Origin of the sequence: Xanthocytophaga flava (assembly GCF_030068545.1) — a bacterium.
GTDB lineage: Bacteria > Bacteroidota > Bacteroidia > Cytophagales > 172606-1 > Xanthocytophaga > Xanthocytophaga flava.
Genome location: NZ_JASJOR010000002.1, coordinates 288,358 through 346,028, shown reverse-complemented (window position 1 = coordinate 346,028; position 57,671 = coordinate 288,358). Strand labels below are relative to the sequence as shown.

Genomic DNA, 57,671 nt, shown 5'->3' with positions numbered 1-57,671 from the left:
CGCATGATATCGCCGTTGCTAAACGCAATAAACGTTCCATAGGAGGAACATGAACGTATTTGATTTATTATTAGCTTCTTTTTCCATATCCTTAAGATCTGTTTGGGATAATTTAACTTTTCGTACCCTTCCTTTTTAAACAATCCCTTTGCATGAGTAATCTCATTAAAACCTTCAATGATGATACTTTCTTGTTTTGGATTGTTATAGAAAACTACTTCCAAGTATCCGTCATACAGCTTTGAGGCTCTGCTATATATAGTTGAAACTTCAAAGTAGAACATAGATGGATTAAAAGAACTTAAATATATAACAAGTAATAGATAATAAAAGGATTAAAGTTTCCAGCGTTTTATACTCTTGCCACCTGCTAATCGGAAGATAATAGGCATAAACCCTGATAGGCGCTCTTTAATTATCACAAAGAGAAGCACCATTAACCTGTGTGCCTGTCGTTATATTTTTTACCTGCTGGCAGATTAGTCCCATTGTCTGAAAATGCAGCATAATATCAGCAGGTTTCACATTGGTCAGCGTCGATTTACCACCTAAGAGCACAGGGGTCTGATGAGCATAAATTTGTTGAGGGGCCAGATGAAGTCCTTGTTGTTTTAGCTCAGAGATTAACTCAGGCGAAAACCATTCGTCTATATGGACTGCTTTCTGAAGATGTAACTGAAAGGTATCATACGAATCGGCTATCAGGTGCATTTGTCCCTGAGCCACATCCAGCCAGAATATGTAGCCTTTTATGTCCTGTAGAAAAGCATCTCCCAGACTGGTAATCATCATTACATGTTTATCCTTGCCAATGAGCCATTGCCAGTTATGAAACAATACACTTGTATCTATGGCTGAAATGTCAATGGTCAGGTCGTCCCAGGATAACTGCATATGTCGGAATGGTATGATTTGCTCCGAAAGTTAATCAAGTCCCAGATCATCCACAAACCGGGTATCCGGTCTGATGCGATGAATAGGTACACCTAGACAGTGGGTGGTGATGCCCATAATGGTTTTCTCTACTTCATAGCGATTGCAGACAACAGGCAACGAGACCAGCTTTGTGTAGTTTAGTGCAAATACATAGTCAATAAAATGTCGGATTGTATAGGGTGTAGACTTTTTATACTCTCCCCACGTAAAACCCATAAACCGGAACTCTGACGGTCTTTCATCTTTATGAACTCTGGGAACTAACCATCCAGTGTCAGCTTCTATTGTATCCCATAGTGTATCCGTTGCCGGAAATACATTGATACTATGTGCTGATGGGAGGAATTTTTCTTTGGGTATCTGAAATGTTTGTTCGAAATAAGTGCGAAACTGATAAAACAATCGTTGTGACTTACAATGAGGAGTTGGAGATACTGCCACCTGACGGAGTATTGCCTCTGTAGCATCTCGGACTGTAACTATATTTTCTGCTTCCAGATCCGGAATCGAGATAGCAAAAGCATTTTCCCATTCTATTAGTAATTCTACACTGTCAAGGCTCATAGGAGTGCCGTTTGGGGATTAGTTATATAGTGTTATATGACTTATTATGTCTTATATCTTTTTCATTTAAAGGGCTAAAGGAAAAATTTCTTTTTCTCACCATTGTTTGTCCCTATCTCTTCCAGTTTCCTTTCAGGAGGACAAAAAAGGTGGTTGTTCAGAATGTTTTACTACCTTGGCTACATGAAAATAAACGGAAAAGAAATATACATTAATATATGCAAAATGCTAATATAACAACGTTTGATCGTCATTGTCTGGATGTATCTGAACTTTCAGAGGATGAAACCAATTTTCTTATGCACTGTGGTTTACAAGATCGTCCTGATTTATTTATTAGCTTTTATGACTCTTGTGCCCAATGGCATTATCGTTTCTTTGAGGAAGAATCCTATATTACTATAGGTGAAAGTGATAGTGGTGCCTATTATTGTATTCAAGTTGAAACCCGCGAAATATGGCGGCTCTCTTATGAAGAGAATCAGGAGATCAAACAATATTTTAATGTTGATCTGATGTGCATGAATTTATCTTTTCAGGCTTTGGATACATTCTATGAATCAATAGCCTTAGATCATAAAAGTGACATAGAGGTATTTATAAATGAACTTTACAAAATAGATCCCAAAGCCCTTGAAGAAGAGCTGAGTTTATGGAGTATTTTTATTTCAGAGTGGAAAATGGAATTCTGGTGATACTATTTGTTATCTAGTAAGTCTCAACTGGCAATCTTGGTTTAAACCAGAAAAACAATTTTAGTAAGAAGACACTTGTTGATATTATCTACTTCTTAGCATTGCCATTATCTCGGCTGAGTTGTTGGATTTAATACTGGCAGATGCTGTATCAGCCGGAACAGCCGTACTATCTGTTGTCGTGCTATCGCTTTGGTTCATATCATTCTCTTTGTTGGCAGAGGACCCACAGGAAGCCATCAGGTAAAGTGTCATACCGACTACACCATAGATGGCTGGTTTTATAACAGAATAGATTTTCATGATGGTATGTATATAGGTGAAAAATCAGATACCCTTACAAATTTTTATATGGTATAAGGTGTTGAGAATCTAGTTATCACAAAAACTGCGCCCGATGATTTGAACGATGTTACGGTTACTTTTTGGTATTGTAACCATAGAGGAATGTATTTTACATTCCAACAAATCCATACACTATGCTCTCTGTAAAACTGTACATAGGCTATTGGCTGATTGCTTTGATACTGATTGCCATTTTACCTGCTCAGGCACAACAACCCAAAACAGATATTTTACTGCTTGGATCAGATCACCTGGCGCAGATCTACAAAAAAGACAATCCCAATACTGATGTTTTGACTCCTTCCAGACAAAAAGAACTGGCTGAAGTGGTTCGCACAATCAATGCTTATCACCCTGACCTGATTCTGGTAGAACGCTTGCCGGAAGAACAGACCGAACTCGACAGCCTGTATACGTTGTATCAGCAAAACAAACTGGATATTGCAGGTATGGACGGTGGGAGAGGTGAGGTATATCAGCTGGCTTTTCCATTAGCCAAAAAAGCCAATCTCAAAAAAATCTATGGTGTCAATGCTCCCGGTGGTACTTCACAGAGTATACTGGATAATGGTGAGCATATCGAACTGTATAAACAGGCTACTACTGAGCTGAGAAAGGTTGTCGGAGAAAAATATACGGCCCTGGGCAACAATAGCCTTTCGCTGAAAGACTATCTGATTTTCCTGAATAAGCCTGAATGCTATAATTTGATTTATCGGCTGCGATATATGGTGCCTGCACGGGTTACAAACGGGAAGTTTAAAAATCCGGATGCAATGGTAGATACCGCTTTTGTAAATCCTAAATATATAGGTGCTGAACTCATCTCTGTATTTAAAAACAGAGATTATAAGATCTATTCCAATATTGTAACTACTCAGATGCAAACCCATGCCAAACGGATTCTGGTGATCATAGGAGTAGCCCATATAGGATCACTGAAAAGCATTTTCCGGGATGATATAGAGTATACTCTGGTAGACGCCGATAAATACCTGAAATAATCGTCTATATTTCTACTCCCAGGTTAGTGTTATTACTCTGGATAGTGAAAAACAAGTCGTTGGTGATAACACGCAACGACGGACAACAAGGATGACTCGCTGTTCTCCTGAAGGGAAAGGAATACTCCACTCCCTTTTTGTCTTTCTGAAAGAACCTATCTCTCCTTCCTGTCCTCCTGAAAGGAACTTGTGACAAGACCGGCGGCTTTTCCTACTGGAGAGTATTATTTCTCTCAGAAAGTAAACACAACTCTATTTGTCAAGAGATCCTTTCAGGAGGACAAAGAGGGAGTGTTTAGGGTATTCTAGCCCCGAAGGCACTTTCAGGGAGTTTCACTGGGTTGGGCTTTTTTGTAGTAGAATACTTCCAAGAACAACACACATCCAAAATCTGCACTAATACATGTATAGTAGTTTACCTTCTACAAAAATCTTCACAAATACAGATACAGACATACGAATTTGTATATTTGTACGTTAGAAAGAAACTGTTGGCCAGAATGTGTTCCTGCATACTGGTCACACAACAAACCTATAGTCTAACTAAGAGCTTAGACGACCATACAACCTCTCCCAAGAATAGTACAGATGCTCTGCGTCAAGATTTACAACAAATAACCATTTAGCAAGTAGTAGTTCTATAAAGCTAGATTGTCTATCTTTTAATTTTACTACCATGCCTGCAATCGTAAATTCGGATAGAACAATCTGTATATTTAATTCTGTGAAGTTTCTGTTAACCTACTTGTAAAGAATGAAAAAAATAGTTGGAGTGAACCTGCTGATGTATGCATGCGTGGGAATTATTCAGATCAGTGGACAGTCGTTGGAGCTAAAAGACACCGTATACCAGGACGAATCTGTAGCTGGTGTCCACTCCAGGATAAGCCTGAATCAGACTTCAGAACTTTTGACGGATCAAGCATATTCTTTATCGGACAACTATTCCTTAAAAAGGACACCTGCCAGTTGGTTTACCACAGCAGAACCAACTCAAAAAACAGAATTTAACTCTCCCTATGTTATTCACCCGGTACGTGAAATAGGCTTTCTTACCAGTTCGGTTGTTCTGAGTGGAATGGCTTTGGTTGCAAAGAATAAGGAAGGGGCTATTACGGCTAATCAGTTGGCTTGTTTGCAGAGAGAATCTATCTGGACTGTTGACAGAGGGGCTACCTATCATTATTCTTCATCGGCTCATAAGGCCAGTAATGTGCTTTTATATTCATCCGTAATGTCACCCTGGCTGTATCTGGCAGGCGAGAAAACGCGTAAAGATTTTGGCAAGATTTCGCTGATGCATGCAGAAACCTTTATGATTTGCTGGGGTATTACCGGACTAACGAAGGCAATGGTATTTCGCCCCCGTCCGTATGTATATAACCCACATGTATCCAATGAAGTAAAGTTGACACAGGCCGGCCGGGAAAGTTTCTTTTCCGGACACGTAGCCATGACAGCGGCTATGTCGTTTTTTACCGCCAGTACCTTTTCGCACTATTATCCAGATTCCAAATGGAAGCCATTGGTATGGTCGTATGCTGTTGTCTGGCCTGCTGCTACTGGCTATTATCGCTATAAGGCCGGAAAACATTTCGTCTCAGATATTGTAATTGGGTATGCTATAGGGGCTGCTACAGGATTGCTGGTGCCAAAACTCCATGAAAAAATAGCAGGCAGGAGAAAGAAGACAATTCCTTCTTCCAACCCTGTATTGTCTAAAGTTGCCTGGCAACATACATCTCAGTAGTTTTATAACATCCTGCATTTCTGTATTTTCATAGGCTGTATAATGAAGCACCACATTTTTGTGGTGCTTTTTTCTTATAGGCATTCTACAGTGTTTTCTCATCTAACTTAATAGCATACTTTATACTATTCTAATTATACTTTTTTCTATAGATATTTGTCTGTTTATTACAGTAAGTATTATGTCTATAATTAATGGATGCCATGTTATTTTCCAGTCAGATGATAGTTTTCTGTTAATTTTGCAGGTTCTTTTATAGGGAAATATTACCTATTATTGAAACTCAATAGTTTGGTAGCATATATTTTTATAAGTAGCATTGCTGTAAATTCTTCGTTATGAAGGATTCATCGGCGCAATTAATTGAAAAGAACCAGACAATGATTTTTAATTACAGCAAAAACACATTTGATTTACTTCGCTTTGGTCTAGCCATGTGTCTAGCTGCTTTTGCCTTGATCGGCTGTAAGGATAAGGATGATGAGAAACCTGTTATTCAGGTGGCATCATTTATCCCTGGTAGTGCTCTCATCGGTGACACTGTGACCATTACAGGAAACAATTTTAGTACAGATAAAGTAAAGAACCTGGTTCTATTCGGTAATTATCCCGCAGAAGTGATCAGTGCAACTACTACTGAGCTAAAAGTAATTGTCCCAACCGAATGTTCTTCCGGTAAAATCAATATTAAGATTGATGGACATGATGCGGTAACTTCTGCGGAAGAATTTATAGTGAACCATTTGTATATAGCAGGAACGGTATTTACTAGGAAAAATACTGGGATTGCCATGTATTGGAAGAATGGAGTAGAAAGTCTTTTGACGGACAGTAGTAGTAATCAAGCCTATTCAGAATCTATTTTTATTGCCAACAATGATATATACGTTGGTGGGTATGAATTTGAAAATGGTGTTCCAGTAGCTAAATACTGGAAGAATGGAACAGAAGTTTCTTTAACAACTGGTAATCGATCTGCAAAGATAAGATCTATCTATGTGGAGAATGGTAATGTATATTGTGCTGGTGATGAACATAATGGTAATAATTCTATTGCAACATACTGGGAAAATAGTAAAGAAGTTCCTTTGGTAAAAGATGGAGACCTTTCTCTGGCAAATTCCATATTTGTTTCAAATGGAGATGTGTATGTGGCAGGATATGAGCGGGATAAAGGGGATTCTTTGGCTGCTAAGTATTGGAAGAATGGTATTGAAGTTGCGTTAACAGATGGTACTAATACTGCTGCTATTAACTCTATTTATGTAGAGAACAGAAATGTGCATGCAGTAGGATATGAAGTGCAAGATTCAGTTCCAGTAGCTAAATACTGGAAAAATGATACAGAAATTATTTTAGAAAGTAGTGCGAATTCTTACGCAACGCATATTATAGTGGTGAATAATGATATATACATAGCTGGGTATGAATATAAAAATGGTGTCATAGTTGCTAAATACTGGAAGAATGGTATAGTTACTTATTTACCTGGCGGGACTAAGAGTACTTATGCTACTTCTATTGGTGTCTTGAATAATAAAGTTTATGTATCCGGTTATGAGGCGGATGTAAGAACGCAGGTTGCAAAATTGTGGGTGAATAGTAAGGACATAACATTAACAAATAGTCCTAAAAATAGTTTTGCGAATTCATTGGTAATTGTACCTTACAGACTTCCTTAACAGTTAATACAAATCTTATCTGCTATAGAAAGTCCTTCATATCTATGAAGGACTTTCTGTTTATACAATATGAGTAATGATATGCCAACACTTAATCTACATTAATCTTTTTTCTTAATCTACCTTATTGGTGTCGCCCTGACTAATGCCGTATCTTTGTATCATCAGAATTGCAAAAGAGATCGCTAATCTGACAGATAAAGAAAATAGATACACAAACCTATATATCGTAGAAAATGAAAACGAAACTTATCCCTGCTGGTGAACGTGGCCTCAAAAAACTGGATTGGCTACAAAGCAATTTCGTATTTAGCTTTTCGAGTTATTATAATCCTGAACGCAGTGGCTTCGGTTTGTTACGGGTTTTTAACGACGACTATGTAACCCCTGGCAATGGATTTGGACTTCATGGACATACCAACATGGAGATTATCTCAGTGATGCTGGCTGGCAAGATGAATCACAAAGACTCAATGGGATATTCGGAAGTAGTGGAAAAAGATTGGGTTCAGATTATGAGTGGAGGCAGCGGACTCCGGCACGAAGAATACAATGTAGGAGAGGAGGAGGTGAACTTCCTGCAGATATGGATTGAGCCCAAGTTGCAAAACATTACGCCCCGTTATCAACGCAGGTATTTTCCGGAAGAAAAACGTAAAGATCAACTTACAACCATTGTTAGCAACGAAGAGGGACAGTCACATTGCTGGATTAATCAGAATGCAAAGCTGTCACTAGGATATTTTGACGCTGACAAAAATATAGACTATACCTTTAACCCACTGAACAAATGTTTGTTTGTGTATTCCATCAGTGGTAACCTGACGATAGGAGATCAGACAATCAATGAAAAAGATTCTTTAGAAATCTGGGATACAAATAGTATCACTATCCAAACCAACACAGAAAGTCGCTTCCTGATTATTGAAGTACCTGTGAATCACTAAAAACTTTATTATTTCATTCTATTCTATTTATTACCATGGAAACCAACACTGAAAATCGCATATTAGGTATACATCATATTACTGCCATAGCAGGCAATGCACAACGTAACTTCAACTTCTACAAAAATGTACTGGGATTACGGTTTGTGAAAAAAACTGTCAACTTTGACGACCCTTATACCTATCACTTCTATTTTGGAGATGAAGTAGGAACACCTGGTACTATTCTTACTTTCTTCCCCTGGGAAGGTATCACTCCCGGAAGAAGAGGAACAGGAATGGCTACGGAAATCGGTTATTCTGTACCTGAAGGAAGTCTGGATTTCTGGTTGAAACGATTTGAGCAGCACAATGTCATTTTTAACAAACCTGCTGAGAAATTTGGTGAGACCTATCTTCCTTTCCTTGATCCGGATGGTTTGAAACTAGAATTGATTGTTTCCAAAACACCTGATATCCGTAAGCCTTGGGAAACACCAGAGGTGAATGCCAATGTGGCTACCAAAGGGTTTCATAATATTACGCTGACATTGAAAGACATCAAAGGTACAGCTGATGTATTGACAGACATCTTTGGATACAAACTCATAGACCAGCATGTAAATCGGTATCGGTTTGCTACAGATGCTATTCCGAATGCTTCCATTGTGGATCTGGTAGAAGCAGCTGGTGAAAGACCAGGTCAGGTAGCAGGTGGTACAGTACACCATGTGGCCTTCCGGGTTGCCAATGATCAGATTCAACAACAGTTCCGTCAAAAAATTGCTGAAAAAGGTTTTAACGTGACGCAACAAATAGATCGTAATTATTTCTATGCTATCTATTTCCGTGAACCAGGTGGAGTGTTGTTTGAAGTAGCTACAGACAATCCAGGCTTTACTGCTGATGAACCTTTACTGGAGTTAGGTACCAATTTGAAATTGCCTAGTCAATATGAGGCACATAGGGCAGATATCGAAAAACGTCTGGTACAACTGGCAGACTAATGGATGTAATGATTGTGACTGGTAGCTAGTCAGTCGGATTAATTACCAGGTTTGATGGGTGATAGACTGCATACTCTTAGCGGGTATAGCACTCTATCACCCATTTTTATATGATCTGAATGTTAGGGAAAAATGTGTAGGTAAATTTTTCTCATATTGTTCATTTGCAGGCAATTATAGACTATTATAGGATTTTTATGAGAGTGGATTATCTGATACTTATTTAGTAGCCTTGAAAAGGATAGGTATTAAATTGGTTGAAACTATTTTTGCAAATAAAACTACTTTTATTGGTGTAACTTTTTGATGTTTTTTTGATTGGCCTTCTTTCGCCTAGGTTGGGTTGTTTTTAATTCAATGTTAAGAAAATATTTAGTGTGCTTAATATTGGATAAGAAAAAACTGACTTATAAAAAGGTAATTTTTAGAGTTATAGGGTTGGTAATTAGATTATTGAAGGGTGATGTAGTTTGTGTGGAGAGTGTTAGTGCTGAGGATGTAATTGTGTTTTTCTGGTTTGATTGAAAAATTCCAGGTCTCTTTTTATGCCTTGACACGAATATTATTCATTTAGTAGTATAAAGATCTATTAAATCAATTGTACTATTCTTATTTGATGTTAAAATCCGTAACATTAACTTAACATTAGCGGAATATTAACTAGAATTAACATTTTATTAATACTAAAAATGCTGCTTTTCATTCCCCTTTCAAATAGATTTACATAAAGCCGCAAATTTAGAATGTAGTGTAACCTTAAATATTTGTGCGCGTATAAGCCAATAGTCACTAATAAATAAGTTACAACTGGAATAGGTAAACATGCTTTTATAAGCGACTTTACCCTAGCATTCTAAGTATTTTTAAGTGCATATTTTTGATTCCGGGTGACTGCATCTTTCAGGTGCTTTCAGCAATCTAAGTCTGGTAAGGTACCGGTGTTAGTTCTGGAATATGTTGAGCCGTTTCAAAGGCCTGAACTTTCTTCAGGCAGGCTGGGTTTGTTGTTCTGATCACTTTTTACAGACAACAGACAGATCCATCAAACCATAGGAATTTGTAATAAACCATACAAACCTGTTGCTATGAAAGAATTCGTTTTACAAAACAATGTACAGGGGAATAGCCTCAGCATAACTAATTATGCATGGTCAAAGGCTAATTCTGCGGTTGATACCCGGAGTAATGAGTGGGGCCGATTTTTGTTATTAGGTATTGAATCGCTTATTATCTATGGTGTATTCAAATTTCTGCTGGATCTGCACCCGGCCCGCACTGTACACCTCAAAATTACCTACCCACTTATTGCCCTTGTCTTTTGCCTGGCTTGGTGGGTGTTTGCGTTTTTGCCCAGTAAATCCTACCTGAGGAGAGGTTTTTCCTTTAAAGAAGGAATTTCTTTTTCGAACCTTTGGGGACCACTGCTGCTTCATGGCAGTATGGTAGGACTGATACTGTCTGCTCTTCGGTTGCCGATTGGCTATTATCCATTTTTCATTCAAAGTTATCTGGGAATTATTGTTCTTTTGATTGTTGCCCGTGGTATCTATCAGGTATCTTACCAGAGAGGATTGCAACTGGCTTCAGGAAAGTTTGTGGTAGTGAGTAGTGGTATTTATAGTCAGGAACTAGTTAACAAACTGACAAGAAAGTGGGGCGAAAGTAAATTTGCCGGAAGCTTTGATCATCTGGTTGACCCAAACAAAGACTTTGAAGAAGAGTTTCAGAAATTTAGAGAATATTGCATTGAACATCAGATTCAGCATATTTTTATCAGCTTGCCCGCTCATCAGCAGGAACAGGTAGAAGCCATTTCACACTTTGCAGGTCAATGTTTTATCCGGTGTCTGATACTACCTAATTCAGGATATATCTGGCCAGAACAAAAAAACATTTGTTACGTAGGCGATCTGGTTGTGTGCGATCAATGGTTGCATCCATTGCAGAATAAATTCAACACAATCCTGAAGCGCATCTTTGATATAGTGTTTTCGCTGATGGTGATTGTATTTATATTCTCCTGGCTGATACCCATTATTGCACTAGCAGTAAAACTGTCTTCTCCAGGTCCTATATTTTTTGTGCAACATCGGCCTGGCAAACGGAACAAGGCATTCAAATGTCTGAAATTCCGTACCATGCGTGTTAATAATCAATCAGAAGTTCAGGCTACTTTCAAAGATCCTCGTGTCACTGCTGTAGGGCAGTTTCTACGTAAGACCAGCCTGGACGAACTACCACAGTTTTTTAATGTACTTGTAGGTGATATGTCTATTGTAGGACCCCGGCCTAATATGGTCAGTCAGCTAGAGTACTATTCCAAATTGATTCCAGAGTATCCTTTGCGACATGCTGTAGCCCCTGGTATTACAGGTTATGCTCAGGTAAAAGGATACCGAGGCGAAACCAGAGAGCTATATCTGATGCAGAAGCGGGTTGATTTTGACCTGGCCTATATCAGAAAATGGAATTTCTTGTTTGACATCAAGATCATATTCCTCACAGTGAAGAACATGATAGTAGGTGAGAAATTTGCCTATTAATAAATCTATGTAGTCAATTTTTCCTGTACTTATGACCAATACAAAACTTTTAGTCACTGGTGGATCTGGATTCATCGGGACTAATCTGATAACCTATTGCCTGAAACATGCTATTGATGTAGTGAATGTAGACTGGAATCCGCCTTTGGATGTGTCGCATAAACCACACTGGATCAATTGTGACATCCTGGATCAGGATGCCCTGCAAAAAATATTTTCTGATTACCAACCCACACATGTAGTACATCTGGCTGCACGTGCTGATACAGACGAACAACAGGATATGGCTGCCTATCTTCAGAATACCGAGGGTACGCGACATGTACTGGAATGTGTTAAGAACACGCCTTCAATAGAGCGGCTTATCGTAACTTCCACACAGTTTGTATGCCAGCCGGGCTATTATCCGCAGCACGATGAAGATTATAATCCTGTCAATCTGTATGGGATGACTAAAATCCTGACAGAACAATTTACCCGTCATGCTTCCTTGTCCTGTTCCTGGACTATTATTCGTCCTACAACCATCTGGGGACCGTGGTCTTTACGGTATCGGGATGTGTTCTTTAAGACGCTTAAGTCTGGCCTGTATTTCCATCCTTCTAAGGAAAATGTTATCCGATCCTATGGATATGTAAATAATGTAGTCTTTCAGATTATGCAGATACTGACGCTGGAAGAAGAAAAAGTGAATGGAAAGGTTTTCTATGTAGGCGATGAGCCATTTGAATTAAAAGAATGGGTAAATACAGTTTCTCAGGTTCTGACAGGCAAAAAAGTAAATATAATCCCTACAGGACTGGTAAAAACTATGGCTAGTATTGGGGATATTCTCACTGCCTTTAAAATTCGTTTTCCAATTACCAGTGGTCGCTTTCGAAGTATGACCAGTAGTTATGTGACTCCTATGGATGACACCATTAATGTATTGGGTAAAGCTCCGTATTCTATCCAGCAGGGAGTAGAAGAAACTATAAACTGGTATAAAACCATCAGTGCTCAGGTGAGTAAACCTGAACCTGACATTCCGAGAAAGAGATATTTCTATACTGCTCCAACCTATCAGATGCAGCAAGCGTGATTTTTAAAACAGTATAGATATATACTGAAAAGACACCTTGTCTCAGTCTGCCATATCAGGTTATTTCTAGTATACACAACATTACCACCTACACTTTAATCAGGTGTTAGGTGGTAATACAGGAAACTTATTAGCCATTCAGTACAGATATGTTGAAAACAAGAGATCATAATTCATAAGAAATGTTTGTGTAAAGTCACAAACCGGATTGAAACAGAAAAGTAAAACGGCAGGGTGAGACCAGACACCAAATTTCATATTATACCACTTACCTTATGAGAATAAAAAACGCAGTTAATTTAGTCAAGATAATAGCGCTATGGTTCTTAGTAAATGCTTGTATACCCAAACATCATATAGTTTATTTTCCTAATCCGTCACTGAATAAAAGTTCGCCTGTTACCACACCTAACACATTACCTGTGTACAAGCTGCAACCAACAGACGTCTTGTCAATACGCATAAAAACGCTAAACAAAGAAACCTCCGATTACTTTAATATAGTGCCGGAAAATGGTGTACAGCAATGGAATCCGGCGGGTTTGTATATAAATGGATATTCCATTAATGCCGAAGGAGATATAACCTTGCCAGAAGTAGGAAAAGTAAAGGTGGCTGGTATGACTGTTGAAGAGGCACAAAAAGCAGTGCAGGAAAAAGTGAAAACCTATGTCGGCAATGTCACCATTCTCTTAAAGCTGATTAGTTTCAAAGTAACCGTTCTGGGTGAAGTGAATAATCCGGGATATTATTACATATACAATGACAATGCAACGTTGTTGAATGCCTTAGCCATGGCAGGTGACCTTACAGATTTCGGGAACCGTACCAACATTGTGCTGGTACGACAAACCAAGGAGGGAACCCAATCCATTGTATTAGATCTAAATGATCCCGATGTGCTCTCATCAAAATATTATTATCTGATGCCTAACGATGCTATTTATGTGCAGCCTTTTAAAGCAAAATATGCCCGAAGCAATGTCAATACATTGTCAGTACTTGGGGTGCTCTTTGGTGCCATTTCCAGCACAATTTTAATACTCAATTATTTAAAATAGAATAAAGCTATGGAAGATATTGATGTACGATTAGTGCTCGCAAAGTTTCTTCGGAAGTGGCACTTTTTCGCTATCAGTGTAGGACTGATGCTGGTAGTCGCATTTATATATTTACGATCAACTGAGAAAAAATACATGGTGCAGGCTTCTGTGCAGCTAAAGGAACAGAACCTGAATGAAAAAGGTAGTGATGACAAAAAGTTTATCAATGGACTTGAACTGTTGGAGAATAACGCGGCCATAGAAGATGAAATTGGGATCTTGACTTCCTACTCTGTAGTAAAACAAACAGTAGAGAAGCTTGAAAACTATACCAACATATATAAGACAGACAGCAAGTTAAAGTTTAAACCTGTAGAAAAGTTTTTTTCCAAAGAAGTTTATCATCAGGACATTGAGATCCGGTTGCTGAAAAACAGACCACAACTGATTGATGCCCCAATACAAATCTCTTTTCTGGACAAACACACTTTTCTTGTAGAGGTGCAGGAGCACAATGCTACCGTATATGACTATCGTTCCCAAAAGCCGTTGGGAATACAGGACGAAGTTATCTTCTCTCAAAAAGGGGTAATCGGAAAACCATTCGTGAGTCCTCTTATCAGTTTTATGCTGGTGCCTGCAAAAACAAGAGAAGCCGAATTCTGGAACAATGACTATTATTTTGTCAATCATTCGGTAAAAGATCTGGCAGAGTCCTATCAGCAAAAACTAAGTGTGGCACCTATTGCAGAAAAGTCAAATATTGTGAGCTTATCATTGCAGGGAACAGTTCCGGAGAAGGAAGCTTTGTTTCTGAATATGCTTTCTAGTGTCTATGTCAACAATGACCTGCAAAAAAGAAATCAGCTGGGTATGAACGCCCTCAGCTTCATAGACAACCAGATTGACAAGGTATCAAACACACTGAACAAAGTGGAAGGCTCGCTGGAAAAGTTCAGGTCACAGAGTAATGTGATTGATGTAGGTGTTTCAGCGCAATCCTATACAGATCTGTTGAACCAACTGGAAGAGAAGCAGGTAGATCGTAAAACACAGCTTATGTACTACCAGTATATAGCTGACTATCTGGCTCGCAGTGCTACCATGGATGGTGTGGTTACACCTTCCGCAGCTGGAATCAATGATCCTAGCTTAACCAAGTTGCTGGAAGATCTCAATGCATTGAATAAAGAACGGGTATCTGTGGCCTATAACTCCAATGCAGATAACAACCCTGTACTAAAAGTATTGGACCAGAAGATTTCCAATACCAAAAAGACACTGGCCGAAAATGTGCAGGGGTTGATTCAGTCGTCGCGAATTGCTCTCAATGAAAACCAGCATCGGGTGGATGAAGTAAAAGGGAGAATTAACCAGTTGCCTGCCAACGAACGTAATCTGAATACGATTCAGCGTAAGTTTCAGCTAAACGATGATGTATATAAGTACCTGCTTCAGAAACGTGCAGAGGCAAGTATTGCTATTGCCTCCAGTGCACCAGACAAGAGCATTGTGGATCAGGCACGTCAGGTCGGTAGCAAACCCGTATCGCCTAATGCAACCCTAACGTATCTGATGGCTATTATGCTGGGACTGATCTTTCCGGCAGGTTATTTATCTGTGAAAGATTATATGCATAAGCGAATTGAAGGCGAAGATCAGCTGGAAAAAGAAACACAACTTTCTGTAGTCGCTTCCATTATGTTTGATTCTAACAGTAAGAAATACAGACCACTGACTACGCATCCGTATAACGACAGTGCTTTTCAGGAAATTCGTCACTACATACGATTTAAAAATCAACAGGTAATTGCTGTTACCTCCATGGCCAGCAATGAAGGCAAAACCTATTGTGCCATTAACCTGGCTGTAGCTTTTGCCAAGGCCGGACATAAAACACTGTTGATCGACACAGACTTTTATCAGTCGGATGTAGGGACAGTATTTAATCTGGAAACCGCTCCTGGTCTGATCGACTTCCTCCCTGATCCATCAAAAGTTGTGGTTAATCAGACTTCTATTCCTTCGCTGGATGTAATCAGTGCAGGACAGGCGTCTGAAAGTTCACGGGCTGCCTTTCTGCGTAGTTCTCTTGAAAAGTTACTGGCTGAGTTAAGACATACCTACACCTATATTATTATAGATACATGTCCGGTAGGGTTAATCTCAGATTACCTGCTTTTTGCGAGTTGTGTGGATTATACGTTGGTGGTGGTGCGAAGTGATGTCACCAAACGAGAAAATATCGGAAGGCTGAATACTATTCTGAATCGCCATAATCTCAAGAACAAAAGTGCGCTTGTCTACAACGCAACCCGTGTATCCAAAGAACTTACCAATTACTATAAGAAGATTGCAAGCTAGTGAATCTGGCAGGTCTTCAACAAATAACTAAACAACCGATTTTATTCAACAGAAGTAATTTATGGCTGCATCCATTTCTGTAGTAATACCTGTTTTTAACCGCAAAGAGGAGTTGATTCGGGCATTGGATTCTGTGAAGAAACAGACACTGCAACCATCTGAGGTTATTGTAGTGGATGACTGCTCTTCTTTTCTGATAGAGGATTTTCTCAGAGAGAGCAATTACCTGGATCAGGATTGGGTACGGGTAGTCCGAAACGAGATAAATCAGGGGCCCAGTGGTACCCGGAATACAGGAGTGATGCATGCTAAAGAAGAGTTTATTGCCTTTCTGGATTCGGATGATTACTGGGACCCTCACAAACTGGAAAAGCAGATGGCGCTTTTTACAAAGAAGCCGGAACTGGATCTGGTATACAATGGAACCTGGGTAGTGTATGAAAATAAGACGGTTCCATCCCATACCAAGCTGTTTAAGGACAATATATGGTATCAGTTGGTAGACAATTGCTGGACTCCACCCAATCCATCCACGATGCTCATGCGTAATGCATCTATCCGAAAGTTGAATGCATTTGATCTGACATTGAAACATGCAGAAGATATTGATTTATGGATGCGGATGACATTACACGACATGAAAATAGATTATTGTGATGAACGCCTGACGTATTTTATGTATAACTCAACAGGACGGCTATCCAAACAGTATCGTGCAAAGTTCAAGAAGGTAGAACCCTTCTTTGCCAAATGGGAACCATATTTCAGACAACAGGGAAAGGAAAGGTCTTTTCATCGCTTTAAACAACGGTCATTTACAAAGTTTGCGCTGGAAACATTCGTTGACAGCCTTCGGGATCGTAGTGTCAGCATTCCTGCTCAAATGTATTTTAAGTATCTCTGGAACCGAAAGGAATTTTATGATCTGATTCTGAATAAGTTTCGACGTGTACAGCCGCAACCCTCCTGAAAGAAAGGAATTACCTATACCCTAGATGTGACATCCTACAACCTATACCTTTTTGCTTATGAAACTTTGCTATTTTGATGATAATGTGAATTTTGGAGATGCCTTGAATGCAACCATCTTTCCTACATTGTTAGCCGACTTTTTTGACGAAGATCCGTCTGTTTCCTTCTTTGGTATAGGCTCGTTGTTTGGATTGCCCTTGCTGGAAAATAGTAGTGCTGTCCGAAAGATAATCTTCAGTACAGGTTATGGTAAATATGGAGTGAAGCCTCGCATAGATTCATCGTATGAAATCATGTGTGTAAGAGGACCGCTTACTGCCGAATACCTGGGACTGGATAAATCTATGGCGGTAGCAGATGGAGCCTTGCTGTTGTCACATTTTTCATTCCCTTCTTATAAAAAGACCTATGCTTTTTCGTATATGCCACATTGGGAAAGCGAAACCCGCTTTGACTGGGCTGGATTGTGCGAACAGGCTGGCTATCACTATATAAGTCCCATGTGGCACAAAGACAGGATCCTGGAAGAAATACTCAAGTCTGAAGTGATTATTACCGAAGCTATGCACGGAGCAATCGTCGCTGATACCCTCCGAGTACCCTGGATTCCTGTAAAAGGATACAAAAATATCAGTGAGTTTAAATGGCAGGACTGGACACAATCCATACAAACCACCTACAATCCCGTTCAGATGCCACCTCTCTATAGCGAAGTCAAAGAAGCAGAAAAGATCATCCAGGTAAAAACCAAAGGTATGCTGGGCAATATGGCTACCCAATACCTGGCGAAGGCTTTTGTATCCTATCAGAAAAGTTTCAAGTGGAAAGAAACCCTGAGACAATTTTCAGATATAAAAAATACGAAACCCTCTCTAAGCCAGAACGGTGTAGTAACGTCTCTCGCCGACGAACTAAGAGACCGCTTGGAAAAGGTTAAGAGCAAGTACACAACCATTCTCAGTTAGGAGAAGATGCCTGTAATAAAGAAAAAACACTTTGAGAATACTCTCTTTTGGACGTACTCGTCACTCTGTTGATAGTGTTGTCCTGGTGGCAGGCTTTCTCTCCCTGTCCTTCTGAAAGAATCTTGTGACAAATAGAGCTATGATTGGTTTGTGAAAGAAAAAAACACTTCAGTCGGAAAGGCCGCCGGTCTTGTCACGAGATCCTTTCAGGAGGACAAAAAGGGGAGGTGGTTCTGAAGGAATGAAGAGAGAACCTACATTTCAGGAGGACAAAGAGGGAGAGGGGAGGACAAGGTATGAGAAAGGTTTTTTTATCGGTACAAAGAAAAACACGATGCCTTTAATCGTGGAAGGTGGTGTAGGTGCGTGAGGATAAAAATTCCGCGGGCCTAGCGTTAGCTCTGTGGGGCGAAGCTTTGGAATTTTTTGCCCTTTTTTGCCCTTTTTTGCTCACGCACAAATCTGGCTCACCAAACTCTCGTTTGGTGCCCTGTTTTTTGGGCAAGCAAAAAATGAAGGAGCCTGTAGAAGAACAATGATTGGTATAATAAGCTGATCTAGGGAAAGACAAGTGAAAAATGAAGGAGATAGGAGAAGAGTGATATTCTGGACTATAAAGAAATGAAGGAAAAGATCTCTAAAATATTGCAAACATATAAATGAGATAACAAACCCAACCTAAATAAATCTGGATACAAACCAGCTTAAAACCCTTGCAAATGAATACACAGAAAACAGTAAAAACAGGCATTGTATGGTCTTTCATTGAAGGTTTTGGAATAAAGATCATCTCCACACTTGTTTTCTTTATTCTGGCAAAATTATTGGGCGCCACCCATTTTGGCCTGGTCGCCATTGCTACCGCCTTTATTGATTTTGGAAACGTGCTGGTAGAACAAGGAATGGTCGCTGCACTGGTACAAAAAGAAAAACTGGAACGTGCCCACTTGGATACAGCCTTCTGGATCAATATAGGGCTAGGAGCTAGTGTATTTGCGATAATCTGTCTGTCAGCACCCTTTATTGCAGACATCTATAAAGAACCCTCTCTTACACCTGTGCTACAGACAGTTGGCCTTGTTTTTCTGGTTGGTCCATCCGGATTGGTACAAGTAGCTCAGCTAACTCGGGAGATGAATTTTAAGCTTATCGCTAGAATCCGGATTATAGGTCTGCTGGCTGCTGCTGTTGTTAGCTTAACGATGGCATTTATGGGCTATGGTGTATGGGCACTGGTGTTTCAAAAGCTTGTATTCATAGGATTATCTACCACACTATTCTGGTTCTGGACTAAATGGATACCTCGGCTATCGTTTTCCATTGATCATTTTCGGGAGTTGTTTCCCTTTTCCTACAAGATGATGATCAACAACTTTTTAACCTACTTCAGCCGGAATTCAATTGAGTTACTGATAGGATTCTTTCATGGTACAGAGGCTGTAGGTATATACTCTTTCTGTTACAAAGTATTTCAGTCAACCATCGAAACCGCCAATACCTCTGTCAATAAAGTAATGTTGCCACTTTTTTCATCTGTACAGGATGATAAAGCACAGTTAACAAAGTATTTCTATAAGGCTATAGAATCCAGCTTTACTTTGCTTTTGCCGGTTCTGGCATTGATTGTATTTCTTTCGCCTGAGGCTATTCTGTATTTCTTTAATGCCACCTGGGCGCAAAGTGCAGATCTACTCAAGCTGGTGTCTATCGGAGGTACTATCTACATGATCTATTATTATACAAATACCTTATGGATCAGTACTGGAAGACCTGATCTGGTTGTCCGATTTACATTGATTAATGTCGTAATTAACCTGGCATTATTAGCTGCTGTAAGTCGGCTGCCACTGATTTATGTAGGCTATATCTCTATTGCACGAAGCATACTCTTGTTGCCTGTAGCGTATGTGCTTTCCTTAAAAACAGCACCAATAAGCATTCAGGGATCATTACAGCATTTGTCGCGTCCATTTTGGATGGGGGGAGTTACATTCCTGATTCTGGCAATCTCCTCAGCAGTAATTCCTGTACTCTCTCCGGAATGGATCTGGTTTGCTCTTCAGGGTGTGATCTGGAGTATTACTGTTTTTGTTGCGCTGTATTTCCTGCTTCCATCTGTATTAACACCTGTGTTTAACTCTGTATCACGTGTATACCTGCGTGTTTCAGGAAGTCGGAAAGTATAGAGCTGGTTTTGTATGTCAATTAGTTATTATTTCTATAGGCTATGAAAGTTGTTTTTTTTCAGAGAAATCCCGGAACTAAGTTATTCAGTATAGAGATACTGTTCAAAAGTATTCGTAATAGTTTGCCTTCCTTTATCGAAGCAACAACTATTGTGAGTTCAAAGGTGAACAGCGGGATTACCAAGAAGTTGTACAATATACTGGAAGTCCTGTTCAGACCACAGGGGGATATCAACCATGTGACAGGTGATGTACATTATCTGACTTTCTTTCTGAGAAAAAACAAAACCATTCTGACGATTCATGATATAAACCTGATGTACTCTACCAACGCTTTAAAAAAGACAGTTCATCGTTGGTTCTGGTTAAAGATTCCTATGTACAGGTCGGGTATGGTGACAGTGATTTCGCAAACAACCAAGAATGAACTGCTTAAATATGTCGATTATCCGGAAGAGAAAATACGTGTGATTTATAACTGTATCTCTCCGCATTTTACACCACATCCAAAAGCATTTACTAAAAGTAAGCCTGTACTGCTACAAATAGGCGTAAAACCCAATAAAAATCTGAGTCGTTTGATTCCAGCACTGGAAGGCATTTCGTGTACACTTCGGATTGTTGGACAACCTTCTCCAGATATGTTGGCTTTACTGGAAAAACATAAGATTGACTATTCCTGGAAATCCAATCTGACAGATGAAGAGGTACTTCAGGAATACATACAGAGTGATATGTTGGTGTTTGTGTCAACTTTCGAAGGATTTGGATTACCTATTGTAGAAGCAAACATGGTGGAACGGCCAGTAGTAACAAGCAATGTTTCTTCTATGCCTGAAATTGCAGACAACGCCGCTTGTCTGGTGGACCCCTTTGATATATCCTCCATTCGAAAGGGTATCCTGCGGGTGATTGAAGACGATGAATACCGGGAACAGTTGCTGGAAAACGGGCGTGTTAACCGCGAGCGGTTTACTCCCCAGTCCATTGCACATCTGTACAGTGAATTATATATCGAAATGTACGCCAATCGGTTAGAGCAACTGCATGAAGCAATCGCCTGACAGATGGTATAATACCACTAAGTCAGCTTAGCTCTGACTTTCAAATCAGCTATATGAACGAAAAATATGCAAAGCCCTATTTTGAATCTTTCATGGTGGCATTAAGCCTCAGCTTATTGCCTATCAAGATCTTTTCCTATGTAGTGCCCTTTATTGCGTTATTCTGGTTTATTGTCCGTTCTTCTTCGGGTAGAGTGCTGCAACGTACCTTAATGGCTATTACAGGTATAGTGGTACTACTGGGATTTTATTATATCATTTATCAGTATCAGGGAACCTATTTTCTGTTGGGAAACAGTGTGGTTGCCATCTTTACCTATAGTACCTTTTTTCTTTTGCTGGTAATTCCCGGACGGGGTATCAGCTCGGCTTTTTCCTATGAGAAATATGCTCCTGTTTTAAAGTGGGTTATCTTGATAGAAGGAATCATAGGCATTCTGCAGTTTGTGATTGTGACCGTAACAGGTATTACCTATATCATCAATGGCGACTCGGTACAGGGTACTATTGGGATAGATGCTATCCTGAATGGCAATGCAGGATTTGGAAATCAGATCTTCGTGATCAGTATGATTTTCTTCATCTTCCTGTTTATACCCTATGTATTACAGCAACGCAAATATTATTATGTCGTACTGGTAGGCTTGTTGTCAATCATGCTGGCTGGAGTGTTGCATGTGTTTGTGAGTCTGGTATGGGCGTTATTGTTTACCATTCTGTTCTATCGGAAAAATCTTATTTTCAGTGACTTGTCCAAGATTATAGGTGGTGTGGCTATGGCCTTGCTGATGCTGCTTCCGCTGGAGTTTTTCTTTCCGGGTATTTCAAAAACAACCGCTGTGTTTTTTCAAATCTATCAGGATCGGGATTCTCCCAAGTTCGAAGCGATGGATAATGCTTTTGATAAGCTACCAGAGCAATATCCGCTGGTGTCACTGATCGGATTGGGACCAGGCCAGTATTCAAGTAGGGCCGGTTTGATTAGCTCGGGCAATTACTATGGTTCAAAAATGAATTTCCTGCCCAACGAAGTATCTGAGCCTTTCCGGAAACTATTTCAGCATACATGGTTAGAGTATACTCATGGGTCCGATCGGTACGGAAACTCAACCATGCACAGACCATTCTTTTCCATACTTTCTCTGTTTGCTGAGTTTGGATTTGTGGGACTAGGCCTTTTTCTGGGATGTATCCTGTACTTTTTTATGAAGATCCGTTTGCTCTTTGTGTTTTTTAAAGAGCGGAAAAATAAGGTCAACACCTATCTGGCTTTTGCTATGGGAGTATTACTGATCATGCTGGTTTTTATCTCAACATTCGAAAACTACCTGGAAACCGTACAGGCCTTATTGCCTGGCATGATGCTATTCAAAGTTTTATACAGCCAACTACTAACCGAAGCCAAACAAAAGCCACAGGAAGAATTAGTACAGAAAGAACTAGTACAGGAAGAATTAGTATCAGTTTAGAAGGGGTACTCAGAGAGTACTCTTTGATAAAGCAATATTCTCTGTCCTTCTGAAACGAACACCTTATTTGGACACAGACGTTACTTTGTTATTCAGGCGAAGACAGTATTGTTCAGGCGACAGGCTTTCTCTCCCTGTCCTTCTGAAAGAAACTTGTGACAAATAGAGTTGTGTTTACTTTCTGAGAGAAAATATCTCCGGTTGGAAACACCGCCGGTCTTGTCACGAGATCCTTTCAGGAGGACAAAAAGGGGTTGAGTAGAAGGATAGGGTATGAGAAAGGTTTTAATCGATACAAAGAGAGCCATGGAAACTTCAATCGTGTGCGGAAGTGTAGGTGCGTTGGCAATCTTTTTCCCGCGAGGTTGGCCTTTGGCCTTGCGGGCGGAAGGATCGGGAAAAAGTGCCCTTTTTTGCACACACAAATCTGGCTCACCAAACTCTCATTTGGTGCCTCTATTTTTGGGCAAGCGAAAAACGTAACAAGATGTATAAAGAGAAATGAAAGGGATTAGAACAAATTTAGGAAGAATAATAAACCACCGTATTTGGAATAATAAATCATCTATCAATTTAAACTAAACCAGGAACAACCTATAAACAGAAGAATGATAACATATCTGAGAAAATAGAGTCAAAGATATGGAGCAGAGTAATGTAATCTGTATAGGACAACCTATACAATTGAATAAGCTGACTGGACATGAAATAATAGATTTTTCATAATCCCTTCAGTATAGACATAAGATTGTATTCATGAAGCAGTTTCTGTTCTTTTTATATTTTTTACAGGCTATGGGTATGAAAACCATTATGTCATCCTACCACTGTGAGCCAGACCGTGGTAGTGAGTTTGAAACAGGCTGGCAGGAGCTGCTACAGTTAGCGGCAAAATGTTCTGATCTTATTGTTGTAACCCGTCCTTTCAACCGGGAAAAAGCGGAGAAAGTATTCAGGGAAAAAGGAATCAGCAATACTACTTTCATTTTTTTTGATTTGCCGGTAGCAGTTAACGGATTCAAGAAAACGTCAGTAGGTAAACAAGTAGTTCCTTATATCTGGGAGCTTATTTTGTTTTTCTTTTTACTCAAAAGATACTCCCGAAACCAGTTTCAGCATGCACATCGGGCAAGTGTAGGTTCTTATCGGTTTCCATCGTTGTTATGGTACTTTTCTCCATACTTTACCTGGGGGCCAATTGCTAGTGGAGAAATTGTACCCATTCGTTTTTTGTCTGTATTCAGTTGGAAGGGACGCGTACAAGAGGTGCTAAGGCTGGTTCTCCAGCATACATCCTTTGTTGATCCGTTTGTGTTGAGTGCATTATACAAGGCGCAGAAAATAGGAGTTGCTACCACTGCTACCCGAAACATTCTGCCACCTTTTGTAAGAAAGAAAGCATACCTGCAACCTGACTACTATGTAGTCAATAAAAATGATTTTCAGGTTGACTTTTCTGCTTATAAAGCAAAAGAAGGAGGAGTGCTTAAGTTACTATTTGTAGGCCGGCTGCTCGAGTGGAAAGGTATTATGTTTATTCTGAAAGCACTGAGACAGCTGGAAGGAAAAATAAATTATGAATTCACCATTATCGGAGAAGGTCCTGACAGGGCCGTATTTCAACAATATGCAGAAAAATACAAATTAAAAGTATCGTTTTTAGGAGCTAAGCCACGTCGCGATCTATCCTCTTATTATGCCTCACATGATTTGTTTGTGAGTATGGATATGCATGGAAGGGGAAGCTTTACGATGGTAGAAGCCAAGATGCATAATCTGCCTGTTCTGGCTCTGGATATTACAGATCCTGATAAACTGACAGGTGAAGAACTGATGATTATTATAACAACCAAACAACAGTCTGTAAAGGCTATTATTAATCAGATTGCACAGGTGCTTCTGGATAAATATACTGAACAGAATCCGGTGCCTTTGTATCAGTAACTCTTTCTTTTATTAGAGGCTGTATAGGGTATTTCGCTGTTTTAAAAAATACCCTATACAGCTTCAGTTAAATACCATGCAAATGAACGAAAAACCTGTGAAAATTTTAGTGGTAGGGCAGACCCCTCCACCGTATATGGGACAAGCCATGATGATCAAGCGGTTGGTAGATGCAGAGTTTGACAGAATCAAAATTTATCATGTGCGCATGTCTTTCTCGGATTCGTTTAAATCCGTGGGTAATTTCAGATTTAAGAAGATATTTCACTTGTTTGAAGTGATTGGAAAGGTATTGAAACTACGCTTTAGTAAGAATGTGGATACATTGTATTATCCCCCGGCAGGTCCTAACCGGACACCTATTATGCGGGATATTATTTTGCTGGGAATTACTCGTATGTTCTTCAAAAAGGTTATCTATCACTTTCGGGCTGCTGGTATTTCTGATTACTTGGAACAGCAGCCTGGACTCTTTAAAAAACTGGCAAAGTGGGCTTATGGTTCCCCGGATGCATCTATTCAGCTCTCGGCATTAAATCCGGCTGATGGAAAGTACTTTAACTCTGATCGCGTATATATCATCCACAATGGCCTGGAAGATGCTGCCACTCCATACCTGCCTCTGGTACGAGCACAAAAGGAGCAGACTAACATCCTGTTTGTGGGAGTTTTGCGTGAAGACAAAGGAGTAACCGTGCTGATTGAAGCAGCTCGTCTACTGAAGAACATAGTTCATAATTTCAGTATTTCACTGGTTGGCGAGTTTGTCTCTAACGAGTATGAGAACGAGGTGATGGCAAAAGTTCAGGAATACAATCTTCAGGATCATGTGCAGTTTGTGGGCACAAAGACAGGTGATGAAAAGTGGCAGGAGTTTGTGAAAGCTGATATCTTCTGCTTTCCATCCTACTTCGAATCAGAATCCTTCGGAAATGTTGTGGTAGAGGCCATGATGTTTGAATTACCGGTTGTTTCTACTCTCTGGAGAGGTATACCTGATATCGTAGTGGAAGGAGACACTGGCTTTCTGGTGCAGATTCAACAACCTCAATTGATTGCAGAGAAACTACTGTTGTTGATGTCAGATCCTGCATTACAAAAAAGCATGGGTAAAAAAGGACGTGAACGCTATCTGCAATCTTTCTCTCTACAAAAACACCTGAAAGCTATGGAAGAAACCATTGAGACTGTAGTAGGATACAAACGTCAGTTTAAGAAAGAGAAGTCAGTCAAACCAATACTGGAATCGGTTAAACCCGTTGTTGGAAAAGAACTCGTATCCGGAGCCAGCAAAGCTAAATCCGCTTAATGACTTTCGGGTAGATTTAACTAAGGTATAATTCCTTTTTGGCCATCCTGAAAGGATCGCCGCTTTCTCTATTCCCTCCTCTCTCTGTCCTCCTGAAAGGATCTCGTGACAAATAGAGCCTCGTTTGTTTTATGAGAGAGAAAAATTATTTCCAGATCCACAGGCCGCGGTCTTGTCACGAGATCCTTTCAGGAGGACAGAGAGAGGGAGGTGGTTTTGAAGGAAGGAAGAGGAGAGCTTTCATTTCAGAACGACCAAAAGGGTAAAGATCAGGACAGGGAAAGAGAAAGGTTTTTAATTGGTACAAAGAGAGCAACAATGACTTCAATCGTGAGTGGTGGTGTAGGTGCGTAGGGATAAAAATTCCGCGGGCCTAGCGTTGGCTCTGTGGGACGAAGCTTTGGAGTTTTTTGTCCTTTTTGGGTTACTTTTTTGGACAAGCAAAAAAGTAACAGGCCATAGGAAGAGATATGTTCTGGGCTATAAGCCAACTTTGAATTCAAGCAAGCAAAAAATGAAGAGGTTAAGGTAAGATTAATGAAAGACATTATACAGAAGTGCAGAAGGATCCATAAACTACTACAACCAGCTAAAAATCAGTATATATGACAACCAGCTATATTTATATACTTATCGGATTGCTGCTAAGCCTACAACCTGAAATCAGTGCAGGCCAAGCCTATCCCAGTGGAGAAAAACACTTTCCGGCAACAGCTGTCATCAATGTCAGGGAAAAGTATGGCGCCAAAGGAGACGGCTCTACCGATGATACTCAAGCCATTCAGCAAGCCATCAGCGAGAATATAGGCAAAGACAGAACACTCTATTTTCCCAAAGGTACCTATCTGGTTACCCAACCTATCAAATGGGTGCATATTGTAGAACAAGATAGCTTGTGGAGAGCCCGGCTAACGATACAGGGACAAAGTCAGAAGGAAACTATCATTCGATTAAAAGACCATTTGCCTGAATTTTCAAATCCGGAAACTCCCAAAGCTTGTCTGGCTACAGGTTCCAATAAAGTTAATAACAAAGAGAGCAAAAACGGAGGAGGCATCAATGCTTTTAATAACCTGATCTATGATCTGACCATACATACCGGTAATGGAAATCCGGGAGCTGTAGCATTGGATTTCGTAGGGACTAATCTGGCAGGTCTGCGAAATGTCACTATTGTGTCTGGGGATGGTGAGGGAGTAGCAGGTATTCTTCTCAAACGCCAGGGTGCAGGGCCCTGTCTATTTAAGAATGTAACTATTCGAGGCTTTGATTATGGCATTGATGTGTATGGCTCAGAATATAGCCAGACATACGAATACATTACCTTAAAAGATCAGAAAAAAGCTTCTATCCGAAATACGAGTAATGTCCTTTCGCTAAGAAAAATCCGAAGCGAAAACAAAAATGCGGTTCCTGTTATTCTGAATGCACGTCGGAAAGATCTTAAGAGTGCTAAACGGCCTGATAATTATGGTTTGATTACACTTTTGGATGCGGAATTTGTTAAAAATGGCGAACCTGCAACAATCAGTGCTATTGTGAATGAGAGTGATACAAACACCCAGGCAGGTAATCTTTATATACGGAATGTAGCAGTTAAGGGCTATCAGCGTACTATGGAAAATCAGGGTTCCGTCGCCAAAGGTGCCAAAGGTTCAGCAATCAAAGAGTTTGTCAGTACATCCGTAAATGGCTCTGCCTCTGGTAACCGGGCAGACAAACCTGAAACTTTTTCGTTATCCATTAAAGAAACACCCCAATTTCATCAGAACGACCTTACCCAATGGGCTAGTGTAACCGACTTTGGAGCCTCTGCCGATGACCCGAATGGAGATGACACTCAGGCTATTCAGGAAGCGCTTAATTCTGGTAAAGAAGTCATCTTTTTTCCAAAAGGCAAATTCCGGTATGTTATTTCCAAAACACTTGTCATCAAGGGCAATGTTCGACAACTGATAGGAATGCAGTCGGGAATAGATATTGGGGGTAAGAACGATTTTAGTGACTCTACACAGATAGCACCTGTATTTCGGTTTGAACAAGGCAAGCATGATACCATATACTTTGAGCGGTTTAATTTGAGTGATGAACGCAAATCTCCTTTCTGGGGTGGAGTATTTATTGAACATGCTTCTTCGCAGGTGTTGGTGGTTAAGGAAATAGACAATGATGTGTATGCCAGAGGAAAGTATTTTTATCAGAATACAAAAGGAGCAGGGGACTTATTTCTGGAAAATGTAGCGACAATTATGCCCTGGAACTTTGCCTATGCACAACATGTATGGGCTCGCCAGCTAAATCCGGAAGCACATTTTGTCCCATTAGGTAAGCCTATTATTACACAGAAAGGAGGATCTTTATGGATATTAGGCTTAAAAACAGAAGGTCCACGTACAGTTTTGGAATCCGATCAGGGCTCTGTGGAAGTATTAGGTGGTTTTTTGTATCCTGTAAAAAACATTCAGAACAGAGACCTCCCTGCATTTATATCCAATAAGGCAAAGCTAAAATTAACCTATGTGGTCAATGCCTACAATCCTGCTGCTAGCTATACTTCTATGGTAAGCAATGGAAATAAAAGTAGTCGGAGGAGTATTAGCATTGATAAAAAACAATTCAGCAACAGAGGCGCAGGTACTGCTGTGCCACTGTATATAACAACAGGAGAAAAATGAGTTTGCTTTGTGAAAAATACTAGCATAGGTTGGTATCCAATGCTGTCAACTCAAGAAGAATGGGTTTAAAAAATTCCTTCCTGTCCTCCTGAAAGGACCTCGTGACAAATAGTGCCTCATTTGGTTTTGGAGAAAAGAATTATTTCCAAATCCACAGGCCGCCGGTCTTGCCACGAGGTCCTTTCAGGAGGACAATAAAGGTAAGGATAAAAGAATCCTTAAATTGACAACATTCAGTGGATATCTGCGTCAGTAATTCTTTATTTAACTCTAATGTACAACTATCATCTTCTCTGTAAAGACCTTTTGACCCACTAGTATTTTAACAATATAAAGCCCATTCATCAGTTGATTGGTGGCTAACTGGTGGTGGGTAGTATGGGATACAGTTTTTTCATAGACAACCGACCCCTGTAAGGAGACCACCTGTATAGTTACTGTTTCCGCTTCCTGCTCTGGCCATTCCAGTTCAATTGCCTGATCTGTAGGAACAGGCCATATAGAGATTGTCTCTCTCTGAAGAGTATCTGCTATCACTCTGGCCGAAGAACCTCCGGAGCAGGCACCATTGATACCTACATGCAAGGGCATCATAAAGCGTATGGCACCATTGTATTTGAGCTCTTTGGTTATACCATTTTGTACTTCCCGAATCAATACCGGATGCATCATCCCTGTAGTGTAGGAGCTGGCTCCAAATACAAGCGAATGTTGTGCATTTTCACAGATAAAAGCAGGCGGATCAGATGTTGTCATACTTTTGGCTGGATAGATCAACCCTCCCAGTAATTCTGTTTTGCCACAATCGGTTGTTTTGATCACATACCCTCTCTGTTCGGTCTTCATACCTAATATCCATAACGTAGCTCCTTTGTTCCAGATTTGTCCGGGTAGAATTTCACTGTTGAATTGTCGTGCCCATACTTTCTGCTGAGGATACAACGTAATCAGATTGACAGACTCCACATCCTGCAGATATAGTTTTCCGGCCTGTGCCGAACTGGTGTAACTCCGTATTTTACAGTGTTTGATCACAATAGGACGCTTGCACAAATGTTCTATCGAAATACCGAAGCCAAAATGCTCGATGATAAGAGGCGGACTATTTTCATTGCCATCTTTGACTACCAGCTTCATCGCAAACTGATCCCCACCATTCACCACAGCTCCAAAGCCCATAAATTTTCGTACACTTACGGGTATGTTATAGGTTCGGTTATTCGCCTGGTAGGTACCTGTTTTGAGATAAATCACCGACTTACCTGAGTTGATTGTATTTTGCCAGTTGGTGTTATCTCCATACCAGCCTGGCGAGGAAAGCTGGACCCATTGGGTGATGTCTCCCTCATCGTAGTCAGGTGTTTCTTCCACTGGAATATTTAAAGCCCGTGTACCATTCGCATACAGATTGGATACTGTACCATTTACATATCCCTGTAGCGTAAGCCCACTAACCAATGTGCCTTTGTTGCTAATGGCTGTACGATAACCCGTTGCTGTAACCGTTCTGACAAAAAGACTTCCATCTACATTATCAATCGCACTTACACTACTACTACCACCTGAAAGAGTTGCTTCCAGAAGAGTAATCATACCATATTGGTTAAGATTACGTACCGCAGGTACTGAGTTTGTACTGGTTAGTTTGCGGATAAGTAGAATATTACCATCATTCTCTATGCCTGTAACCTTTTGATTGGTAAGCGAAATGTCCTCGAAAGTGATACTATATTCTGCTCTGCATGCCTGAATGCCATAATCAAAGCCAGTAATTGCCACTTTCTTTAGCATACAGGGGCCAGGATAGGCACGTCGCATACTGATGCCTGCTTTCCCGGACCGATCCTCAGATCGAACCTCTACATTGACTATACCCCCACTGTTATTGGCTATAAAGTCAATACCTATGGCACCTGCATTGCCAGATCCCACACTGACTGTCAGATCCCGGATGTAATTATGAAACTGATAAATACCATCTGGTGAAGAAAGTATGGCTTTAGGTATACTGGCATTGGTGAATCCGGACGTACTGTTTTTCAGCTTAATAATTGTTTGTCCCTTTCCCTGACCCATAATCATCATCGCTTGTCCAATCCAGGTTAATGTGTTGGAGACAAGGTAAGTACCACGCGGAAAGTATAGGGTTTTGGGACGGGCATAGAAGTAGGCCGATTCTCCGCCGGTGTCTACACCTTTTCGATTGGCGTCCAGGGCTGCCTGAATGGCCTTCGTGTCGTCTGTGACTCCATCACCTTTGGCTCCATACTGTTTCACATTGAAAAAACCGCCTGTATTGGCAATAGTGTATCCATCATATTGTTGAATATGAGTGCTGTCTAAACTGCTTGGGTAATTGATTAACTGGGCATTTGACTGGATATACGCACTGGAAAGAATTAAAATACTCAGAATTATTTTTTTCATCATTCAAATCTCCTGCACGAGGCTAACTAGGGTTAATTAAAATCAGAATCCGGTTTCGGGCGGAATTCTATCTGTTAGAGGGTGATAATTCTTACAAGCGCTTGCATGAATAGATACGTTTTGTGAGGGGTAAAAGATGCCGCAATTGTTGTGCAAAAGGTACGCGTTGAAAGGGTGTTAACCAGGAGGGGATATGACTGAATTTTAAGCTCTAACAAGATGAAATAGTTGTTTTTTACCTGCTAGCGGTACTATTTATTACCAGATTGCTATAGGAGGCCAAGAAAATGTGGGCCTACTGGTAGATGACTGTATTTTTGACTTGTTTAATTCTTACATGTTACTTGTATTTTATTTTTCATTCTTCTGCCCTTCCGCCAAATTAACTTTTCTACGTAATGTAAGACTGCCTGATTTCTTATCTTAAGTCAAGGAACTCTAGTATCCGGCTTATCTACCTTTGGAGTATTACTAAAAAAGTGTTTCTAACAATTTAACGCCATGTACTATGAAACAATCACTTTATGTAAAAGCCCTGTTATTTTTTGCGGGCATTATTGGAGTTGCCGTTGGCATTGGCCAGTTGATTTTCCCTGTTGCTTTTGAAGCTTCTACTGGGATAGATATAGCAGGCAATAGTAGTTTGTTAAGCGAGATCCGTGGATCAGGAGGTACTCTGTTAGCTGCAGGAGTAGTTATGATTTTAGGGGCATTTATGCCGTCTTTAAGCGCTAAGGCTCTATTTATTGCTGCCTTGTTTTATCTGTGTTACGGCTTATCCAGAGTATATGGTATGTTGATTGATGGTATACCTGATCAAGGTTTGGTTTTGGTAACTATAGGTGAAATCATAATCGGTAGTGCAGTTTTAACGGCCTATCGGAGATTGCAAAGGCAATGATTTTACGGCTTATCTGTATGGAACATAATTCTTTTTCTGATTCGGCTCAGAGACTCTGGAGTTACTCCTATATAAGAGGCTATGTAAACAAGAGGCACTCTGTTTAAAATTTCGGGTCTTGTTTCCAATAAAGCCAGGTATCTTTGTTCCGGATTGAAACAGGTAAGGAGGGTGATATAACTTTCGGCCTTTTGGTAATCATCAGACAATAAAGTATATATCAGATGTTCAAGAGAGGGATTGGTTTTGTGCATGGTAATTTCCTGTTCTTTTGTGCCACTAAGTAAAATGCAATCTTCCAGACATTGTACGCTACTCTCTGCAGGTTTGCGATCCATATAGCTGGAATACAAAACAACAGGTTCTTTCTCCAGAAAGAAATCCGATGTCTTTTCTACTCCGTCAATGATTCTGAATTGGCGGAGACATCCTTGTAGCACAAAGTAGCATTTCTTACAGATGCTTCCTGCCTGTACAACAAATTGCCCTTTCCTGAATCTCTCTATGGATGTGTTGTCCAGAATCAGGTTAATCTCATCTGAACTAAACTTATTGAATTTGAGTAAAAATTGCCTGCTAATATCCTGCATGTTGCTTGTTTTTAAAGATGTAAACCCTGGTTGTACCTGTATATAGCAGGAATTACAGCGAGACTTATTTCGCTGTAACGGTACAACTATTTATTCTGACAAAATACGGAAAATTGCCTGGACTATAAACAACAGAGCGGATGTAAGGCCGGAATACAGGAAGGAGTGCAGATTACTAAGGGTAGCTTAGTCCCAGAATTGTCATTTGACTAGTATTATATATAACCTAGAAAGAAAACAGATAGTATAATCAAAAACAGAGCGGTGATTAATAACCGCTTATATCTGTTCAGATAAAAATGAATTACTTGTTTGGCCGTATCACTGACCATATCAAGTTGCTGACGTTTAGCCTTGAATTTCTGCAGAGAATCCTCTGTATCTATATCTGCAGAAGGTTGGTCATCCATGTTGGTCCACTCATCTTCCAGTGCAGTTTCAAATACGGAGAGATTTCCTCCTTTTTGGATATATGTTTCCACTTGTGCCTTTTCTTGTGGGGTACAGTTGCCTTGCAGGTATTTTTCTACTAATTCTTTTGTAATCTGAGTATCCAATGGATGTCCTATTTGCTTTTTATACCAGTTTATCCTGTTGGTCTGGAGATAAGTATACCCATTACAGGTTTTTCTTGAAAATAGTCTTTTGTATGGCTCTGCGTTTCAGAAAATGGTGTTAAGACTGAAAATAGGGTATAAAAATAAAAATTTATTTGAGCAAATACTATCAGATACTCAAAATACTAACGTAATAAACTATCTTTTTTACTGTCGTTTGCGTGTATCTCTGGATGTATAGTGGATATACATAGAGCTTATAAGAAGGAGAAAAGCACCTGACTAGGCACTTTTCTCTTTTACTAATTCTAAATCTATATTTTGAGATAAACCTTTCGGAATACCTAATGTACTCGGGGAAACAGACATGCTGACTAATACTTTCCGGATCTGATAGGCCTGTTGTATCATCTGAAGTCTGATTTGTTTAATTCCTACTGCAAATTCCTGCTGAGCCTGTCGCAAAGCTTGTTCCTTATCCTGATACTCCTGTTGAAAACGCAGCAGATCTTCTTCCATCTGTTTCAGGTTTGTTACAGAGTCATCTTTGTCGTCAAACAACTGTTCATGACAATCTACTGCCCATTGGAGTTTACGTAATGCGCGAAGTAATGCCTGATACTGTTTCTCATCTACTCTTGCCATAGGTTTATAGGTTTGGTCTGATTGCACATAGTTAAAAAAATAGGTTGTCCACCCTGTAATGGTATATACCCCGATTTCAAAGCCTACCCTAGCCGGTATGTCTATTTTTTTTCATGAAGAGTTAAAAACATACCTGTTAAAAAATAAATCAGCCTGTATGACTAGGGTAGAGGCTGTATTTAAGGTAGTATATTATATGAGTGGGCGGATAAAAAGAATCAGAGGTATCCTATCTGACCAAAAACTAAACAAGCCCCTATTTGTCACACCTGTCCCGCCGTGGCGGGAAGTTTCTTTCAGAAGGAAAGGATGGTATATATTGGTACAAAGAGAGCAAAGTTGACTTTAATCGTGTGTGGTAGTGTAGGTGCGTAGGAAATCTTTTTCCCGCGAGGTTGGCCTTTGGCCTTGTGGGTAGAAGGATCGGGAAAAAGTGTCTTTTTCTTTTGTCACTTTTCTTTTGGACAAGCAAAAGAAAAGTGAGAAGCCAGGAAGAGTGATGATTAGAATTGATAAGCCAGCAAAAAATGCAAAAGCTAGAAGAAGAGTGATGTTATGGACTATAAAAAAACATAAGATGAATAACGCCAGGAGATTATGAAAGAATAAATGATAAACCAATTACAACCTATACTTCTATGAAATCACTAATACATACATATAAATTAAACATAGGATTGTTATATGTTCTGGGAACAATCACATCTTACGCTTTTGATAGAGAAGCCAATCAGGCACCCAGATTAAATCCAATCGGTAACCAATCAGTCATTGTTGGACAGACGGTTTCTTTTACAGCCACCGCCTCAGATGCAGACAGTGAACAATCGCTTACCTATAGTCTGGAGAACGGACCGGAAGGAGCAAGTATCGATCCTGTCAGTGGGATATTTCGGTATACACCAGATAGTACCGGAGTAGTAACACTTACCATTCGGGTAACAGATAATGCATCCCTTCCACTATGGGATGAAGAGGAAGTGACACTATCCATCGTATATCCTCCTATTCGAATCAATTGCGGAGGTACAGAACTCAACACCGCAGCAGGTCTTACCTTTGTTTCGGATCGATATACTACTAATAGCAGTGATGAACATTATTTTCCGGATGCAGCTATTGAAGGTACTACCAGCGACGAGCTGTATCGCACCTTTCGGAGTGGAGATAATTTTTCATACAATATTCCGGTAACCAATGGCAACTATCAGGTGATCCTTCACTTTGCTGAAGTGTATTATACATCAGCCAATCAACGCAGATTTTCTATTAATCTGGAAGGCGGTGATACAGAGATAGCTAATCTGGATGTGTTTGTATCAGCAGGAGGTGCCAACAAAGCCCTTGTCAATACATATCTGATAACGGTGAATGATGGCACGCTGGATCTGGAGTTAAGTAGCAGCATTAGCCGGGGACTGATTTCTGCTATTGAAGTTGTACCTACGGTCTCCGATCCATCTTTGTCGACAGTACGTATTAATTGTGGGGGACCGGAAATAAAGGTTGGTGGAACCGTATTTAGTGCTGATCAATACTTTACGGATAGTAGTGAATCGCGTTTTCCTGGTACTACCCAGATTGCGAACACAACCAATGATGAGCTGTACCGTACCTTTCGAAGCGGAGATACCTTTGCCTATACTATACCGGTAGCCAACGGTAATTATCAGGTGGTACTGCATTTTGCAGAAATATACTATACATCAGCCAATCAGCGTAAGTTTTCTATTAACCTGGAAGAGGGTGATCCGGAAGTCACTGACCTGGATGTGTTTGTATCAGCAGGAGGGGCTAATAAAGCTCTGACCAATACCTATATCGTAACAGTAGAAGATGGTGTGCTGGATCTGGTATTTACCAGTACCATCAGCCGGGCTATGATCTCGGCTATTGAAGTGATTCCATTGATTACAAATCCTGGAGTCGGGAATCCCTCTGCTACTGAAATAACGGTAAAGGTATTTCCTAACCCATCCAATAGTGGTGTTATCGTAGAATTTGAATCTGCTGAAAATTTGCCAGCTACTTTAGAAGTCTATACGCTGCAGGGAGTCTTGATTGAGAAGCATACAACTAACTTTATTCAGATTGGATCAGAAAAATTGCTGGTGCTGAATCAGGAAACTTCGTTAGCTTCTGGATTATATGTGGTGAAGGTCGAAACTAATGGTAAGCATACACAAAAGAAACTTGTTATCAATCGCTAGAACGGGTGTAGTAAGAGAGTGGTGGTTGTTTAATAGACTGACTATAGTATAAAAGGCAATGAAATTGGTTTTAAAATAAAGTTTTTAAGAGTAAGATATGGGTTAGATATCTTTTATAGTGGTGGTAGCAGTTAGTACTTTTTAAAAAATGTAAGAGACCGAAAGAAAAAGGAAAACAAGATCTGTGTGTACGCGTAAATTCTTGCGGAACCATTTCAGACAGTCATTCATATGGAATTCGACCGTTTTTATGGAAACCTGTAACTGGCTGGCGATTTCACGATACGATAGTTCTTCCTGACGGTGTAATAGAAAAATTTCTTTTTTTCGTTCAGGAAGGGCATTCAGTGCACATTGATATAGCTGGAGATAATCCGTGAAGTTTAACTCCTGCTCTGTTGGATTGGCATTGGGAGTTTGTCCTTCAAATGAAAAGTTGACGGTAACCGGTGCGTTGGTTTGTTTGCGCAGATAACGGAAGATTTCATTTTTAATGATGGTAAAAATATACGCTTGAAACGATCGTTGCGGGTCAATCTTATCTTTATTCTGCCAAACCTTCATAAACACATCGTGAACAATCTCTTCAGTTAGTGCTTGAGATTTGGTTATTTTAAAGGCTAGCCGGAATAAACGTGGATGGTATCGATAATACAATTTATCGAATGCCTTCTCATCTCCCTGTTGCCAGTCAGAGATAAGTACCGTATCCGGAGGAGAACTGTGTGTGTGTTTCATAAGGTCCTATTGCTTAGTGTTATAAAAAATGGCAGAGATAGAGAAGAAAGCTTATGCCCAACTTTGATTTATGTTTTTTTTATACTTATAGAAAAAATTCTATTGGCAGCTACTCAACTAGAGTAAAATACGTAAAACACATGAGGAAAGTACATTTATTTGCAGACTATTTTTGAAAATATTGGGAATGTTACAAAAAATATTGTGTAGTGTACAAATTGAAAAGGAATAGACTCTGTAGAAAGGTTCACATACTCAGTAAATTGTCTAAAGTATATCTTTGTCTTTTTTAGTATTGCTTTATCCTGGAAAAATAAACCACCTTTTGGCTGATCTAAACAAAATCAGGCAGTGGTATGCATACTTTTGTGTGCTCATAGAAGAGCATAAAATTTAACTTTGCTGCTTTGTTGTTTTAGATGAATGTAAAATGCCTTTTTTTGTGTTTCTTATCTAACAACTGGATTAAACTACGTCATTCGTTTTGCATCATTCAGGACAACCCATCAAACAGTTTGATCTTACTCCACTGGCAAAGGCAGGAGTGTTTGTGATACATATCGGGAATGATGAACCGGAAGGAGGGCATGATATCTTCAAGCCTCACCGTGACAGGCATTATATGTTGATTATTGCTCTGGGCGGATCGCTAAAGATGATGCTTGATTTTGAAGAGGTGCTGATAAATCAACCTTCTATGTTGCTGGTTTTTCCAGAGCAGGTGCATCATATAGTTGAACTGAAAGATCCTCAGGGATGGGCTATTCACTTTGATCCTTCGCTGATTCAGGAGGAGTTTCAGCGTGTATTACAAACAGGCTTTGCCAAACCTCTGCTTTTTACACAAACTGACACATTACAGGCTCAGGTAATTACCATTGCAAGTCTGATGCACCAACTCCAATCTGAAGTACCTACTACCTATACAGGAAGAACTATGCATGAACTGCTGGCCGCCATCCTGAGTCTGCTGGCTGGAAAGTTCTCTCAGATGCCGGTTGGTAATAAATCCAAAGAAAGCCGTCCGTCTATTATTGAACGGGATTTCAGCCAATTGCTATTACGTTATTATAAAACCTGGAAGCAACCATCCCAGTATGCACAGGCGTTGTCAGTATCTGTTTCACATCTGAATGATACTGTCAAAGATATCAGTGGGTATCCGGTATCGGTACGCATACAACAAACATCCATTCTTGAAGCCAAACGATTGTTGTACTTTACTAATCTGAGTGTAAAAGAGATTGGCTATGAAGTCGGCTATGACAATCCGGTTTATTTTTCAAAGCTATTTAAAAAAGCCACAGATCTGACGCCACTGGAGTTTCGCCAGCAATTCCGCGATTAGAACTATTCTTCCCTCTTTTACAGCTATAATATCCTGTCTTTTCCCTATTCCTTTGCTATGTCAAAAACAAAGAGCATAGGCAAAGAATATGAACATTACAGTTATAGGCGCTTCCTCCGGTATCGGGCTACTGGTAGTGAAACAGGCTCTGAATAAGAGCTATCAGGTTACTACATTATCCAGGCGAACGCAATCATTGCCTGCACACACTGCATTGTCAGCGATTAGTGGGAGTGCTACTTCGGTTACTGATGTAAAACGAGCTATTAGCAAGGCAGATGCAGTGATTGTCACCATTGGAAAGAGTTCTGACAAACAACCTTCTCTCTTTTCGGATACAGGCCAGGCACTGATTGCCGCTGCCACTGAATTACACACCCGTGTGCCTTTCCTGGCTATTACGGGATTTGGAGCAGGGGAGAGTCATCCGTATAATCCTTTGTGGGTAAAACTGGTGATGAATACGATACTCAAAAAGGAATATGAAGACAAAACCCGATTTGAAAAGATGCTGGCAGACAGCTCACTTCGCTGGGAGATTGTACGGCCGGGTCTGCTCACCAACCGCTCCTGGACAGGGCAATATCAGGTGGTACCTGAACTTTACAAAGGAATGAAGGTCAGTAGTATTTCCCGAGCTGATGTGGCTGATTTTCTGCTGCGCCAGGCAGAAAACCCTACACTCCTACACAAGTATGTAGCACTTACCTATTCACGATAATTTTATTTATTCTCACATTTTTCAATTGTAATTCCATGAAAACTGAACGTAACGCTATGCAGGAAATCGATGTGCCCTTTATTTTGGAAAGCATCCGTCATACAGGTGACACCTTTTTGAAAGCATTTAAACAGAATAATATCCCACAAGGCCAGGATGATCTGATGTCTCAATTCCTGGAAATTGATAAAAAATGTCTGGTGATGTTGCAGGATGCCCTGAACCCAATGTATCCGGAGATTCCATGGGCAGAGGATAGTGAATTTGACTTCGAACAACAAAAGCAGCCATTGGATTTGCCTGAGTTTTGGTTGTGCGATTCGATGGATGGGGCTGTACAATATATGCGACACCTTCCGGGCTGGACCATCAATCTGGTACTGGTGAGAGAGGGGCGTCCGTACCTTGCTGTGATTTATGATCCTATGCAACAGGAGATGTACTGGGCCAAAGAAGGTGAAGGAGCCTATCTGAATGGCAAGCCTTTACAAGTGAAAGCGAAAAGCGAACTATGGTTGATGCTGAGTGTATTTGAACATCCTGCTCTTTCAAAAAGTGTAGCAGGGCTGAATCACCGAATAGGGGCATCCGTAGAAGAGCTATTAGACCAGTTTGGTACGGTACGTAACTATGGTCCACATGGTTTGCAGCTAGCCTGGTTGGGAGCCGGACGTATTGATGTGTTTTGTCAGGAAGGGTTGGATACCTACAATTGTCTGCCCGGTATTCTGATTGCTAGAGAAGCTGGTGCGCAGATTTCCACTACCGATGGCCAAGACTGGACTTGGGGCGCGGATAGTTTGTTCGTAGCAGCTTCGGGTGTGCTGGAAAGGTTTCTAAAAAAAGAATCCAATGGTATGCTGTCGTTTTAAGTAATACTTTTTTGGTGACCCTTATCCTGTCCCATATCTTTTCTGGAAAAGCGTTTTGTAACTAAAGAAATAACACTATCCCTGTCCTCCTGAAAGGATCTCGTGACAAATAGAGTTGCGTTCGGTTTTTGAGAGAAAAAATAATCTCCAAATCCAAAGGCCGCCGGTCTTGTCACGAGTTCCTTTCAGGAGGACAAAAAGGGGATTGAAAAGCTAAAAAAGAGATCTTTCCCTAAAACCTTTATTTCCTGAAAAAGTTATGGGACACGACAATGGTTAGCTTTTGATCTTGCGGGTGGAAGCATCGCTGGAGGTATTCTGTTCTTTGGCAAGCAAAAAATGAAGAAGCTACAAGTAGAGTGATGAAAACCACAATAAACAAACTCAGGACGGTAGCTTCCTCAAAACTAACCCAAGCCTACACTCTTTGCAAAAGTATAAGCTTGGGTTTTACTCATATCCTAAACTTGGGATAACTCATATAGTAGATAGTTACGCACCTACTGTATATTCACTCAGATCAATCGTATTTTTCTTTTTGGACGCCTGTTCTGCCATTTTTTGAAGTTTCTGATAAGCAAATTTTTCCAGTTTAAAGAAAGAGATAACATCTTTCAGTTGTTCTGCCTGAGCGGATAACTCTTCAGAACTGGTTGCCATCTCTTCAGAAGCTGCTGCATTTTGCTGAATAACTTGATTCAGTTGTTGTATAGCCAGACTTATTTGTTCTGTTCCTGAATTCTGTTCCAGGCTTGCAGCCGATATCTCCTGCACCAGATGCGATGTTTTCTGAATATTAGGGACCATCTGCTCCAGTATTTTGCCTGATTTGTCTGCTGTTAGCACACTGGATTTAGACAGTCCGTCAATTTCCAAGGCTGCTGTCTGGCTTCTTTCTGCTAGTTTACGAACCTCTGCTGCCACAACGGCAAATCCTTTTCCATGTTCACCGGCACGGGCCGCTTCTACCGCTGCATTCAGGGCCAACAGATTAGTCTGACGGGCAATCTCACCTACAATGGAAATCTTTTCAGCAATGATCTTCATGGATGCGACCGTATTGCGTACCGATTCATTGCCTGTTTTGATATCTTCTGTTGCTTGCAGAGCTATCTTCTCGGTTTGTTGTGCATTGTCAGTATTCTGGCTTATGTTTGAACTCATTTGTTCAATAGAGGAAGATACTTCTTCAATAGAGGCGGCCTGTTCGGTTGCTCCCTGAGATACCTGTTGAGCTGATGCACTCATCTGCAAACTGGCCGAAGCTATATTATCAGCACCCTGCATAATCATACCCATAATATCGCGCAGACGATTGACCATCTCTGTTAATGCTGTATCTAGTTCGCCTTCTACCTGATGACTTTGATCTATAGAAAGATCTCCTGCCGCCACACGTTTAGCCAGATCCACACTAGAACGTAGTTTGCTGATCATATACCGAATCTGATCCAATAGTGCACCAATCTCATCATGATCATAATCGTCAATGGTTACAGAGAAGTTGCCTGCCGCCAGTGAGGTAATGGCATCGTGTGCTTGTTTCAATGATTTTCTGAGTGAAGTAATGATCCAGAAGCCAATACCTGCAGCCAAAAGTGCACCTATTCCAACCAGTAGAAGCATTTTGGTTTGTCCATCTGCATAAATGGCGGCTGTTTCTTCTTTTGCTTTTGCCAGCGATTCTTCATTGCGTTTTACTATTCTGCTCATAATAGCAGACGACTCGGTAGCTATTTTTCTGTTTACTGTACTGGATAATACATAGGCTGCCTGGTTGCTTGAGTCTGTATTAATAGTGAATGACAGATATTTTAGTTTTTTAAAGTTCTTGTTGTAGTCCTTCCATGCTGTTTGAAACTGTCCGATCAGCTCCTTGTCCTCTTTACTGGAAAGAGATTCCAGTTCTTCCAGACGTTTGCCCATTTCAGCATTGCGTGATTCGCTATCATCGATCCACTCCTGCATCTGGTCCTTATCACGAGTGATAATCAGATCTTTTTCTCTCTTGGTAATAAACTGGACATCTTCTGCAATTTTGGCTGACAAAGTGATTAATCGGGCATTTATATCGACAATCTCATTCACCCGTGCATTGATAATACTGGTGTTGCGATTGCCCATAAAGAAGATCACTCCAGCTAAAAGCAGAAGGGCGGAAAACGCTAGAATTAGTTTTACTTTTATTGAGAGTTGCATGCTCGTAAGACTTTTAAGAATTTTATAGTAAGAGATATACAGAACAAGGAATATGGAAAAGGAAATAGGATTCTATTAATTTATTTGTTAGTTATCAATCATTGGATCTAAATCTATGTGATAACATGATATTTTTGCTGTTGAGTTACATGATTTTCTACTTATTCTATTTGTATATTGTTTTGATAAGGTATATGTAAACTTTTTTTTGGATAAGGTAGCAGGTAGTAGGAGTTGTTTTTTTCTTTTTTGCCTAAATAGAATCGCCTGGTGTTCTCTGGAAAATGAAAGAGACATCTGGTACTATTTAAAGTCTATTACTTTTTATATGTATAAATCCAGACTATGGACAAAGGAAAAGTTTACTCCTGACAACTTCGCATCTCTACATAAAAACTACGAGTACTAATGTCCTGAACTGATGTATTTTAGCTATAGATAAGTAATCAAAAGTAGAAAGAAAAATAACTAAAGGATATATGGTTTTGAGTAGATTCTTACATACTTGTGAATAATAGGATTATGCTCTTGGAAGAGAAGCGGAGAAGAGAAAATGTGTGGATACTACATCGTTCTTCAGAGTAAAAAACTCCAAAGAACAATGTACTTCTTATGTAAAATTTTGTCTTTGAAAGCTATAAACGTTCTTATCCTCATACGGATAATCAAACTTGCCAGTATTGTTGTATGAGCTAAGTTACTAAATCAGGAGGATACCAGTCTTTTTCGGATTCGGCTTAAGGATTGCGGTTTCACACCTACAAACGAAGAAGTATAGTACTGAGGAATGCGTTGTTGTAAATCAGGATAGGTTTCCATAAAATGCAGATACCGTTTTTCAGGAGGATGTGTATACAGGGATGTGATCTTACGGATGGCGTCTACAAAAATCTGCTCACATACAATCCTGCCAAACTTTTGTCCTTCTCTGATCTGTTCATAAAATACCTGAAGATGATCATAGGAGATGATCAGAAAGTGGCTGTCCTCAATAAACTGGATATTTTTATTAGAGGCCGAGTGATCCAGAAAACTTTCATAATTGCACATAAAGTTGCCTTCTTTTCCAAAGTCATAAATCATTTCCTCTCCATCATTATTGATAAAATACCGTATGAGGCCCTTTACAAGAAACCCTACCTGACGACACACCTCACCCTCTTGCAGGAAATAGTCTCCTTTGGCGGCTGTCTTTTCTTTAAACAGCTGCTTTATACAGGTAATTTCTCGTTCATCAATAGAAATGACACTACTAAGAGTTTGAATCAGGGTGGTATGCATGGACAATAGAAGTAAGCGTTTGTATACAAAGCTAGGAGAAAACAGGGAAATGTTCTAACAGAAGAAGAATACTATGGATGAACAAACACTACAGTAATGTATGGAGATAGAAGCTTGTTCTGCTTATCAGGAAAATGCTACTGATTTCCGTTTGTTTCTTAGGTTTAACAATGCCCATACAACACTGACAAGAAAAATACTCTTCTTCTCTAAGTTAATATATCCCTGCTCTGAATGGTGGGAAACAACTCGTTGGTGATAACACCAACGAGGGGCAGAAAAAGAACGTAGTCGTGTCGACTGTAATGGTTTTTGGTTGTCTCCTAAACAAATTCTTTTTTCCTTAACCTGACGGCTATGGTGATAACACCAACGAGGGGGAAAGAGAGTAGTTCTTATCCCAAAGAACAGTAAGGAATCTCTGTCGTTCTACCAAAATTTCTTCTGCAAATTGGTTAATTTGATAATTCTCATAAAAATGTGTAATTTTTTTCCAAGAAAAATTGTATTAATTTAGACAGGCGAAGCTCCCAGACTGTAAAAAATAGTACATATTATTCACCAAGCATCCCAATTGATTGATATTCAGTTAATTTAAAGGTATTGGTAATTACACTATTTGTAATTCATCCTATTTTCATTTCTCTTATGGGTAAGAAAGTATTGGTATTAAATCAGGATTATTCAGCTCTCACGATCTGCAGTGTAGAAAAAGCCTTTATTCTTGTATTTCTGGACAAAGCAGAGTTAGTGAGTGAATCACAATCAAATTATTTACGAACCATATCCTCTACATTTCCGATGCCTTCCATCATCCGGTTGCATCGGTATGTGCATCTGCCTTTCAAAGGGGTGATCCTGACCCGGCAGAACATTTTTAAACGAGATGGACATCGGTGCCAGTATTGTGGTACACACGAAGACCTGACCCTTGACCACGTATTACCTAAGTCACGTGGTGGCAAGTCGTCCTGGGACAATCTGGTGGCTGCCTGCCGGCGATGCAACGCCCGCAAAGGTGACTACACCCCGGAAGAAGCCGAAATGGCCCTACGACAAAAGCCCTATCGTCCGTCGTTTATTATGTTCCTGCGTGATTTTTCAGGACACCTGGAAGATGACTGGCATCCGTATCTGAGTAAAAAGATGAAAGCGTTTGATTACGAATAACGCTTTCTTTACCACTTATTGGCTAACAGCTTATGGAAGCTACCATTTTCTATTCGCGGAAAAATGCATTTACAGCCATCACATTTGGCGTCATTGCACTGATTCTGGTGGCAGTAACAGTGCTTACTTTGTGGACTAAGCCGCTTTCGATGGTATGGATTCCGGTTGTAGTAGTACTGGCAGTATTAGTCTGGGTATGGACACGCACTTTTTATAGTATTGACGGAAACTATCTATATTACCAATCGGGGCCAATACGTGGCAAAATAGCCATCTCACAAATACGGCAGATGGATGTCAATCAAACACTATGGGTAGGCTTTCGCCCTGCTTTGAGTACAGGCGGAATTATCATTCATTACAATAAGTGGGATGAGATCTATATTTCTCCAAAAGACAGCGACAGATTTGTTGCAACTCTAACTACTGCTAATGAGAACATACAGGTGACTGTAAAGGAGACCTAATTTAGGTGGCCTGCATATCCTGATTTATATTTTTGGTGACAGTTTCAGTTTTAGAATCAATGGTTTTTTTAGCTTTTCGGAGTGGGTATAGGAGCCATCCGGATTCAGATTGCGTAACTGGCTGTTGGCAATATAGAAAAACTCATCTCCCACAATTGTTCCTGTAGTAGGAATCACAAAGTCCGGATGAAAAGACTGGAGAATTTGGGCTTTGACGAGCTTCTTCTTGTCTTTATCCAGATACAGCCGTATAATCCGGTCGTCATTATTCCCCGAATCCTGGATCGCGACAAGTGTACCTTTGTAGATATATAACCCATCAATACCATTCAGGTAGGTTACCTGGTTAGTTGCCATCCGGTAATAGTTGCCTGTGGTGAGTTCTATACGGGTTAGGCCTGTCAAATCGGCTACATAGAGATTTTCTTCTTTTTCATCCATCGCAATGCCATTGGGGTAGATGAAGTCGACTTCTTTCAGTAAAGGTACTATCTGGTTGGTATTGGGTTGGATAGTGAGTACCTGTCCGCCTTTGCTATCGGTAAAGTAAACGGCATTTTTGCGGGTAACCACTATGTCATTGAAAAGGTGTGCTCCGGTTTTGTTGTCCAGCAGATACTTGTGACGCAGTTTTCCAGTAGAAATGTCATACTGGAAGATGCCGGAACACCCATTCAGCGAATCTCTTTCAGATGCGCTGCATACCCATAGCGATTGACCATCTTTGCTTACTTTCATCCCCAGCACCGAAAATAGCCCATCCTGTTGAGAGGCTACCCAGTCGTGCTCGCCTGCCAGTGGGGTATAAGAGGCAATCTTATTTTTAGCCAGGCTGCCGATAAAAAATTGTTCTCCCTGTGAGGTTGCTGCAATGCCTTCCGGAATCAGTAACGGGTCTGACAGCTCAAATGCTTTTGAGCTGTTTTGTACAGGCTGTCGGTTTTGGGCAAACTGCTCACGAATCTTTAGGAAATTTTTATGGGTTGTCAGTGCCTGAAAGTTTTCGTTTTCCTCTGGTTGGTAGGGGAGCCCCAGCACAGCTAGCTGATCAAGTAAGGCGAGACTTTGCTCAGTAAGGCCTGACTGACATTGACACTGAGCTAGTTTGTATAACACATTGGGATGTTCCAACCGTTTCTGTACCTGTGTTCCCAGGTTTACACACTGGCTATAGTCTTTGGCCGTATACACTTGTATGAATTTCTGATACTGTGCAAGTACACTGAGAGAATCTGAAGAGGATTGTGCCTGCAGAGAGGTTACACAGGCTAACAACATACACACACTACTCAGAAGAGTTTTCATAAAGGAACCAATTGACTTTGTGGTAGTTATAAAAGTATTTTGTTTAAAAATAGGGGTAGAAGATATAGAAGGAAAATAGATAATGATATGTGGGAATTAGGTTACCTGATTGGTTTGTATATGGTTATTCCTGCCTTGTTTCCTGGAGGGATTTAAGACTATGATAGGATCATTCGCTTTTACAGCATTATTTTACTGATGCTTTTAGAACCAACATCAGGTACAAGATTTATACATGTATTCACAACACAACTGGACAGCCACAGAAGTCGCCACCTTTGTCCTGGAACTCCGGCGGGTAATAAGCTGGACACAAAGACTTGCCGCAAATTTTGATCCCATTCATCAATCCTATGGTAGAGTATTTCGGCAAACCAATCCTGAGATAGGAGGTACAAAATTGTATACATTTGAAGAGAATGGTGGCTATCGCTGTGACACAGACAAATACTATCCTGATCACTTGAGAGAAATGCTCCAACTGGCAAAAAATGCCAGACCACACTATGCCACTGAAGATTTGAAGGAACTACTGAAACAAGGAAGAATACTGTCCTTCGAGACATGTAACACCACTTGTGATGGAGCAGCTGAGCATGAGAGTAAGACTTTTTTGATCTGGGTGATACACCACCCATTGATACATGGTTTTTTCTGAAAGATAAGTACCTGCTTTCAGATTGTCTTTGTGAGCAAGCCTTATTTTGCTGGATACCCAAAGCGTTTGAGTCAGTTGTTCAGGCAGGAATAGATGTAGAGGTTTTTGAAAGCTATCAGTGGCTGGACGAAAACGATCCGTATATGTATTATACCATACAGTCGGTTTATTAATGAAAACAGGATCAAGGTTATTTCTTTGTATGCATAGTAGAAAGAAGGCCTGGCTATTACTCCGTAATTTTCTGAAAATTATAGTTTAACAACCAGGCCATACGTTTATCAGGAGCCGGCTGCCTTTTGCATCTCCTGCAACGACATTGGCTTGTTGTAAAATAACTGGTCTACTTCCATCACTTTGGAGTCTGCTATACTCCCTACATCCAGCACATCAAAACCTATTTCATGTAATAGTTCTGCAACCTCCTTCTTGGCCGTTTCGCGATTACCGGCAATAGGTAATGCATACCGGCTACCTTCCGGACGAAAAGCATAATCGCGTAAATTCACAAAGTAGATTGTATTCAGCGCCTTAACCACAGAGGCCATAGGGAAGGAATCTACGGTAAGCTGAGTTTCCCGAAGATCCGGATTTTGCCGGACCCGTTCGGCAATTTCACCATCCCGTTGTGGATAGGGGTTGCAGGTATCTATCAATGTCTTGCCATGTACAAACGTACCCACCTGTTCGGCTACTTCAGGAATTTTCCCGTAGGGAATGGATAACACCACGAGACTACCAAAATCTGCTGCTTGTGCAATAGTGCCTGCCTGTGCGTTAGATCCTGCTTGTCTGACAAGGTCCGCCAGCTGTTCAGGATGGCGGGAACTAAACATAACCTGATGTCCCGCTTTGGCGAGATGAAGTCCAAAATTGCCTCCTACATGGCCTGATCCAATAATTTCGATATTCATTATGCTGGTTGTATTTACGTTGAAAAAATGGTTTGGTGATTGTAATATACTGTAGATCAGTGGTTAATAAAAGGATTGTGTGAGATTGTTTTCCAAACACATGCCAGAGAGGACATGCGATAAAAACTCTCTATCGGCTTTTAACACAGCTAATCGGGAAAGAATACTTTACAACAATATACTTTTCACTGCAACCTGTTTCAACACATAGAAATCTCACAGCCACTGTTTGGGTATTAATCGGAATCTATCTTGATACTTCTCAACATAGTACAGGCATGGAAATTCAAAATGAGGCCCTGCAAGCAATAAACGTTTATTGGCTGCATCCTGTAAGATGTGTATTCTTGTCTGAACTGCCAGTTTATAATCAACATCCGTAGAAAAGCCAACCTGTGGCAATTCTGTCTGGATGGCTGGCAGATTCAATACATCGGCACAAAATAATAGTTCTTCTCCTTCTGAATATAATAGAAAGCCTGTTTGACCAGGTGTATGGCCTGGTAATGGAACAGGTGTTATTCCTTTGACGATTTCATTGTCTTTTGCATTCAGTTTCTCATACGACTTCAGCGCTGCTCTGATATCAGCCGTATTTTGACGATCCTGCTCATTTAAATTTTCATTGTCAAGCCAATATGCCAGTTCGGTATCCGATATCCATACACTGGCGTTTGGAAAGTTTTTGTTACCTTGGGCATTCACAAGCCCATAAAAGTGATCGCCATGCAGATGGGTAAGGAGAATGATCCCGATATTGTCTGGTTGAATATCTATAAAAGCTAATGCATCCAGTAATCTCCCATTTACAGATGGTGCAAATTTATCTCCCATACCTGTATCAATTAATATTGGGGGATGGTCTTCTGATTGGATAAGGAATACATTGGTGGTTAGTACAGGCGGTTGTGGACGGAATGCATCGTGAAGTAATGTGCCAACACCCCCTTCTGGCAGATTTGTGAAAAAATCATCACTGGCAGGGAAGAAGCTATCATTGATAACAGTGACTAATTTCTTTCCAATTTGCCATTGTAATATGGCTGGAATAGGATTACTTTTTATCATTTGTTTCATAATTTTGGATAGAATGGAACAAACGTAACTAACTGTTGTTTTATAAAAAATAAGGTACTTTTTAGTGGGATAGGCACCCAAAAGTAAAAAATGGAAAATCAGGAAATCACCACAGAAAAAGAAATTTCATTATTTTCTCAAATTATGAAATTAACTGATCACACAATGATCATGGACGAAAATTGTATCCTGCATCAGTCGGTAATGCTGCTGGCCGACAAGTGGACTTTGCTGGTGCTGCTGTCATTGATACAGGGTTCCAAACGTACCAGTGATCTGTTGCGGCAAATTGGTGGTATATCACCCAAAATGCTTACCCAAACCTTGAAGAAACTGGAAGCAGCTGGAATCGTTGAACGCAGAGTCTATCCCGTGATTCCACCTAAAGTAGAATATAGCCTTACTGAAACCGGAAAAGGATTGGAAGAAGTACTTTCCACATTATACAAATGGTCTGTACGAAGAGTATTGGCGAATAGTTAAAACTTAAAAAACTCCCTGATTGGTGAATTTCAACTATTTACCAATCAGGGACTTCTCTTGTATAGGATTATCTGTGTAAAACGGACTGTTTTGTTTTCCTACGCTTAATAAAATCATCTTGTCTTTACCTATTTATACAAAGACAAGATGATTACATTTGCTACACGTAATTCTATTACTAGTTTATAGCATGAATACCCCATTATATCACACAGAAGCTAGTTTACAAGCTTTCATAAAACTTATCGGGAATGAGTTGCCTGAGCCTTATCTGAATTTTCTTCGCTCTACAGATGCTGAATTGGTAGAAGATGAGAAGACCTTTGTAATTAAAGATAAAAAAGGAGAAATGATAGATGAGGTGGTTCTTGAAACTATTTATCGATTGGGGGTAGATGAATATTACCTGGATCTGGAAGGACATTATAGAATGTTTGAAGATCGAATTTCCGATAAGATGATTCCTATTGCTGGAGATTCGTTTGGCAATCAGTTTTGCCTTTCTATTCAGAAAAAGACATGGGGGAAAGTTTACTTCTGGTACCATGAACTAGAAGGGGAACCAGATGCTCTTGTGTTACTTGCTAAAGATTTTAACACCTTCTGGAAGAATCTCTCAGACTATCAGGTTGAGGAAGAAGATCCTTACCTGGGTCTGGATGAGCCTACTATACTGGTTCGGAAAGGCGACTTGGAGCTACTAAAACAGTTTTTGGAAGAAAGTGGCGATATCAATTATAGGAATGTCTGCAATCGGAGTTTGCTTGTAGAAGCAGTCATGTTTAACAAGCCTGAGATTGCCCGCTATCTGATTGAAAAAGGGATATCCATGAAATTGGTACTGATTTATGGTGCTGGCTATCTGGATAAAGAATTGTTACTTTTTATGTTAGCTAAAGGGGTAGATCCTAATGAAGTCACCGAAGAAACACAGGTTACGGCTTTGATGAGTGCTGCTAGAGCAGGCAATAGAGAGATGGTTCATTTACTTTTAGCTGCTGGAGCCAAAGTAGATAAGGAAAATCGGGCATTGCAATGGCAATCTGTGATCAATCAGGCTATCTGGAGAAATAATAAGGTATGTCTTGCTGTTTTAAAAGAAGATTTTGGTTTTACTGATGCGGAACTGGTTGTAAATATGAGTTAAAGAGCAAATTAAGATAACGGGCTCCAAAAAGATTGTATTAGTATATACTTATGTGTTCCATAACTTTTCTGGAAAAGAGGTTTGGAGATAGAGAAAAAAATCCTCTCTGTCCCCCCTGAAAGAAATACTCTCTCTGTCTTCCTGTAAGGACCTCGTGGCAAGACCGGCGGCCTATGGATTTGGGATGTATTTGGTTCCCTCAGAAAGTACACATGGCTCTATTTGTCACAAGATCCTTTTAGGAGGACAGGACGATAGAATAGAGAGGTAGATTTTAGGAGGACAGCAAGGGCAGATATTGTTCCGCAAGGACAGAGGACAGAAAGGGAGTGCTCTTGAAAGGAGCACTCCGAAAGAAAGCTTGCAAAGCTATAGATAAGCCTTACGGGTATACCACAGAAACAAAGCGGAATAAACCACTTTGCTTTTCTGTACCACTTACCTGTAATCCAATACGAGGTGCACGATCCCAGCGCGGCAGTGAGTTCGCTTCAAATGCCTGGGCATTGAGAGTTTCCATTTTGGCCTCAGTACGACCCCAGCGAAACTGATACAGATGTCCTTTCGTGCTTTGTACCTGTAGCCGGATAGGCCCTTTGCCTTTTGGCAGTACACGGCTCTGAAGTATCTCTTTTTTACCCTCTTTTACCTGCCAGAGTTGTAGCGAATCTTTGGTTATTCCGAAGTTCAGCGTATTCTCAGCATCTCCATACAGGCAGATACTTTGGGTGCTGGTAGCCTGTGGAAGAATTTCGGTAGTAAAGGTATAATTTCCCTTTTTGAGTATTAGTCCCAGAAAGCTGCCGGTCTGTGTTCCATTAGATGGACTTGTGAGTTCCAGATAGCCATTGCGAACAGCATATACAGGTTTAGTCTGACTTACATCCCATACCCAGTTGATAGAGCCAACTTTGTCTTTGGCAAAATCTGCTAATACACCGAGTTGTTGCTGTTGTGTTTTTCCGGTTGCTGAGGCTCCCTCTACAGGTGTGCTGGTTCCATACCGGAACGAAGGCCAGCCTGTTTTTTTATCCCAGATAAGTTCGCTGAGTACTCCCTGCCGTCCAATAAAGGTAAAGTCGGTTCCGGAATAGGCATGATGCAGGTAAAAGTATCGGTTATCAGGTGTTGTTACCACTGTACCATGTCCGGGGCATTTCCATGTATCACTGCTCTTTAAAACCGGATTGCCTGCATACCGTTCCCAGGGACCTTTCAGTGACTTAGCCCTTGCTAGTCCTACCATGTAATTACAATCCGGACCACAGCATATGTTGCCAGAGTAAGTCATATAAAAATAGTCGCCATGTTTGAACAAGGCTTGTCCTTCCATGCCTCCAGCCTCCCAGGAATTAGGATCGGCTTCCAGCAACATAAATACCTCCCCCTGTACTTTGAGTCCATCAGGAGTCAGTTCACGACCTAATAGCTGAATCAGTTTTCCCTGATCCAGTCCATAGGCTTTCCAGGTGATATACAGCTTTCCGGCATCTTCAATAATAAAGGCATCAATAGCCTCATTGGTCCATTCAATGATACAGCCATGGTCTGTGAATCCTTTTCGGATATCTGTAGTGGTTGCTACTCCAATATATGAATGTTGATCTGATTTGCGGCGGGCGGTATAGTAGACATAGAAAGTGCCGTTTCGGTAATACAGTTCCGGAGCCCAGAAGCTACCCATAGTCCAGGAAGGCATTTCTGAAAAGACAGGTCCCAGATACTGCCAGTTCACAAGGTCTTTGGATGTATAGATAGGGTAGGCAGGCCCCCATTCAGAAGAGGTTCCGGCTGCATAATAGGTATCGCCTACCCGAATTACGGATGGGTCAGCAAAGTCTCCTGCTATGACAGGGTTGTGATAGGTTATGTCTTTTTTGACTTGTGCAACAGCTATCAGACACGAAAGTCCTGCAAACAGGCTGGCAAAAATTACAGTGAAGACTCTTGATAGGATCATTCTCAATTAGGTTGGGATATAAGAAAGGTACTTGTTACTGAATCGTATGTTTTGTACTAGCAACTACGCTACTAGGAATCTATTGCGATATTACTAATTACCTATATAACCTGCTACTTTAAAGTGAATTGAGTGGGAGTATTAGGTTAATTTACCAGGAAATTTTTGGTCTGCTTTATAAAGGTCTTGACTGCGTTGGATTTGATAGCCGTAGTTCCGGGAATTATCTGGTATCTAAGGTTTGATTTTGTTAACTTTGTGGAATGAATCTACCCCCTCATTGTGAAGCTTCTGCCTTTTATACGCCTGATTCGAAAGTAAAAGGGTTTAAAGTCCTTGAGATTACAGGACCGGCTTATCCTGCACTGTCTTATAATAGACGTGATTTCTATAAGATAGTGTTGGGAACCGGCAATATGCATATTTATTATGGTGATCAAACCTTTGATATAACAGGTACTTTCCTGTTTTTTGCCAATCCCTACATACCCTATTCCTCTGAACATCGGTCTCCCGAACAAAAAGGATTTGCCTGCCTGTTTACCAAAGATTTTATCGGAAGCAGAGATCGGACGGAACGTTTGCTGAACTCCCCACTATTCCGTTTTGATGGGACTCCTGTCATTCCGGTAAGCAACGAACAGGCCGCATTTATTGAAGTGCTGTATCGGCAAATGCTCTCTGTATATAGTGGTGACTATGATGAGAAAGACGAAATGCTCAGAAGTTGTATAGACCTTATCATGCACGAAGCCTTAAGGATTCTGCCTCAAAATGGGTCAAGGCAGAGAAATGCAGCTTCACGGATTACCTATTTATTTCTGGACTTACTGGAAAAGCAGTTTCCCATAGAAACTGCAACAGACCCGCTTAGACTACGGACCGCTCAGGATTTTGCTGATCAGTTGGCTGTACATGTCAACTATCTGAATCGTTCTGTCAAGGAAGTTACGGGCAAACCCATTTCTGTACACATAGCCGAACGGATCACTGCCGAAGCCAAAGCCTTGTTACAACATACCAACTGGAGTATAGGAGACATAGGCTATAGTCTGGGTTTTGAGTATCCAAGCTACTTTAACAACTACTTCAAACGGGTAGCTGGGGCTAGTCCCAACTCCTTTCGGAAGAGTATAGGGAAAGTATGAAAATCATAACTTTTCGTTCGAATCTCTTAAAAAGTACTGACCAATTACCCAGAGCTTTGTACATATAAATGCAAGGAAGAAATCAGTCATCAGAACTGATTTTGCAATACACTTTTATGATACAAAACGTATGGAACAAACAGCATTAAACAGTGTGGAGACATCCACGTTAAGTAAAGCAGAAAATGGAAGTAGTACATCAACACCTGTCATCTCAGTAAGTCCGGTTGTATTGTCTGCACCAGGTCGGAGAGTGGCTTTGCAGGTGCGGGTTTCTGCCCCTGTAACCGGAAGCCAGCTACCAATCATTGTCTTTGCACATGGTTTTGGTTCATCAATGGATGGCTATGCACCTCTTGCCAGTTTCTGGGCAGCGCATGGCTTTGTAGTAATCCAGCCTACCTTTCTCGATTCCAAAACACTGAGTCCCAATCCGGCAGCAAAACACAGTGAAGCACTTGCTACCTATCTGGCCGATCCGGCTTCGGCTTCCATCTGGCGGGTTCGTGTAGAGGATATAAAGCACATTCTCGACCAGTTGGATGCGATTGAAGCAGCTGTCCCCGGACTTACAGGCCGCCTCGACCGAAACCGTATTGCTGCGGTTGGACATTCGTTTGGTGCGCATACCGTCAGTATGTTATTGGGTTCACGAGTCATCGGTACGGATGGCAGCTTAGACGAAGATATGTCTGATCCTCGGATCAAGGTTGGCGTACTACTTTGTGCAAGTGGTAGAGGAGGAGAGGATCTGAGTCCATTTGCTGCTGAACATCTGTCATATCTGAATCAGAATTATGCCGGCCTCACCACACCGACGCTTGTCGTAGCGGGTGATCAGGATTACTCACAGTTGACCGTTCGCGGGCCAGAGTGGTTTACCGATGCCTATACGCTGAGTCCGGGGGCTGATTGGTTGGTTACATTGTTTGGAGCTGAACATATGCTCGGGGGAATTTCCGGCTATCAGGTTACAGAAACCACCGATGAAAATCCGGATCGGGTGGCGGCTGTACAGCGACTTACCTGGGCCTATCTCCGTAGTGCGCTCTATCCGGAAGATCCTGCCTGGACAGTAGCCTGTGAGGAGTTACGAAACAGTCCAAATCCGCAAGGAAGGGTGGATGGAAAGTAGACAGCCTTTGCATCTGTAGTTTTACTTTATTTTCAGAGAAGTACAAGACACGATAATGACTACTGGTTCCCATTCGAATGATATGGATTATTCCGAACCCTGTGACAATCCGATAATGTAGAGGTGCCTCTTGCGGGTACCCGTGTTTCCCTGAACGAATATCTGGCATAATTCGAAGCAGTTTTTTCATAAACCCAATCATTTGCGTTGGCAAACTGGGCAGGGGCAAGCCCTGCCCCTACAGATGTCGGATTATTACAAACGCGGTTTGTGGAGATGCTGGCGTTATCGCCTTGATTGCCATCCGAATGACTGGGAATATTCCAAACCAATGTAGGGGCGCACCTGCGTGTGCGCCCATGTTTCGTGCAGCGAATGGTTGGATTGGTGAACCACCATTGTGAAATATAGGGGCGATTGGCAGATCGCCCACGTTCCCAAGGACGCGGCATGGGGTAAACCGAACCTGTAGGGGCATCCCCTTGCGGGTGCCCGTGTTGTGCACAAACCCTGTTCGGAATCAATCCGAAATGGTTGTTTCATAACCTGATCATTCGCGAATGGAACTAGGGCAAGCTGCCAATCGCTCCTACAATATCGGATTTTCACAAACAGGGTTTGCGGGAAACCGGGCGCATACATAGGTCTTATCATGCCCCACAACTTTTCTGGAAAAGTGGTTTGTAACTAAAGAAAAACACTCTCTCTGTCTTCCTGGAAGGATCTCTTGACAAATAGAGCCGCGTTTGGTTTTGGAGAAAATAATTATTTCCAAATCCAAAGGCCGCCGGTCTTGCCACGAGTTCCTTCCAGGAGGACAAAAAAGGGGAGAGAATGAAGTGATTGTCGTAAATGTTGACCGGAGTTCTGGTCACACAGAAGAAATATCCGAACTATGGTCAATATAGGTGACTGACCGGAAGTATGGTCAAAATGGAAATCGATGGTCAAGTGACTGGAAAATTGTTCGGCAAGGGAGGTGAACAGAAATCGAATCACTTTGTAAAATGACTGGAACTCTGTTCGCTTTTCTGTTTGACCATACTTCCGTTCACTTTTTGTTTTGACTGGAATACCAGTCACGTTGAAGAAATATTCGATCTCTGTTCACTTTCCAAAATGACTGGAAGTCTGTTCAGCTTCAGCTTTGACTGGAGTTCCAGTCGCGGATAACAGTGACTGGAACTCCGGTCACTTCGTTTACAATAAAATATCTTCAAAGAATACGAATGCCAGATAGGAAAATTTTGATTCTCTGATATTTTTTTCTACTTTTGCAGCCCGTTTTCCCTTTTTACAAAAAGACAAGACGTCTATTATTCACTAAATTTCAGCTTGCCCGACCTACAGGCTGATGTATATTTGGGTCATACACACAACATTATGAGTAAATCTCCTGAAAATTTTGACTGGGACAAGGTAACCTCCAAAGGTCTTGGTAGCGGCTACACGGCAGCCGAAAGAGCCGCAATGGAAGCTCTTATTGAAGGTACACTGACAGAAGTAGCCGAGAAAGAAGTGGTGAAAGGTACAGTGGTAGGCATTTCGGAAAGAGATGTGATCGTCAATATCGGTTTTAAATCAGACGGTCTGGTGCCTCTGTCCGAGTTCCGCGATAATCCAACCCTTAAAGTAGGTGATGTTATCGATGTATTCGTTGAAAACCAGGAAGATCCAAACGGACAATTGATTCTTTCCCGCAAAAAGGCTAAAATCCTGACTGCATGGGACAACATTCAGAAAGCCCTGGATCAGGACCTGGTAATCGAAGCGTTTGTAAAACGCCGTACCAAAGGTGGTCTGATTGTAGATATTTTCAGTATCGAAGCTTTCTTACCTGGTTCTCAAATTGATGTGAAGCCAATCCGTGACTTCGACATCTATGTAGGTAAGAAAATGGAAGTGAAAGTTGTGAAGATCAACTATGCTAACGATAACGTAGTCGTATCTCACAAAGTCCTGATCGAGAAAGATCTGGAAAACCAACGCCAGGTAATCCTTACCAACCTCGAAAAAGGTCAGGTATTGGAAGGCGTGGTGAAAAACATTACCAACTTCGGTGTGTTCATCGACCTTGGTGGTGTAGACGGTTTGTTGCACATCACAGATATTTCCTGGGGCCGCGTAACGCATCCGGAAGAAGTATTGAAGCTGGACGACAAAGTTACCGTAGTTGTGCTTGACTTCGATGAAGACAAGAAACGTATCTCATTGGGTATGAAACAACTTACTCCTCACCCATGGGATTCATTACCAGCAGACGTACAGGTAGGTTCAAAAGTTCGTGGCAAAATCGTAAACGTAGCAGATTACGGTGCATTCCTGGAACTGATGCCTGGTGTAGAAGGTCTGATCCACGTATCTGAAATGTCATGGTCTCAACACCTGCGTAACCCTCAGGAGTTTGTGAAGATCGGTGACGAAATCGATGCGGTAGTATTGACTCTTGATCGTGATGAGCGCAAAATGTCTCTGGGTATCAAACAACTGACTGAAGATCCTTGGACTAACCCTGCGTTGTTGACTAAATACGCTCCTGGTACTCAGCACAAAGGTATTGTACGTAACCTGACTAACTTCGGTCTGTTCGTAGAATTGGAAGAAGGTATCGATGGTTTGGTACACGTATCTGACCTGTCTTGGACCAAGAAAATCAAACATCCTTCTGAGTTTACAAAAGTAGGCGAAGAAATCGATGTAATCGTTCTTGAAATCGATGCTGACAGCCGTCGTTTGGCTCTGGGTCACAAACAACTGGAAGAAAACCCATGGGATACTTTCGAAACAGTATTCTATGTAGGTTCTACTCACCGTGGTACTGTGATCTCTAAAAACGACAAAGGTGCAACTATCGAATTGCCATATGGTATTGAAGGCATCGCTGCTCTGAAAAACCTGGCGAAAGAAGATGGTTCTGTAGCTGAAGTAGGCGAGTCTCTTGACTTTAAAGTAGCTGAGTTCCATAAAGACGAAAAACGTATTGTGGTTTCTCATTCTAAAGTATACACAGACGCAGCAGAGGCAGCCACTGAAAAAGCGGCTCCTAAGAAAAAAGCGAAAGAAACTAAAGAGGAAGACAAACCTGAAACTCTTGGTGACAACGAAGCTTTAGCTGCCCTGAAAGAGCAACTGAATTCTGGAAAGAAATAATTTCTTTTCACTTTTCGAAAGCCATAAAAAGCCTGTCTGAGCAA

46 protein-coding genes and 1 pseudogene (1 of these 47 running past the window's edge) are annotated in these 57,671 nt (G+C 40.8%); 31 read left to right on the top strand and 16 right to left on the bottom strand.

What is annotated here, in order from left to right; translation table 11 throughout:
- From QNI15_RS04190 to QNI15_RS04180, 3 genes and pseudogenes are all read right to left on the bottom strand, one after another.
- Positions 1–284 carry the 5' portion of a hypothetical protein gene (locus QNI15_RS04190; protein WP_314004319.1) on the bottom strand. Its footprint begins 139 nt before the window's first position, so the window shows 284 of its 423 coding nt (coding positions 1–284); the start codon lies at positions 282–284; its stop codon lies beyond the left edge, outside the window.
- A 127-nt stretch (positions 285–411) separates the two neighbouring features.
- The gene (locus QNI15_RS04185; RefSeq protein ID WP_314030691.1) at positions 412–894 is read right to left on the bottom strand and encodes a T6SS immunity protein Tdi1 domain-containing protein; all 483 of its coding nucleotides are present in this window, start codon (positions 892–894) and stop codon (positions 412–414) included.
- 504 nt (positions 895–1,398) lie between these two features.
- A pseudogene (locus tag QNI15_RS04180) lies at positions 1,399–1,497 on the bottom strand (acyl carrier protein); the annotation flags it as partial.
- Positions 1,498–1,718: 221 nt separating this feature from the next.
- Here QNI15_RS04180 and QNI15_RS04175 point away from each other — a divergent pair.
- The gene (locus tag QNI15_RS04175; RefSeq protein ID WP_314030689.1) at positions 1,719–2,195 is read left to right on the top strand and encodes a hypothetical protein; all 477 of its coding nucleotides are present in this window, start codon (positions 1,719–1,721) and stop codon (positions 2,193–2,195) included.
- A gap of 84 nt (positions 2,196–2,279) precedes the next feature.
- On the opposite strand, the gene QNI15_RS04170 is transcribed toward QNI15_RS04175, so the two are convergent.
- Positions 2,280–2,498 (bottom strand): hypothetical protein, encoded by a 219-nt coding sequence (locus tag QNI15_RS04170; protein WP_314030687.1) that lies wholly within the window; start codon positions 2,496–2,498, stop codon positions 2,280–2,282.
- Positions 2,499–2,674: 176 nt separating this feature from the next.
- Between QNI15_RS04170 and QNI15_RS04165 the strand changes: the two genes are divergently transcribed.
- From QNI15_RS04165 to QNI15_RS04085, 17 genes are all read left to right on the top strand, one after another.
- Entirely contained in the window at positions 2,675–3,544 is an 870-nt protein-coding gene (locus tag QNI15_RS04165; protein ID WP_314030686.1) for a DUF5694 domain-containing protein, read from the top strand.
- 754 nt (positions 3,545–4,298) lie between these two features.
- Complete coding sequence (locus tag QNI15_RS04160; RefSeq protein ID WP_314030684.1) at positions 4,299–5,294, top strand: phosphatase PAP2 family protein; 996 nt, start codon at positions 4,299–4,301, stop codon at positions 5,292–5,294.
- Positions 5,295–5,632: 338 nt separating this feature from the next.
- Complete coding sequence (locus QNI15_RS04155; RefSeq protein WP_314030682.1) at positions 5,633–6,976, top strand: IPT/TIG domain-containing protein; 1,344 nt, start codon at positions 5,633–5,635, stop codon at positions 6,974–6,976.
- Positions 6,977–7,212: 236 nt separating this feature from the next.
- The gene (locus QNI15_RS04150; protein WP_314030680.1) at positions 7,213–7,923 is read left to right on the top strand and encodes a pirin family protein; all 711 of its coding nucleotides are present in this window, start codon (positions 7,213–7,215) and stop codon (positions 7,921–7,923) included.
- Positions 7,924–7,958: 35 nt separating this feature from the next.
- Positions 7,959–8,909 carry a ring-cleaving dioxygenase gene (locus tag QNI15_RS04145; protein ID WP_313986920.1) on the top strand — a complete coding sequence of 317 codons (951 nt, stop codon included), beginning with the start codon at positions 7,959–7,961 and terminating at the stop codon, positions 8,907–8,909.
- A 1,085-nt stretch (positions 8,910–9,994) separates the two neighbouring features.
- Positions 9,995–11,452 (top strand): exopolysaccharide biosynthesis polyprenyl glycosylphosphotransferase, encoded by a 1,458-nt coding sequence (locus tag QNI15_RS04140; protein WP_314030679.1) that lies wholly within the window; start codon positions 9,995–9,997, stop codon positions 11,450–11,452.
- A gap of 31 nt (positions 11,453–11,483) precedes the next feature.
- Positions 11,484–12,533 (top strand): NAD-dependent epimerase/dehydratase family protein, encoded by a 1,050-nt coding sequence (locus QNI15_RS04135; protein WP_314004305.1) that lies wholly within the window; start codon positions 11,484–11,486, stop codon positions 12,531–12,533.
- Between the two features lie 275 nt (positions 12,534–12,808).
- Positions 12,809–13,594, top strand: a complete 786-nt coding sequence (locus QNI15_RS04130; RefSeq protein WP_313986927.1) for a polysaccharide biosynthesis/export family protein — start codon at positions 12,809–12,811, stop codon at positions 13,592–13,594.
- A 9-nt stretch (positions 13,595–13,603) separates the two neighbouring features.
- Entirely contained in the window at positions 13,604–15,940 is a 2,337-nt protein-coding gene (locus QNI15_RS04125) for a GumC family protein (RefSeq protein ID WP_314004303.1), read from the top strand.
- Positions 15,941–16,001: 61 nt separating this feature from the next.
- Entirely contained in the window at positions 16,002–16,910 is a 909-nt protein-coding gene (locus QNI15_RS04120) for a glycosyltransferase family 2 protein (protein WP_314030678.1), read from the top strand.
- A 58-nt stretch (positions 16,911–16,968) separates the two neighbouring features.
- Positions 16,969–17,877: a polysaccharide pyruvyl transferase family protein gene (locus tag QNI15_RS04115; RefSeq protein ID WP_314004299.1), complete on the top strand. Its 909-nt coding sequence runs from the start codon at positions 16,969–16,971 to the stop codon at positions 17,875–17,877.
- Between the two features lie 719 nt (positions 17,878–18,596).
- The gene (locus tag QNI15_RS04110) at positions 18,597–20,063 is read left to right on the top strand and encodes a lipopolysaccharide biosynthesis protein (RefSeq protein ID WP_314004297.1); all 1,467 of its coding nucleotides are present in this window, start codon (positions 18,597–18,599) and stop codon (positions 20,061–20,063) included.
- Between the two features lie 41 nt (positions 20,064–20,104).
- A complete protein-coding gene (locus tag QNI15_RS04105) occupies positions 20,105–21,127 on the top strand; it encodes a glycosyltransferase family 4 protein (protein ID WP_314004294.1) in 1,023 nt (340 codons plus the stop codon).
- A 53-nt stretch (positions 21,128–21,180) separates the two neighbouring features.
- On the top strand, positions 21,181–22,596 hold the full coding sequence (locus tag QNI15_RS04100; protein WP_314030677.1) for a hypothetical protein: 1,416 nt from the start codon (positions 21,181–21,183) through the stop codon (positions 22,594–22,596).
- A gap of 813 nt (positions 22,597–23,409) precedes the next feature.
- Positions 23,410–24,540, top strand: a complete 1,131-nt coding sequence (locus tag QNI15_RS04095; RefSeq protein WP_314030675.1) for a glycosyltransferase — start codon at positions 23,410–23,412, stop codon at positions 24,538–24,540.
- A gap of 76 nt (positions 24,541–24,616) precedes the next feature.
- Positions 24,617–25,849: a glycosyltransferase family 4 protein gene (locus QNI15_RS04090; protein ID WP_314030673.1), complete on the top strand. Its 1,233-nt coding sequence runs from the start codon at positions 24,617–24,619 to the stop codon at positions 25,847–25,849.
- A gap of 605 nt (positions 25,850–26,454) precedes the next feature.
- Entirely contained in the window at positions 26,455–28,524 is a 2,070-nt protein-coding gene (locus tag QNI15_RS04085) for a glycosyl hydrolase family 28-related protein (protein WP_314030671.1), read from the top strand.
- A gap of 270 nt (positions 28,525–28,794) precedes the next feature.
- Here QNI15_RS04085 and QNI15_RS04080 read toward each other — a convergent pair whose 3' ends face one another.
- On the bottom strand, positions 28,795–30,954 hold the full coding sequence (locus QNI15_RS04080) for a glycosyl hydrolase family 28-related protein (RefSeq protein WP_314030669.1): 2,160 nt from the start codon (positions 30,952–30,954) through the stop codon (positions 28,795–28,797).
- 505 nt (positions 30,955–31,459) lie between these two features.
- Between QNI15_RS04080 and QNI15_RS04075 the strand changes: the two genes are divergently transcribed.
- A complete protein-coding gene (locus QNI15_RS04075; protein ID WP_314030668.1) occupies positions 31,460–31,852 on the top strand; it encodes a DUF4345 domain-containing protein in 393 nt (130 codons plus the stop codon).
- 2 nt (positions 31,853–31,854) lie between these two features.
- On the opposite strand, the gene QNI15_RS04070 is transcribed toward QNI15_RS04075, so the two are convergent.
- The 3 genes from QNI15_RS04070 to QNI15_RS04060 all read right to left on the bottom strand — a co-directional run bounded on the left by QNI15_RS04070 (position 31,855) and on the right by QNI15_RS04060 (position 33,644).
- A complete protein-coding gene (locus QNI15_RS04070) occupies positions 31,855–32,442 on the bottom strand; it encodes a Crp/Fnr family transcriptional regulator (RefSeq protein ID WP_314030667.1) in 588 nt (195 codons plus the stop codon).
- A 215-nt stretch (positions 32,443–32,657) separates the two neighbouring features.
- Positions 32,658–32,999 carry a hypothetical protein gene (locus tag QNI15_RS04065; RefSeq protein WP_313986958.1) on the bottom strand — a complete coding sequence of 114 codons (342 nt, stop codon included), beginning with the start codon at positions 32,997–32,999 and terminating at the stop codon, positions 32,658–32,660.
- 282 nt (positions 33,000–33,281) lie between these two features.
- Positions 33,282–33,644 carry a hypothetical protein gene (locus QNI15_RS04060; RefSeq protein ID WP_313986961.1) on the bottom strand — a complete coding sequence of 121 codons (363 nt, stop codon included), beginning with the start codon at positions 33,642–33,644 and terminating at the stop codon, positions 33,282–33,284.
- Between the two features lie 638 nt (positions 33,645–34,282).
- On the opposite strand from QNI15_RS04060, the gene QNI15_RS04055 reads away from it, so the two are divergent.
- Complete coding sequence (locus tag QNI15_RS04055) at positions 34,283–35,854, top strand: malectin domain-containing carbohydrate-binding protein (RefSeq protein WP_314030665.1); 1,572 nt, start codon at positions 34,283–34,285, stop codon at positions 35,852–35,854.
- A gap of 141 nt (positions 35,855–35,995) precedes the next feature.
- Here QNI15_RS04055 and QNI15_RS04050 read toward each other — a convergent pair whose 3' ends face one another.
- Positions 35,996–36,592 (bottom strand): RNA polymerase sigma factor, encoded by a 597-nt coding sequence (locus QNI15_RS04050; protein ID WP_313986965.1) that lies wholly within the window; start codon positions 36,590–36,592, stop codon positions 35,996–35,998.
- A gap of 484 nt (positions 36,593–37,076) precedes the next feature.
- Here QNI15_RS04050 and QNI15_RS04045 point away from each other — a divergent pair, with 484 nt between their 5' ends.
- The 3 genes from QNI15_RS04045 to QNI15_RS04035 all read left to right on the top strand — a co-directional run bounded on the left by QNI15_RS04045 (position 37,077) and on the right by QNI15_RS04035 (position 39,533).
- Positions 37,077–37,940, top strand: a complete 864-nt coding sequence (locus QNI15_RS04045; RefSeq protein ID WP_314030664.1) for a helix-turn-helix domain-containing protein — start codon at positions 37,077–37,079, stop codon at positions 37,938–37,940.
- Between the two features lie 88 nt (positions 37,941–38,028).
- Entirely contained in the window at positions 38,029–38,661 is a 633-nt protein-coding gene (locus QNI15_RS04040; RefSeq protein ID WP_314030662.1) for an NAD(P)-dependent oxidoreductase, read from the top strand.
- Between the two features lie 35 nt (positions 38,662–38,696).
- On the top strand, positions 38,697–39,533 hold the full coding sequence (locus QNI15_RS04035) for an inositol monophosphatase family protein (protein ID WP_314030661.1): 837 nt from the start codon (positions 38,697–38,699) through the stop codon (positions 39,531–39,533).
- A 492-nt stretch (positions 39,534–40,025) separates the two neighbouring features.
- Here the strand turns inward: QNI15_RS04035 and QNI15_RS04030 are convergent, their stop codons facing one another.
- Both QNI15_RS04030 and QNI15_RS04025 read right to left on the bottom strand, forming a co-directional pair.
- Positions 40,026–41,732 carry a methyl-accepting chemotaxis protein gene (locus QNI15_RS04030; RefSeq protein WP_314030659.1) on the bottom strand — a complete coding sequence of 569 codons (1,707 nt, stop codon included), beginning with the start codon at positions 41,730–41,732 and terminating at the stop codon, positions 40,026–40,028.
- 705 nt (positions 41,733–42,437) lie between these two features.
- Positions 42,438–43,013: a Crp/Fnr family transcriptional regulator gene (locus QNI15_RS04025; protein ID WP_314030658.1), complete on the bottom strand. Its 576-nt coding sequence runs from the start codon at positions 43,011–43,013 to the stop codon at positions 42,438–42,440.
- A gap of 648 nt (positions 43,014–43,661) precedes the next feature.
- Between QNI15_RS04025 and QNI15_RS04020 the strand changes: the two genes are divergently transcribed.
- Together QNI15_RS04020 and QNI15_RS04015 are read left to right on the top strand one after the other, a co-directional pair.
- Positions 43,662–44,183 carry an HNH endonuclease gene (locus tag QNI15_RS04020; protein WP_313986980.1) on the top strand — a complete coding sequence of 174 codons (522 nt, stop codon included), beginning with the start codon at positions 43,662–43,664 and terminating at the stop codon, positions 44,181–44,183.
- Positions 44,184–44,215: 32 nt separating this feature from the next.
- Entirely contained in the window at positions 44,216–44,650 is a 435-nt protein-coding gene (locus tag QNI15_RS04015) for a PH domain-containing protein (protein ID WP_314030657.1), read from the top strand.
- Positions 44,651–44,674: 24 nt separating this feature from the next.
- Here the strand turns inward: QNI15_RS04015 and QNI15_RS04010 are convergent, their stop codons facing one another.
- The gene (locus QNI15_RS04010; RefSeq protein WP_314030656.1) at positions 44,675–45,955 is read right to left on the bottom strand and encodes an SMP-30/gluconolactonase/LRE family protein; all 1,281 of its coding nucleotides are present in this window, start codon (positions 45,953–45,955) and stop codon (positions 44,675–44,677) included.
- Between the two features lie 235 nt (positions 45,956–46,190).
- Between QNI15_RS04010 and QNI15_RS04005 the strand changes: the two genes are divergently transcribed.
- Positions 46,191–46,613 (top strand): hypothetical protein, encoded by a 423-nt coding sequence (locus tag QNI15_RS04005; protein ID WP_314030655.1) that lies wholly within the window; start codon positions 46,191–46,193, stop codon positions 46,611–46,613.
- A 281-nt stretch (positions 46,614–46,894) separates the two neighbouring features.
- Here the strand turns inward: QNI15_RS04005 and QNI15_RS04000 are convergent, their stop codons facing one another.
- Both QNI15_RS04000 and QNI15_RS03995 read right to left on the bottom strand, forming a co-directional pair.
- Positions 46,895–47,527, bottom strand: a complete 633-nt coding sequence (locus QNI15_RS04000; protein ID WP_314030653.1) for an NADPH-dependent F420 reductase — start codon at positions 47,525–47,527, stop codon at positions 46,895–46,897.
- 216 nt (positions 47,528–47,743) lie between these two features.
- Positions 47,744–48,604 (bottom strand): MBL fold metallo-hydrolase, encoded by an 861-nt coding sequence (locus tag QNI15_RS03995; RefSeq protein WP_314030651.1) that lies wholly within the window; start codon positions 48,602–48,604, stop codon positions 47,744–47,746.
- Positions 48,605–48,748: 144 nt separating this feature from the next.
- On the opposite strand from QNI15_RS03995, the gene QNI15_RS03990 reads away from it, so the two are divergent.
- Both QNI15_RS03990 and QNI15_RS03985 read left to right on the top strand, forming a co-directional pair.
- A complete protein-coding gene (locus QNI15_RS03990; protein ID WP_314030650.1) occupies positions 48,749–49,087 on the top strand; it encodes a winged helix-turn-helix transcriptional regulator in 339 nt (112 codons plus the stop codon).
- 190 nt (positions 49,088–49,277) lie between these two features.
- Positions 49,278–50,234, top strand: a complete 957-nt coding sequence (locus QNI15_RS03985; RefSeq protein ID WP_314030648.1) for an ankyrin repeat domain-containing protein — start codon at positions 49,278–49,280, stop codon at positions 50,232–50,234.
- A 382-nt stretch (positions 50,235–50,616) separates the two neighbouring features.
- Here QNI15_RS03985 and QNI15_RS03980 read toward each other — a convergent pair whose 3' ends face one another.
- Positions 50,617–52,194, bottom strand: a complete 1,578-nt coding sequence (locus tag QNI15_RS03980) for a glycoside hydrolase family 43 protein (protein ID WP_314030646.1) — start codon at positions 52,192–52,194, stop codon at positions 50,617–50,619.
- 263 nt (positions 52,195–52,457) lie between these two features.
- Between QNI15_RS03980 and QNI15_RS03975 the strand changes: the two genes are divergently transcribed.
- Together QNI15_RS03975 and QNI15_RS03970 are read left to right on the top strand one after the other, a co-directional pair.
- Positions 52,458–53,342, top strand: a complete 885-nt coding sequence (locus QNI15_RS03975; protein ID WP_314030644.1) for a helix-turn-helix domain-containing protein — start codon at positions 52,458–52,460, stop codon at positions 53,340–53,342.
- A 130-nt stretch (positions 53,343–53,472) separates the two neighbouring features.
- Positions 53,473–54,477 carry an alpha/beta hydrolase family protein gene (locus tag QNI15_RS03970; RefSeq protein WP_314030642.1) on the top strand — a complete coding sequence of 335 codons (1,005 nt, stop codon included), beginning with the start codon at positions 53,473–53,475 and terminating at the stop codon, positions 54,475–54,477.
- Between the two features lie 59 nt (positions 54,478–54,536).
- Here QNI15_RS03970 and QNI15_RS03965 read toward each other — a convergent pair whose 3' ends face one another.
- Positions 54,537–54,929: a hypothetical protein gene (locus tag QNI15_RS03965; RefSeq protein WP_314030640.1), complete on the bottom strand. Its 393-nt coding sequence runs from the start codon at positions 54,927–54,929 to the stop codon at positions 54,537–54,539.
- Positions 54,930–55,860: 931 nt separating this feature from the next.
- Here QNI15_RS03965 and rpsA point away from each other — a divergent pair.
- On the top strand, positions 55,861–57,627 hold the full coding sequence (rpsA, locus tag QNI15_RS03960) for a 30S ribosomal protein S1 (RefSeq protein ID WP_313987001.1): 1,767 nt from the start codon (positions 55,861–55,863) through the stop codon (positions 57,625–57,627).
- Positions 57,628–57,671 lie beyond the last annotated feature (44 nt).

Excerpts from the sequence above, each read along its gene's own strand:
- QNI15_RS04185 (WP_314030691.1), bottom strand. The coding sequence starts at position 894 with ATGCAGTTATCCTGGGACGACCTGACCATTGACATTTCAGCCATAGAT.
- QNI15_RS04175 (WP_314030689.1), top strand. The coding sequence starts at position 1,719 with ATGCAAAATGCTAATATAACAACGTTTGATCGTCATTGTCTGGATGTA.
- QNI15_RS04170 (WP_314030687.1), bottom strand. The coding sequence starts at position 2,498 with ATGAAAATCTATTCTGTTATAAAACCAGCCATCTATGGTGTAGTCGGT.
- QNI15_RS04165 (WP_314030686.1), top strand. The coding sequence starts at position 2,675 with ATGCTCTCTGTAAAACTGTACATAGGCTATTGGCTGATTGCTTTGATA.
- QNI15_RS04160 (WP_314030684.1), top strand. The coding sequence starts at position 4,299 with ATGAAAAAAATAGTTGGAGTGAACCTGCTGATGTATGCATGCGTGGGA.
- QNI15_RS04155 (WP_314030682.1), top strand. The coding sequence starts at position 5,633 with ATGAAGGATTCATCGGCGCAATTAATTGAAAAGAACCAGACAATGATT.
- QNI15_RS04150 (WP_314030680.1), top strand. The coding sequence starts at position 7,213 with ATGAAAACGAAACTTATCCCTGCTGGTGAACGTGGCCTCAAAAAACTG.
- QNI15_RS04145 (WP_313986920.1), top strand. The coding sequence starts at position 7,959 with ATGGAAACCAACACTGAAAATCGCATATTAGGTATACATCATATTACT.
- QNI15_RS04140 (WP_314030679.1), top strand. The coding sequence starts at position 9,995 with ATGAAAGAATTCGTTTTACAAAACAATGTACAGGGGAATAGCCTCAGC.
- QNI15_RS04135 (WP_314004305.1), top strand. The coding sequence starts at position 11,484 with ATGACCAATACAAAACTTTTAGTCACTGGTGGATCTGGATTCATCGGG.
- QNI15_RS04130 (WP_313986927.1), top strand. The coding sequence starts at position 12,809 with ATGAGAATAAAAAACGCAGTTAATTTAGTCAAGATAATAGCGCTATGG.
- QNI15_RS04125 (WP_314004303.1), top strand. The coding sequence starts at position 13,604 with ATGGAAGATATTGATGTACGATTAGTGCTCGCAAAGTTTCTTCGGAAG.
- QNI15_RS04120 (WP_314030678.1), top strand. The coding sequence starts at position 16,002 with ATGGCTGCATCCATTTCTGTAGTAATACCTGTTTTTAACCGCAAAGAG.
- QNI15_RS04115 (WP_314004299.1), top strand. The coding sequence starts at position 16,969 with ATGAAACTTTGCTATTTTGATGATAATGTGAATTTTGGAGATGCCTTG.
- QNI15_RS04110 (WP_314004297.1), top strand. The coding sequence starts at position 18,597 with ATGAATACACAGAAAACAGTAAAAACAGGCATTGTATGGTCTTTCATT.
- QNI15_RS04105 (WP_314004294.1), top strand. The coding sequence starts at position 20,105 with ATGAAAGTTGTTTTTTTTCAGAGAAATCCCGGAACTAAGTTATTCAGT.
- QNI15_RS04100 (WP_314030677.1), top strand. The coding sequence starts at position 21,181 with ATGAACGAAAAATATGCAAAGCCCTATTTTGAATCTTTCATGGTGGCA.
- QNI15_RS04095 (WP_314030675.1), top strand. The coding sequence starts at position 23,410 with ATGTCATCCTACCACTGTGAGCCAGACCGTGGTAGTGAGTTTGAAACA.
- QNI15_RS04090 (WP_314030673.1), top strand. The coding sequence starts at position 24,617 with ATGCAAATGAACGAAAAACCTGTGAAAATTTTAGTGGTAGGGCAGACC.
- QNI15_RS04085 (WP_314030671.1), top strand. The coding sequence starts at position 26,455 with ATGACAACCAGCTATATTTATATACTTATCGGATTGCTGCTAAGCCTA.
- QNI15_RS04080 (WP_314030669.1), bottom strand. The coding sequence starts at position 30,954 with ATGATGAAAAAAATAATTCTGAGTATTTTAATTCTTTCCAGTGCGTAT.
- QNI15_RS04075 (WP_314030668.1), top strand. The coding sequence starts at position 31,460 with ATGAAACAATCACTTTATGTAAAAGCCCTGTTATTTTTTGCGGGCATT.
- QNI15_RS04070 (WP_314030667.1), bottom strand. The coding sequence starts at position 32,442 with ATGCAGGATATTAGCAGGCAATTTTTACTCAAATTCAATAAGTTTAGT.
- QNI15_RS04060 (WP_313986961.1), bottom strand. The coding sequence starts at position 33,644 with ATGGCAAGAGTAGATGAGAAACAGTATCAGGCATTACTTCGCGCATTA.
- QNI15_RS04055 (WP_314030665.1), top strand. The coding sequence starts at position 34,283 with ATGAAATCACTAATACATACATATAAATTAAACATAGGATTGTTATAT.
- QNI15_RS04050 (WP_313986965.1), bottom strand. The coding sequence starts at position 36,592 with ATGAAACACACACACAGTTCTCCTCCGGATACGGTACTTATCTCTGAC.
- QNI15_RS04040 (WP_314030662.1), top strand. The coding sequence starts at position 38,029 with ATGAACATTACAGTTATAGGCGCTTCCTCCGGTATCGGGCTACTGGTA.
- QNI15_RS04035 (WP_314030661.1), top strand. The coding sequence starts at position 38,697 with ATGAAAACTGAACGTAACGCTATGCAGGAAATCGATGTGCCCTTTATT.
- QNI15_RS04030 (WP_314030659.1), bottom strand. The coding sequence starts at position 41,732 with ATGCAACTCTCAATAAAAGTAAAACTAATTCTAGCGTTTTCCGCCCTT.
- QNI15_RS04025 (WP_314030658.1), bottom strand. The coding sequence starts at position 43,013 with ATGCATACCACCCTGATTCAAACTCTTAGTAGTGTCATTTCTATTGAT.
- QNI15_RS04020 (WP_313986980.1), top strand. The coding sequence starts at position 43,662 with ATGGGTAAGAAAGTATTGGTATTAAATCAGGATTATTCAGCTCTCACG.
- QNI15_RS04015 (WP_314030657.1), top strand. The coding sequence starts at position 44,216 with ATGGAAGCTACCATTTTCTATTCGCGGAAAAATGCATTTACAGCCATC.
- QNI15_RS04010 (WP_314030656.1), bottom strand. The coding sequence starts at position 45,955 with ATGAAAACTCTTCTGAGTAGTGTGTGTATGTTGTTAGCCTGTGTAACC.
- QNI15_RS04005 (WP_314030655.1), top strand. The coding sequence starts at position 46,191 with ATGTATTCACAACACAACTGGACAGCCACAGAAGTCGCCACCTTTGTC.
- QNI15_RS04000 (WP_314030653.1), bottom strand. The coding sequence starts at position 47,527 with ATGAATATCGAAATTATTGGATCAGGCCATGTAGGAGGCAATTTTGGA.
- QNI15_RS03995 (WP_314030651.1), bottom strand. The coding sequence starts at position 48,604 with ATGAAACAAATGATAAAAAGTAATCCTATTCCAGCCATATTACAATGG.
- QNI15_RS03990 (WP_314030650.1), top strand. The coding sequence starts at position 48,749 with ATGAAATTAACTGATCACACAATGATCATGGACGAAAATTGTATCCTG.
- QNI15_RS03985 (WP_314030648.1), top strand. The coding sequence starts at position 49,278 with ATGAATACCCCATTATATCACACAGAAGCTAGTTTACAAGCTTTCATA.
- QNI15_RS03980 (WP_314030646.1), bottom strand. The coding sequence starts at position 52,194 with ATGATCCTATCAAGAGTCTTCACTGTAATTTTTGCCAGCCTGTTTGCA.
- QNI15_RS03975 (WP_314030644.1), top strand. The coding sequence starts at position 52,458 with ATGAATCTACCCCCTCATTGTGAAGCTTCTGCCTTTTATACGCCTGAT.
- QNI15_RS03970 (WP_314030642.1), top strand. The coding sequence starts at position 53,473 with ATGGAACAAACAGCATTAAACAGTGTGGAGACATCCACGTTAAGTAAA.
- QNI15_RS03965 (WP_314030640.1), bottom strand. The coding sequence starts at position 54,929 with ATGCCGCGTCCTTGGGAACGTGGGCGATCTGCCAATCGCCCCTATATT.
- rpsA (WP_313987001.1), top strand. The coding sequence starts at position 55,861 with ATGAGTAAATCTCCTGAAAATTTTGACTGGGACAAGGTAACCTCCAAA.